A 51,091-nucleotide genomic window follows, 5' to 3' on the forward strand; every position below is an offset into this window, starting at 1 on the left:
GCGAGGCCGACATGCGCTGCCTTGCCTCGCAGCGCCGCGACAAGCGCCTTCAGATGTTCCTGGAGCACTACGCCCCCAACGCGGGAACGGGCGAGGACCTCATCGTGCACGACGGCGAAACCGCCGCGCTGGTGGTGGAAGGAACCATCGAACTGGAGATCGGCGGCAAGGCGCACACGATCGGCGCCGGCGGCGGCTACCAGCTCTTTTCCGGCGTGCCCTACCGCATCCGCAATGCCGGCGACACGCCGGTCGTCGTCGTCTGCGCCGTGACGCCGCCGATGCTCTGAGCGTCAAATAAATAAAACATTCCGTCAAAAATAGTTGACGTTCATCCCGCCCCGGGCCTACCTTCGATCACAGGGAGGCGGGCGTTCCTGCCTGCACGATGGCCATGGGGAGGAACCAGATGACCGTCCATAGCAATGAATTCGGCATGCAGTTCGACAGAAGGCTCCTGAACGGCGCGCTGATCGGCGGCCGGTGGGAGCCGGGCTCCGGCGGCACCTTCGCCGCAAACGATCCCCATACTGGCAGGCGCCTGCACGAGATCGGCCGCTGCGCGCCCTCCGATGTCGACCGCGCCGTCGCGGCGGCGAAGGACGCCTTTGCCGACTGGTCGAAGACCTCGGTGCAGGTGCGCGCGAAGATCCTGCGCAACATGCAGCGCCTCTTCCGCGACCGCGCCGAGGCCATGGCCCAGATGGTCACCAAGGAGGTCGGCAAGCCGATCCTCGCCGCCCGCGAGGAGACCTTCGAATATTCCGGCCCCGCCTGGGGCAAGGCCGCCGAGGAAATCCTGCGCTACCGCGGCATGACCCTGCCCTCCACGCAGGAGAAGACGACGAACAAGCGCCTCGTGCTCGGCCACCGCCCGCTCGGCGTCATCGGCGTCATCACGCCCTTCAATTTCCCGACCGACATCTCCTCCATCGCCCTTGCCCACGCCGTTGCCGCCGGCAACACGGTGGTCTGGAAGCCGACGGAATACGGCCCGGTTTCATGCGCCATGGTCGCCGAGCTCTTCGAGGAAGCGGGCTTCCCGCCGGGCGTCCTCAACATGGTGCAGGGTTTTGGCGATGTCGGCGCGCATCTGGTGCGCCATGCCGACGTCAAGGGCATCTTCTTCACCGGCTCGAACAGGGTCGGCGAGGAGATCGCGCGGGTCAATCCGCTGCGCCCCATGCTGCTGGAGCTCGGCGGCGACGGGCCGCAGATCGTGCTGGAGGACGCCGATATCGACCGCGCCGTGGAAGGGGCGATCACCGGCGCCTTCTACTATTCCGGCCAGGTCTGCACCTCGTCGGAACGGCTCTTCGTGCACGAAAAGGTCTATGACGAATTCCTGGCGAAGTTCCGCGCCGCCACGGCCGCCCTGAAGATCGGCGACCCCGCCGATGCCGGCAACGACATGGGCCCGCTCTGCAACCCCGCCGTCCTCGAACGCGCCCGCCAGCATGTGGCGGACCTGCGTGAAGCCGGCGCGACCATCGAGCAGTTCGGCCCGGAACAGGGGCTCTACTACCCCGCCACCATCGTAACCGGCCTCGACCGGGCGATGATCCGCGGCAAGGGCGAATCCTTCTCGCCGCTGGCGCTGGTGCTGAAGGTCGCTTCCGACGAGGAGGCCATCGAGATCGCCAACGAATCCGAGCTCGGCCTCGTCGCCTCGCTCTGGACGCAGGACATGTCCAAGGCCTGGCGCGTCGCCGAGGCCCTGCCGCACGGCGCGGTCAACGTCAACGAGACCTCGAACTACTGGGACCAGCTCGCCCCCTTCGGCGGCGCGGGCAAGTCCGGCGTCGGCCGCGAGCTGTCGCAATGGTTCCTCGACAGCTTCACCGAGAACAAGCTCATCGTCTTCGACCTCGGCGGTCCCGCCGACGACCGCCGCATCGAGGGCGGCTGGTAGCCACCCATCCCACCCCTACCGCTCCGGCGGAAGGGGGCCTTAAGCGACAGGTGCGCCCGGAGGGACGCACCGACCGCCCTCAAGGCAGGGCGGAACGGCTGGCTTCGCGCCCGACTTCGCCGGCGGACTTCAGCTTGGCTTCGATGAAGGTCTTTGCGTGGCGCGCGAGGTCCTCTCCGTCTTCCCAGAGGTTGCGCCAGATGCCGAGGATGCCGCAAAGGGGCTGCCCGACCACCGCGGACGAGAAGGATTCGAAAACGATCGGCCCATCGTAGCCGATCCGCGCGAGGCCGTTGAAGATACGGCCGAAATCGACGGAACCGGCGCCGAGATAGCCGCGGTTCGATTCCCCGATATGGAAATAGCCGAGATGGTCGCCCGTATCGACGAGCGCCATCTCCATGTCCGCCTCCTCGATGTTCATGTGGTAGGAGTCGAGATGGACCTTCACATTGGGAAGGCCGACCCGCTTGCAGAACTCGACGCCCTGCCCTGCCGTGTTGAGCACGTTGGTCTCATAGCGGTTGACGACTTCGAGGCCGAGCGTGATGCCGTGGCGGCCCGCCTCCTCGCCGATCCGGCGCAGGACCTCGACGGCCCCGGCGATGCCGGCCGCGGTCGGCGGCTCGGGATATTTCTGGAAGGCCGAATAGAGGATGCCGCAGACATGGCTGGAGCCGAGCTCGGCAGCGGCGGCGATGACCTCGCGCAGCCGGACTTCGCCCGCCTTCACGCGGGCCGGATCGCCGCTCGATATGTCGCTTGCGGCATCAAGGCCGAGCGACAGGTTGGCGGAAATGCCGGCCTTGCGCAGCTCGGCCGCGGTGAAGGCGATGTCCAGCGCCTTCGGATCGGGCGCGGAGATCTCGATGATGTCGAAGCCGAGTTCGGCGGTCTTGTTGACCGCGAGCACGCATTCCTCGCGGCCCCAGTCGCGCACCCAGACATTGGCGTGCAGGCCAAGCTTGTTCTTCATCCCGTTTCTCCTCAAACCTTCGTCATGCTGCGGCGGCGCCACTGGTCGAAGATTACCACGACCACGATGACGATACCCTGCGCGATGCGCTGCCAGAACGGGCTGACATCGAGCAGGTTGAGGCCGTTGCCGAGTACGCCGATGATGGCCGCGCCGATGATCGAGCCCCAGACGCCGCCCTCGCCGCCGAAGAGATTGGTGCCGCCGATGACGACGGAGGCGATGGAGCGCAGCTCCTCGCCTTCCGCCATCAGGGCGTTGGCGGAGTTGAGGCGGCCGACCAGGATGATGCCGGCGATGGCGGCCAGCAGGCCGGAGATCGCATAGGTCATGATCTTGGTGCGGGAAATGCTGATGCCCGAGGAATGGGCCGCAGCGCGGTTGCCGCCGACGGCATAGATCGCGCGCCCCAGCGCCGTGTAGCGCAGCACATACCAGCCGGCGACCGCGCAGAGCAGCGCGATGATCGCGCTGACCGGCAGGCCGAGAAGCTGGCCGCCGCCGACCCAGAGCAGGCTGTCGGGAAGCTGCCGGCCGGCATTGAAGGAGGGAACCGGCAGGCCATCGGTAACCAGCAGCGCAGCGCCGCGGAACGCCGTCATCGTGCCGAGCGTGGCGATGAAATCCGGGATCTTGAACTTTGAGATGAGCCAGCCGTTGAGCGCGCCGGCGACGATGCCGATGGCAAGGCCGATCAGGATCGCGATCGGTGGCGGCACGAAGCCGAAATCGACGCCGAACAGCACCAGCGGCTGGGTGAGCAGCACGGCCGTGATCGAGGCGGCAAGCGCCGCGATGGCCGCCACCGAAAGATCGATGCCGCCTGTCAGGATGACGAAGGTCTGCCCGACCGCCAGGATGGCGACGAAGGCGGACTGGCGCGCCACGTTGGAGAGGTTGTCGAGGGTCAGGAAGTTCGACGTGGCGAAGGCGAGATAGGCCATCAGCAGGACGAGGGCGATCAGCGGCCCCGCCTGGAAGACGATGCCCTTGATCTTCGCCTTGCGCGCATCGGCCGCGCTGACGGCTGCGTCCGGGTTCTTTTCCGTGCTCATATGCTTCCCACTCCCTTGGGCCCTGCCGTCTCCTGCTCCGGACGGCGGAACTGCCCTGTCATTTGTCTTGACTAGCTCGCGTATCGCAGCAGGTTCTGCTGCGATATCTCCTCGCGCGGCAGCTCCGCGGAGAGGCGGCCGCCGCGCATGACGAGCACGCGATCCGCCATGCCGATGAGTTCGTTCAGCTCCGAGGAGATCATCAGGATCGACGCGCCCTCGGAGACCAGCCGGCTCATGACGGCGAAGACCTCGGCCTTGGCGCCGACGTCAATGCCGCGGGTCGGCTCGTCGAAGATCAGGATCTTCGCGCCGCTCGACATCCAGCGCGCCAGGATGACCTTCTGCTGGTTGCCGCCGCTGAAGAAGAAGAGCTTGTGCGTGGTGGAGGCCGGGCGGATGCGCAGGTCCGAAATGTAGCGCCTGCCCTCCTCCCGCTCGCGGGCAAGATCGAGCCGCGACAGCAGCGACTTGCCGGAAAGCCAGGACAGGCTGAGATTCGGCCCGACCGGCTGCATCGGCACGAGGCTCTGGCGGCGGTCGCGCGAGATGAGGCCGAGCCCGGCCGCGATGGCATCGGACGAATGCCGGAAATCGGCGCGCTTGCCTTCGACGGCGATCGAACCGGCCTTGACAGGCTGAAGACCGAAAAGCGCGCTGGCGATTTCCGCCTGTCCCGCGCCCATCAGGCCGTAGATGCCGAGGATCTCGCCGCGGCGCAGGGTGAAGGAAAGGTCCTTGAGCGTGCGGCCGGAGGCGAGGTTCTCCACCGCCAGCATCGGCGCGCCCAGCTCCACCGTCTCCTTGGGGAACTGTTCCTCCAGCCTGCGGCCGACCATCAGGCCGATGACCGTCTCCTCGTCCGCCTTCTCGGCCGGCAGCGTCTCGACGACCACGCCGTCGCGCAGCACCGTGACGCGGTCGGCGATCATCGGGATTTCCGAGAGATGATGCGAGATGTAGATGATGCCGTGCCCGCGCTGCTTGAGGCGACGGATGACGTCGAAGAGGCGGCTGCGCTCGCTGTCCGAGAGCGCCGAGGTGGGCTCGTCGAGGAGGAGGATGCGCGGGCCGCGCTCCAGGACGCGGGTGATTTCGATGAGCTGCTGCTCGGCGACCTCGAGCGTGCGCACCTCGGCGGTCGGGTCGATGGAGACGCCGAGCGCCTCCAGCGCATGGCGAGCGGCCTCATGGGCCCTCGCCCAGTCGATCTTGCCGAAGGCGCCGCGCGGCATGCGGCCGAGGAAGATGTTCTCCGTCACGCTCAGCGCCGGCACGAGGCTCAGCTCCTGATGGACGAGGCCGATGCCGAGTTCCGTGGCAAGCGTCGGCGTCAGCGCGGAAACCTGGCGACCGCCCACCACGATCTCGCCGCCGGTCGGCGCATGCTCGCCGGCAAGGATCTTCATCAGCGTGGACTTGCCCGCGCCGTTCTCGCCGAGAAGCACCTGCACCTCGCCGGCGCGCACGTCGAGCGAGATGGATTTCAGGGCGATGACGCCGGGAAAGCGTTTCTCGATATTTTCGAGCTTCAAGAGGATTTCGTGCTGGTCCATGCCCTACAACTACCGTTCCGCATGGGCGCGCAGGCGCCCCTTCGTTCTTCGCCAGCCCGCGCGCGGACAAGCAAGACGCGGGGCGCGCCTTCGAAAAGACGACACCCCGCGGCCCTGGGAGAAACTCAGTTGGCCTTCTTGCAGCTCGCCCGGATGGTCTTCCAGTCGATCGCTTCCAGCTTCGGTTCCGGATAGAAGTTGCGGGCATTCGCCTCGTAGACGGTGCGCGGGCGGATATCGAAGGTCTTCGGCACTTCGAGGCCGCAGGCGAGCTCCACCGCGAACTTGGTGCCGAACCAGCCCCAGTCGGCAAAGCCGTGGGTGGTTTCGGCAATCATCTTGCCCTCGGCGATACGGTCGACCGATTCCGGCGTCACGTCGTTGGTGAAGATCGCGACCTTCTTGTCGCCGATATTGGCACCGTCCTTGGTGGTTTCGAGACGGTCCTGCGAACCGGCGACGAGCATCGCGCCGAGGCCCATTTCGTTGGACGCGGCCCAGATGAAGTCGAGGTTGTCGGGATTGGCCTGCAGGATATCCTCGGCGCAGCGCGTGCCCTTCTCGCGGTTCCAGTCACCGGCGCAGGTGCCGCCGACGATCTCGATGCCCGGGAACTGCTTGAGCACTTCGCGGAAGCCGTTGAGACGGGCCGTCGAGAAGAAGCCGCCGGCAACGCCCTCGATGATCGCGCCGCGCGCCTTGATCTTGGCCTTGTCCTCGTCGGAGAGTTTCGCGGCGAGATCCTGCCAGAACTTCAGGTCGAGATAGGTGTCAGGCTGGACATCGACCTTGTCGCCGGAGCCGAGCACGCCCGGACCGCCGAAATAGTCGGCGACCGCATAGGCGGAGACTTCGGCGCCCTGCGTGTTGTCGAAGCCGATATAGGACGAGACGTTCACGCCGTCGATCGGCTCGAGCAGGTTGACGATGACGACCGGAATGCCGGCTTCCGTGGCGCGGATGAGCGCCGGCTTGACGGTGGCGACCTCGGCCGGCGAGACCGCGATCAGGTCGACCTTGCGCTGGATCATGTCCTCGATGATGCTGACCTGCTCGGCGAAGGCCGTCGGGCTGGTCGGCGATTTGGTCAGGACCTTGACGTTGAAGCCGTTCTTGTTGGCGTCGGCGGCGGCCAGTTCGAAGAAGTTCGTGGCCGTCTTGAAGACGCCCGTGATGTCCGGCGGCACCCAGCCGATGGTGATGTCGATATTATCGCCGTCCTGCGCGGCAGCCGGCGCGGCAACCATGGCCGGCCAGAGCGCGACCGTAGCGGCAGCGGCAAACAACGATGCTTTCACGAGCTTTTTGAACATAGCTCCCCTCCCTATCGAAAAACGCCTCCAATGCGCGCAGCGGATGGCCGGTCGGCGCTCCCACACCTCACGCAAGAAGGATGCTAGACAAAGCATTTCAGTAATTCAACTACATTTTTATGATTGGCGGCAGATTATTTTTTGAAACGATTCAGCCGAATTTCGGGAAAAATGGAATGAATCGATTAGCCGCCCGTGCCGATCTCGCAAAGCGAGGCACGCCACTATGTAGTTAAGCTACAAAATGCCCGTTGTACGGGAACGCTTCGCGGCGATCAATCCAGCCTTGAGAAGATGGTCGCAAAACAGTGCCGGATCGCGCGGCGCAGCAACCTTGCCAGCGCGATCCAAACTTATCATGTTGTACGCATAACATGTCAGGCGTATAATTCAAGCGCCTAAATGACACCCGGATGGCGGCGGCGGAAGAAAGTTCACTTTCCGCCCTGCCGCGAATACCGCCCGCCCGGAAAGCCGAGGCGGGCGGTATGGCGTTCTACCAGCAGGTATAGCCGGCATCCGCCGAGACGATGGAGCCGGTCATCAGGCTGGAGGCATCCGAGGCGAGGAAGAGCACGATGGAGGCGATTTCGGCGGGCTGGCCGAGCCGGTGCATCGGCGTCATGTCCAGCCATTCCTCGTACATCGGCTTGTCCTCCTTCGCGAAGGTGAGCAACGGCGTGTCGATATAGGTCGGCGCGACGGAATTGACCCTGACGCCGCGCGTCGCCCATTCGGCGGCGAGCGAGCGGGTCAGGTGGTGCACGCCCGCCTTGGCGGCATTGTAGTGCACCTGCTGCTGCGGCCGGTTGACGATAGAGCCCGACATGGAGCCGATGGTGACGATCGAGCCGCCGCCCTTGGCGAGCATGTGCTTGCCGAAGGCGCGGCAGGAGCGGAAGGCGCCGCTGAGATTGATGCCGATCATGCGCTCCCAGTCGGCGTCCGACAGGTCTTCCGCCGGAACGCCCGCATGCGCGATGCCGGCATTGGCGACGAGGATGTCCGCCGTCCTGCCGCTCGCCGCCAGCCTGTCGGCTACCGCGTTGATCGAGGCGCTGTCGCCGATGTCGATCACATCGGCCTCGGCCGTGTAGCCCTTCGCCGCCAGCGCCGCGCAGCCGGCCTCCGCCCGCTCCATGCTGATATCAGTCAGGACGACCGCCGCGCCCGCCTCGCACAGCGCCTCGGCTGAGGCGAGCCCGATGCCCTGCCCGGCCCCGGTGACCACGGCCACGCGGCCGGACAGGCCGAATTTCTCAAGATACATGCTGGTCCTTTCTGGCCGGACGTTGCCGCCGGTCCGTCACTCGCCTCAGCCGTGCTGGATATAGACGGCCTGGGTCTCCATATATTCGTAGAAGCCGTGCTTGCCGTCCGCCCCGCCGATACCGGATTTCTTGCGGCCGGCATGGAAGCCCTGATAGGCCTCGCCGTTCTCGCGGTTGATATAGGTCTCGCCGAATTGCAGCCGCCGCGTGACGCGCATCGCCTTGTTGAGGTCCTGCGTGTAGAGCGAGGACGTCAGGCCGTATTCGGTGTCGTTGGCGTGGTGCACCGCCTCGTCCGCGTCCTCGACCACGGCGATGGGCGCGACGGGGCCGAAGATCTCCTTGCGCATGATCTCCATATCCGGCGTGCAGCCGGTCAGCACGGTCGGCTCGTAGTGGTGGCCGCGATTGCGCTCCGCCCGCTGGCCGCCGAGCGCGACCGACGCCCCCGCCGCCTTCGCCCGCTCGACCATGGCCTCGACCTTGCCGAGCTGCACCGCGTTGACGAGCGGCCCCATGTCGACATTTCGCTCGGCGATGGGATCGCCGTAGGTCACGACCGCTATGCGCTTGACGAAGCGTTCCGTGAATTCGTCCGCCACCTGGCGCTCGACGAAGATGCGCTCGGCGCAATTGCAGACCTGCCCGGTATTGACGATGCGCGAGGCGGTGATCGCCTCCACCGCAAGATCAAGGTCGGCATCCTTCAGCACGATGGCCGGCGCCTTGCCGCCGAGCTCCAGGTTGACGCGCGTCAGGTTCTTCGCCGCCGCCTCCATGATGGCGACGCCCGTCGGCACGCTGCCGGTGAAGCTGACGAGGTCGATGCCGGTGTGCCCGGAAAGCGCGGCGCCCGTGGTGCGGCCGCGGCCCGAGACCATGTTGAACACGCCCTTCGGCAGGCCGACCTCGTCCGCGATCTCGGCGAAGAGGAAGGCGTTGAGCGGCGTTTCCTCGCTCGGCTTGACGACGATGGTGTTGCCGGCGACGAGCGCCGGGGCGAGCTTGCGGCCGATCAGGTAGAAGGGGAAGTTCCACGGCAGGATGCCGGCGACCACGCCGATCGGCACGCGATTGAGATAGATGGTCTCGCCCTTGCGGTCGCTGGCGATAATCTCGCCCTCGATGCGCCGCGCCCATTCGGCCATGTAGTCCATCAGCCCGGCCATGCCGAGCACCTCGCCCTTTGCGAGCGACAGAATCTTGCCCTGCTCGCGCGAGATGGTCTCGGCAAGAAGATCGGCCTTGCCGCGGATCTTCTCGGCGATCGCCCTGACATAGCCGGCCCGCTCGATGGGCGGCAGCTCGGCCCAGACGGGCTGCGCCTTGCGCGCGGCATCGACCGCGGCGTCGACGACCGCGCCCGAGGCGTCGGGAATCTCGGCGATCTGCTCCTCGGTCGCCGGATTGTAGACGGCGATGCGGTCGGAGGACGTGTCCTCGACAAAGCGGCCGTCGATATAATGCGTGTTCCTGGACATGGTGTTCCTCCCGTCTTGTCTTCTCGTTCAGGGGTCCGGCGCGATCCGGGCGACGATCTTGCCCGTCACCTCGCGGCGCTTGAGCCGCCGCAGCGCATCCGGAATGTCGCCGAGCGTCACGATCTCCTCGACCATCGGATCGAGCCTGCCGGCCGCAAGCCGGGCCATCAGATCGTCGCCCATTCGGGCGAAATCCCGCTGGGTCGGCACGTGCCCGGCGAAATACGCCCCGCCGAGGCCGACTTCATGGACCGAGGCGGCATAGGTATAGGACGGCACGTCGGTCATCACCGGCAGCGGATCGACCGAGACGAGATGGCCGTTGTAATGCACGAAGGCGAGCGACTTGCGCGCATCGCCGGGATTGACCACCTCCAGCATGACATCGACGCCATAGCCGCCCTCCGTCTCGTCCCGCACCTTCTGCACGAGATTCGGGTCGCGATAGTCGAGGACCACGTCGGCACCGAAGGCGCGCACGGCATCGAAATGCTCCGGCCGCGTCAGCGCGATGACCTTCGCCCCGGCCTGATGGGCAAGCTGGGTGGCAAAACCGCCGACGCCGCCATTCGCACCCTGCACGAGAATGGTCTGGCCGGCCTCCAGCCGGGCCTTGCGGAACAGCCCCTGATAGGCGGTGTAGCCCGCGCAGGGAACGGCCGCGGCATCGGTGAAGCACACACCGGCCGGCAGGCGCGAGGTGGCGTGGGCCGGCGCGAGGCAATATTCGGCAAAGACGCCGGGCTTCCAGAGATTGTTGTGCACGACCACCCGCTCGCCGACGGCCCAGCCTTCCACATCCGGCCCGACCGCATCGATAATGCCCGCGGCATCGAGCCCGAGCACATGCGGATAGGTCCATTCCGGCTTGTGATCGATCGCCAGCTTCCAGTCGACCGGATTGACGGAAACCGCGATAACCCTGAGGCGCAACTGGCCGGGGCCGGGCTCGGGCACCGGCAGGTCGGCTGGCACCACGTCGTCGAGCCGCGCAGCGGGTCCCGGAAGAACGATGGCCTTCATGTCATGCCTCCTGAAATGCGTTGGCCGCCGGCCGCCCCGTGGCCGGGGCGATGCCGGCAGGCGGACGGCGGGTGCCGCCGGTGATGAATTCCACCGCCTTGTCGGCGACGACCAGCACCGCGGCATTGGTGTTGCCGGAAATGATGGTGGGGATGGCGGAGGCGTCGATGACGCGCAGGCCCGCAATGCCGCGCACCCGCATGTCCGCCCCGAGCACGCCGCCCGCATCACCCTCGCGGGCCATGCGGCAGGTGCCGACGGGATGGTAGACGGTCTTGACGAAGCGCTTCGCATGCTCGGCGAGGTCCGCGTCCGACACCTTGTCCGGGCCGGGGAAGATCTCGCGGGCGATCATCGAGCGAAGCGGCTCCTGCTGGAGGATTTCCCGGGCGCGGCGTATGCCGCCGATGGAAAGGCGCAGGTCCTCGGGATCGGCGAGATAATTCGGATCGACCAGCGGCTGGTCCCTCGGGTCGGCGGAGGCGAGTTGCACGGAGCCGCGAGAGCGGGGCCTGGCGACGCAGGAATTCAGCGTCAGGCCGTGGCTCGCCTCTTGGTCCGTATGGTCCTTGTCGAGATAGACCGTCGGCACGCAGAACTGCTGGATCTTCGGATCGTTCGAGAGATCGTCGGGATCGAAGAAGGCCCCGGCCTCGACGCCGTTCGACGTCACCGGGCCGGTGCGGTTGAGGAGATATTCGAGGCCGTTGCGCATCTGCTTCCAGCCCCGGTCATGGCCGTAATAGCCGTAGGGGCCGTTGCAGAGGGCGACGACGGGCGTCTCGGTATGGTCCTGAAGATTGGCCCCGACGCCGGCAAGGTCGACGCGGACCGGAATGCCATGCGCCGTCAGATGGTCCGCCGGGCCGATGCCGGAGAGCATCAACAGCTTCGGCGTGGCGATGGCGCCGGCGGCAAGCAGTACCTCGCCGTCACAGCGGGCTTCCGTCACGGCGCGGCCATCGCCCTCGGAATATCGCACGCCGACCGCGCGGCCGTTCTCGATGATGATCGAGTGGACGAGGCAGGAGGTCTTCACCTTCAGCCGGCCGGTCTTCATGGCGGGGCGCAGGAAGGCGTCCACCGCCGAGCAGCGCCGGCCATTGCGGGTCGTCACCTGATAGGCCCCGACACCGCGCTGGCTGCGGCCGTTGAAATCGCCGTTATGCGGCAGGCCGATGCCCTGCGCGGCCAGCACGAAGGCGCGCGACAATTCGCACATATGCTCGAGGTCGGACACCTGCCACGGGCCGCCGACACCGTGATAGTCGTCGTTCAGCCGCGCATTGTCCTCCATGGCGGTGAAATAGGGCAGCAGCGCATCGTAGGACCATTGCCCGTCGCCGATCTCCTCCGCCCAGCCGTCGTAATCGGCCGGCTGGCCGCGCATATAGACCATGGCGTTGACGGAGGAGCCGCCGCCGAGCACGCGGCCCTGCGGCACGATGGGCGTGCGCCCGCCGAGCCGCGCCTGCGCGACGGACTTGTAGAACCACATGTATTTCTCGACGCCGAGCAGCTTGACGAAGCCGGCCGGCATGCGGATCAGCGGGTTGCGGTCGTCCGGCCCCGCCTCCAGCACCAGCACGCGCGCGCCGTGCTCGCCGGCAAGCTTGCCGGCGGCAAGGCAGCCGGCCGTGCCGCCGCCGACGACGATGTGGTCGTAGCTCATGCGACGATGCTCTCCACCTTGCCGGCCTGCGAGCGCGGGAAGAGAAGGAGGTGCTCCGGGTCGATGGAGACCGGCACCGCCTCGCCGCGCTTCGGCGTGACCGAGGGATGAGCGACGAGCGTGAAGCGCGTGTCGCCGACATCGACGAAGATCAGGTTCTGGTCCTGCAATTCCTCCGTGATGAAGACCTTGCCGTCGACGCGCAGCGGGCTGTCGCCGCCGATGGAGAGGAAATGCGGGCGGATGGCGGCAAGGCCGCCATCGCCGATATCCTGCGCGGCGGCGTGCAGGCGCTCCGGCAAAGCGAGCTTGCGGCCCTCGAACTCGATCTGCCAGCCGCCTCCGCCCGATACCACCCTGCAATCGAAGAAGTTGATCGGCGGCTCGCCGACGAAGCCGGCGACGAAGGCGTTCCTCGGGCGGGCATAGACCTCGTCCGGCACCGCCATCTGCTGGATCTCGCCGTCGCTCATCACCATGACCCGGTCGGCCAGCGCCAGCGCCTCCTCCTGGTCGTGGGTGACATAGATCATCGTGTAGTTGAACTTCTGGTGCAGGCTCTTGATGAAGCGGCGCATGCGGTAGCGCTGGCGCGTATCGAGATGCGAGATCGGCTCGTCGAGCAGGAAGACCGCCGGATTGCGCACCAGCGCGCGGGCAAGGCCGACGCGCTGCGCCTGGCCAGAGGAGAGGCCCTTCGGCTTGAGATGCAGGAGCGCCGTCAACTCCATCTTCTCCGCGATGTCGCGCACCTGCCGGTCGATTTCCTTGTTGTCGACATTGGCCGAGCGCAGCGGGAAGGCGATGTTCTCGTAGATCGAGATCGTCGGATAGAGCGCGTAGGATTCGAAGGACATCGCGACGTTGCGGTCGCGGGCGCGCACGTCGTTGACGCGCTTGCCGTCGAAATAGATCGAGCCTTCGGTGACCGTCTCAAGCCCGGCGATCATGCGCATCGTCGAGGACTTGCCGCAGCCCGAGGGGCCGAGGATGGCGACGAACTCGCCGTCGGCGATCTCGAAGTCGATGCCGTGCACCGCCTGGAAGGCGCCGTAGCGCTTGACGAGTCTTTCAGCTTTGATGGAGGCCATGGGTCAAACTCCTGCCGAGGGCGTCGCATGCGTGACCGCCCGGGCATTCTGGAACAGGTGGACGGCGTCGCGCGGGAAGGCGATGGCGACCGTCTCGCCGACGCCGAGCGCGGTGCCGGCGGGAACGGAGACGGAGACCTGGTCGCCGCCGATGCCGACGAGGGCGATCTTCATGTAGCCGAGGTTCTCGATGACATCGACGCGGCCGCGAAGGGCGTTGGAATCCCCCTCGCCCGCGATCCGCACCTCGTTGGAGCGGAAGCCGACCTGGATCCTGCCGGCCTCGTTGGTGAGACCCTGCACGGCGTCGGCTGCGAGCGAGGCGACGGGCATGCCGTCCGCCGTCACGAAATCTACCCTGCCGTCATGCGGGCGCGGCTCGACGGAGATGAAGCTCATCGGCGGATCGCCGACGAAGGAGGCGACGAAGGCGTTCGCCGGGCGATGATAGAGATCGGCCGGCTTGCCGACCTGCTCCAGCCTGCCGGCATTGAGCACGGCGACCCGGTCGCCGAGCGCCAGCGCCTCGCGCGACGAGGTGGTGGTGAAGACGACGGTGGCCGACAGGTCCTCGGCAAGCGCCTTCAGCTCGGCGCGGATCTTGTGGCGCAGCTTGGCGTCGAGGTGGCCGACCGGCTCATCGAGAAGATAGATGTCGGCCGGGCGGATGATGGCGCGGCCGAGCGCCACGCGCTGGCGCTGGCCGCCCGAAAGGAAGCCGGGGCGCCGTTCCAGCAGGTGGCCGATGCCGAGGATGCCGGAGATGCGCTTGACGCGCTCCTCCACCTCGGCCCGGCCGAGGCCGCGCGCCTTCAGCGGGAAGGCAAGGTTCTCGCCGACGGAAAGGTGCGAATAGAGCGCGTAGTTCTCGAAGGCCATGGCGGCGTCGCGCTTTTCCGGCGGCACCTTGAGGATCGACACGCCATTGCGCAGCACGTCGCCGCTGGTCGGCTTGGCGATGCCGGCGAGGATGTTGAGCAGCGTGCTCTTGCCGGCGCCGGCCGGGCCGTAGATGACGAGGAATTCCCGGTCGCGCACGGCAAGGTCGATCTTGCGCAGGGCGACCTTGGCGAGGCCGTAGCGCTTGTGGACGGATTTCAGTTCGTACATCAGACGTCCTCCTGCATGAGGGCGGCCACCTCGGCTTCGGCCGCAAGGCGCTCGGCGATGAAGCGGCCGCGGGCGCGGACCAAGAAGGCCAACGACACCGCGAATGCGACGATGTTCATGAGGATCACCGACATCGACTGGCTGGCGAAGTAGGGCTCGATCAGCCCGAGCCAGACGAAGACGACGCCGACATAGATGAGGATGACGCGGAAGCCGGTATCCCAGCCTTGACTGAAGCTCATGGTCCTATCCTCTCACGGCGCCGAAGGTGAGGCCGCGCACCATGTAGCGCTGCATGGCCAGAACGAAGATCAGCATGGGCAGGACGCTGATGGTGGCGGCGGCCGCGACCGGCCCCCAGAGAATGCCCTGCAGGGTGAAGAAGGACTCGACGCCCACCGTGACGGTGCTCGCCGCCTTGCGGGTGAGGATGTAGGCGAAGAGGAACTCGTTCCAGCTGAAAATCAGCGTGAAGACGCCGGTGACCGCGATGCCGGGCGCGGCCAGCGGGCAGACGACCTTGGCGAGCACCTTGAGGCGGGTGAGGCCGTCGAGGCGGGCGGAATGCTCCAGCTCGCGCGGGATATCCTGGAAGAAGGAGACCAGCAGCCAGATGGCGAAGGGCAGGTTGAACACCGTATAGGAGATGATCAGCGCGCCCGGCTGGTCGAGGCCGATGCCGAGGAAGCTGCCGACGCCCGTCTTGCCGACCTCGCGGAAGATCAGGAAGTAGGGCAGGATCACGGCGATCGCCGGGAACATCTTGGTCGACAGGATGAAGAACAGCAGGTGCCCGTCGCCGACATTGTAGCGGGCGAAGCTGTAGGCCGCGAGCGAGCCGGTGATGACGACGATGATCGTCGAGGCGACGGAGATGAACAGCGTGTTCTTGATGTAGAACAGGAAGTTCTTGTCGTAGATCGCGTGGACGTAGTTATCCAGCGTCGGGGTGAACAGGAAGCGCGGCGGCGAGACCATGACGGCATCGGCCGGCTTGAACGACGTCAGGATCATCCAGGCGATGGGGAAGACGATGAAGCCGAGCACCAGCACGATCAGGCCGTAGCGCAGGACTTCCTTGGGGAAACTCGATTCACGTTGCAGCATGGTTGCCTCCTCAGCCTTCCGATGCGCGGGATGAGAATTGGGTGAGCAGCGGGCGGAGCGCAAAGAGGCTCGCGACCAGCATGGCATAGAGGAAGAAGATCGCCATGGTGGAGGCGTAGTCCATCCGGAAGAGCTTCAGGCCCGTGCGGTAGAGGTAGAAGGTCATGGTCTCCGTCACCGTGCCCGGCCCGCCGCGCGTCAGCACCGCCACGGCGTCGTAGAGGCGCACGCTGTCGATGGTGCGCAGCACGAGGACGAGGAAGAGAACCGGCTTCAGCATGGGGAAGGTCAGCGTGCGCAGCACGCGGAAGGTGCTGGCGCCGTCGAGTTCGGCCGCCTCGAACGGCTCCTTCGGCAGGGCCTGCAGGCCGGCGAGCGCGATCAGCGCCACGAAGGGCGTCCATTGCCAGACGTCGAACAGGATGACCGACCACAGCGCGATGGTGTAGTCGCCGAGCCAGTTGGGCTCCGGCAGGCCAATGAGGCCGAGGAAGTAATTGATGAGGCCGAACTGGGGGTCGTAGAGATAGCGCCAGAACAGGCCCGTCACCGCCGCCGAGGTCGCGAGCGGCAGGATCATCAGGCTCCGGATGATGCCCTTGCCAACCGTCGCGCCGTGGATCAGGAAGGCGATGGCGATGCCGAGCACCATTTCGAGGGTGACGGCGGTCACCGTGAACTTGAGCGTGACCCAGACCGAGCTCCAGAACGCGCTGTCGTGCAGCACCGTGCGGTAGTTGTCGAGGCCGACGAAATCCCCGATCCGGCCGCGCGTCAGGTCGGCGAAGCGGAAGGACACGTCCAGCGCATAGGCGAGCGGCAGAAGCGCGAAGACAAGGATGACCAGCATCGCAGGCACGACGAGCAGGATCGAGAACCAGCGGTCGGACATGGCCGCCGGACCGGCGGTTCCCCTTTCCTGCGACGCCGGCACGGATAGCGACTGCGACATCAAATTCCTCCAGAAGATCGTTTCGCGCGGGGGTGCCGCGCCTTTCGGGTCAATCCGCATGGCGGGCGCGTGCCCGCCATGCGAAGGTCCAGGCGATGGGTCAAATCACTTGCCGATCGGGCACGGACCGCCGCAAATCTTCTCGACTTCGGCGGCAAGCTGCTCGGCGGCCTGGCGCGCCGAGATCTGGCCGGCCGCGGCCGACTGCAGCGGGATCTGCATCGTGTTGTAGATCTTCGCGCCGAAGGGCGTGTCGAAGAGGTTCGAGCGGAAGCCCTTCATGGAATCGAAGATCTTCAGCAGCGTCGCGAAGTGGCCGGTCTTCGGCCGGCTTTCCGGCGCGGCGAAGGACGGGTCGGACAGGACGCTCATCAGCGTCGAGGTGCCGCCGGCCTTGGCGAATTCCATCTGCGCGTCATGGCCGCCGACATAGGCGACGAAGTCCATCGCCTCCTTCGGATGGGCGGAGGAAGCCGAGACCGCCAGCAGGAAGCCGCCGATATAGGCCTTCTTCTCCGGCGCCTCGGCAACGCCCATCTTGGCGCCCGGCACGGAGGTCTCGGTCGTCACGGCATTCGGCCACTGGTCGAGGAAGAAGGAATAGGTCTGGGCGATCTGCCCGTCCTTCATCTGGTTCATCACGCCGTCATAGGTGACGGTGAGGGCTGCCGGCGGGGCGTATTTCATGAGGGCGAGATAGTCGTTCATCGCCTTCTCGACGGCATCGACCGGCACCTTGCCCTCGTCCGTCAGCCAGTCCGCGCCCTGCGACCAGAGCACGCCGGACATCTCGTCCTGGATTTCCGGGAAGGGACCGGCCATCAGGCCGACGCCGTAGAAGTCCTTGGCGAGCTTTTCGCCCTTGAGATTCTCGCCGGCCTTGCGGGTGAAGAATTCGGCGATGTCGCGATGCTGCGCCCAGGTCTCCGGCACGGCGAGGTCGTAGTTGAAGCGCGCCTTGAAGGCTTCCTTCTCCGTCGGGTCGTCGAAGAGGTCCTGGCGATAGATGTAGCCGGCCGTATAGGTGTAGTAGGGCAGGCCCCAGACGTCGCCCTTGTACTGGGTGGTGAGGGCAGCGAGCGTCGGCGCCACGTCGTCGAGCTGCGCCTTCTTGTCGGCGAAATATTCGGTCATCGGCAGGATGAAGCCGTTTTCCGCGAATTCCGCCTTTTCGGAGGTTTCGAGGGTCACGACGTCATAGGCGCCGGTCTGGCCGACCATCTCGATGACCTGCTTGTTGTAGAGCTGCGAATTGTCGATGTTGACGACATTGACCTTCACGCAATGGCCCTTCTCGAAGCCGGCGACGAGGTCGGCCATCGCGTCGGTGTAGAAGCCGGCGATGGTCGACCAGGTGATCGGCACGCGGTCGGCATCGGCGCATTCCTGCGCCATGGCGGCGGGGGCCGCCGAGGCCATCAGCGCCGCGGTCACAAGACCCGTTTTCAGCATGGATTTCATGTCATTCCCTCCCAGTTGACGGCCGGCGGCTCCCTGCCCCGGCGCGTGTTGCGCTATGCGACTAAATTCTCCTCGGAGTTTCCGGCCGGTGCGGCCGGGTCCCGCGGCAGACCAAGGAAGGCCGCGGTATCGGGATCGATCGGGATGCCCGCCTTTTCGCGCTCGGCTTCGACGCGCCATTCGCGGTCGCCCGGCGCCAGCACCTCGGCGCCCTCCTGCGCCGGTGCGGCCCTGAGGGCGGCGAGATAGGCGGCCATGCCGGCGGCGAAGACGTCGCGTCCGCCGAAGCGGTCCGGATCGATGGCAAGAAGGAAGTGGCCCATCTGGCGCGGCGTCGAATAATCGTCGCCGCCGACCATGGGGATGAAGGCGTGGTCGAGCGTCGTGCCCTGAAGGATCGCCGAAAACAGCGTCGCTACCCCGGCAAGCGCCGCGCCCTTGAAGGAGAAGTCGACCCCGCCGAGCGGCAGGAGCGTGCGCCCCTCCGACGGCTCCGTCGTCGGTCGGCCAGCCGCGTCCACCGCCACCCCTTGCGGCAGCGACACGCCGAGCGACTTGAAGAGCAGCAGGCGGTTCAGCGGAATGGAGGAGGTCGCCATGTCGAGCAGCCAAGGCCGGGCCGCGTCGCTCGGCGCGGCGAAGGCCAGCGGATTGGTGCCATGGAAGGCCTCGCGCCCCTGGAACGGCGCGACAACCTTGTCGGAATTGGTGGTGGCGAAGCCGATCATGCCCGCCTCGGCGGCGACGCGCGCATAGGCCCCTGCCGCGCCGAAATGCGAGGAGCGGACGACGCCGACGGCGCCGATGCCGCTTTCGCGGGCAAGCCCTATCGCCGTGTCCATCGCCACATAGGCCGCGTGGTGGCCGAGCGCATCGTCGCCGTCCACCACCGCCGTCGCCGCCGCCGTGCGGCGCACCGCGATGTCCGGCGTGCCTTTGACCCGGCCGCCGCGCAGCACCTTGTCATAGTGAACCACCAGCCGCGCCCCGTGGCTGTCCACCCCGATGCGCGAGGCATGCATCATCGCCCGCACCGCCGCGCCGGCGGACGCCGCGCAGGCGCCGGCAGCGCGCAACGCGTTTTCGAGTAGCGCTTCGAGCAAATCGGGGGCAACAAGAGTGGGAACAGACATACCGGGCCAACCTTAGGAGATTGCAGGCAACGAGAATTGGCGTATCATATCTAATATCTCAGTGTAAAGAACAGAAGGCTTCGGCTTGCCTGCGCCGAACCCGCATGGGAGAGAGATTTCATGAGCACACTCGACCGCGGCCCTTCGCTGACCGACCAGGCCGCGCAGGAAATCCGCAACCGCATCGTCCGCGGGCAGTTTCAGCTCGGCGAGCCGCTGTCCGAGATCGCGCTCGCCAACGAGCTCGGCGTCTCCAAGACGCCCGTGCGCGAAGCCCTCATGGTGCTCAAGCGCCAGGGGCTGATCGAGGTCCATCCGCAGCGCGGCTCCTTCGTCTTCGACATGGACGCGAGCCAGGTCCGCAAGCTTTCCGAGCTGCGCGAGGTGCTGGAGCTGGCCGCCATCCGCATGGCGCTCGCCACCGACCGCAAGGCCCTCGCCCGGCAATGGGCGGATATCGTCAGGAAGATGCGCAAGGCCCTCGATGCCGACGATACGGAGCTCTATCGCACCCTCGACGGCGGCTTCCACCGGGCGCTCTTCGAGCTTTCCGACAATGCCTACCTGCTCGAGGCCTACGAGATGATCGCCTTCCGCGTCCAGGCGCTGCGCAACCGGCTCTCGCTCGCCCCCTCGCTCAACGTCACCTCGTTCGAGGAGCATGTGCGCCTTGCCGAGCTGGTGGCCGGCGGCGAGGACGCCGCCGCGACCGAGCTGATGGGCCGGCATATCGCCGCCACGCGGGAACATTACCTTGCGGCCATCAAGGCGCGGGGAGAGGAAGCGGCGGCTACGGCGCTCAAGGGACGGCGCCGCACGATCCGTCGCTGACCCTCCGTCCATCGCGTAGTCCGGCCGAAACCGGCAGTGACGCAAAGCGCCCATGCGGCATTCCTCCCGTAGTTAAACTACATTTTATCTGACTATTGCGCATATATCAGCCTCAACTCCACTGGATATGCGCCAAATTCCATCCCTGAGACGTAGATTTTCCGATTGACACTCGATTGTCAAGGTAATTAAACTACATTTTTAGAAGCGCTGGGGAAGAGCGCTGCCGGGAGGAACCATGTACGCTGAGCTTTTCAGACTGGATGGCCGCGCCGCTCTTGTGACCGGCGGCAGCCGTGGCATCGGGCTTGCCTGCGCCGAGGCGCTCGGAGAGGCCGGCGCGCGCGTCGCGATCTCCGCCCGCTCCCGCGAAGAGGGTGCGAAAGCCGTCGAATACCTGAAGCGGAAGGGCATCGAGGCGGTCTACCTGCCCGCCGACATTTCCAGTGAAAGCGCGGCCCAGGAGGCCGTGCGGCAGGCGGCCGAGGCGCTCGGCGGGCTCGACATCCTCGTCAACAATGCCGGCATCGCGCGCCATTGCGACAGCCTGAAGCTGACGCCGGAAACCTGGAACGAGGTGATCGACACCAACCTGACCGGCCTCTTCTGGTGCTGCCGCGCGGCCATCGAGATGATGGTCGCCAAAGGAAGCGGCTCGATCGTCAATATCGGCTCGATCTCGGGCTATATCAGCAACCTGCCGCAGAACCAGGTCGCCTACAATGCCAGCAAGGCGGGCGTGCACATGCTCACCAAGTCGCTCGCCGGAGAGTTCGCGGCGAGCAATATCCGCATCAATGCCGTCGCCCCCGGCTATATCGAGACGGCGATGACGCAGGGCGGGCTCGACGATCCCGAATGGTCGAAGATCTGGCTCGGCATGACGCCGATGGCCCGCGCCGGCAAGGCGAGCGAGGTCGCCGCCGCCGTGCTCTTCCTCGCCTCGGACGCCGCAAGCTACGTCACCGGCTCGGTGCTGACCATCGACGGCGGCTACACCATTCACTGACCTGACTATTCGACAGATACGGGAGCATCGCATGGCAAGGGCATTCGGCGGACCGAACAAATACATCCAGCGCGCGGGCGAGATCGACAGGCTGGCGGCTTACCTCGCGCCGCTCGGCAAGCGCGCCCTCGTGCTGATCGACCGCGTGCTGTTCGATGCGCTGAGCGAACGCATCGCCAAGAGCTGCGGCGAGACCCTCGATGTCCGCTTCGAGCGGTTCGGCGGCGAGTGCTGCACCGCGGAGATCGAGCGCGTGCGCAATATCGCCGTCGAGCACCGCGCCGACATCCTCGTCGGCGTCGGCGGCGGCAAGACGGCCGATACCGCCAAGATCGTCGCCATCGACACGAATGCGCGCATCGTCATCGCCCCCACCATCGCCTCGACCGACGCGCCCTGCAGCGCCATCGCCGTGCGCTACACGGAGCACGGCGTCTACGAGGAATCGCTCCGCCTGCCGCGCAACCCGGATGCCGTGATCGTCGATTCCGCGCTGGTGGCGGCCGCCCCCGCGCGCTTCCTCGTCGCCGGCATCGGCGATGCGCTCTCGACATGGTTCGAGGCGCGCTCCAACATCGAATCGCGCACCGACAACTATGTCGCCGGCGGCTTCCCCGCCACCGAGGCCGGCATGGCCATCGCCATGCACTGCCAGGACGTGCTGATGCGCGATGCCGTCAAGGCCAAGGTCGCCGTCGAGGCGGGCCTGCTCACCCAGGCGGTGGAGAACATCATCGAGGCGAACACGCTGCTCTCCGGACTCGGCTTCGAGAACTGCGGCTGCTCGGCCGCCCACGGCATCCATGACGGCCTGACGGTGCTGGAGGAGGTGCATGGCCTCTTCCACGGCGAGAAGGTCGCCTTCGGCGTGCTCTGCCTGCTCATGCTGGAAAACCGCGAGAGCGAGGAGATCGAGGAGATGATCCGCTTCTGCCGCAGCGTCGGCCTGCCGACGAAACTTGCCGACCTCGGCATCGTCGAGGACGTGCCGGCCAAGATCGGCCGCGTGGCGGAAGCCGCCTGCCGGCCCGGCAACATCATCTATGCGACGCCGGTCCCGATCACCGTCACGGCCGTGCGCGATGCGATCCTGGCGCTCGACGCCTTCTCGCACAGCATCGATTGAGCGGGGACAGGCGATGACCGACGGAAAACCGCTCGTCATGATCACCGGCGCCAGCGCCGGCATCGGGCAGGAAACCGCCCGCGTCTTTTCCGCCGCGGGCTACCCGCTGCTGCTGATCGCCCGCCGGCCGGACCTCATCGAGGCGATGGGCCTGCCGGACATGCTGGCCGTCGCCGCCGACGTGCGCGACTACAATGCGCTCGCCGACGCCATCCGGCAGGGCGAGGAGAGGTTCGGGCCCGTCGATTGCCTGATCAACAATGCCGGCATCTCGCGCCTGGCGCGGCTCGACGAGCAGGACCCGGCACAGTGGCGCGACCTCGTCGACATCAACTGCCTCGGCGTCCTCAACGGCATGCATGCCGTCGCGCCCGGCATGAAGGAGCGCCGGCACGGCACCATCATCAACGTCTCCTCCATCGCGGGCCGCAAGGTCTATCCGCATCACGACGTCTATGGCGGCACCAAGCATTTCGTGCATGCCGTCAGCGAGGGAATGCGGCAGACCATGTCGGCCCATCGGGTGCGCGTCATGGTCATCTCGCCGGGCGTCGCCAAGTCCGAGATCGACAAGACGATCACCCACCAGAACGCCTACGAGTTCTGGGACGGCGGGCGCAAGGCGCTGGACGGCGGGCTCGACGCCAACGACATCGCGCGCACCATGCTCTTCGCCTACGAGCTGCCGCAGAACGTCAACCTCCAGGAAATGACGATCACCCATACAGGCCAGGAATTCTGACATGACGGATATCCCCTCCTTCGACGACCTGCTCGACTTTTCCGGCAAGACCGTCGTCGTCACGGGCGCGGCCACCGGCATCGGCCGCGCCGTCGCCGAGGCCTTCGCCGCGAAGAAGGCGCGCGTCGCGCTGCTCGACCGCGATCCGGCCGTCTCCGGCGTCGCCGCCGCGCTCGGCGCGGACCATATCGGCCATGTGGTCGATGTCACCGACGAGGCGGGCGTCGAACGTGCCGTTAAGGCCGTGACCGAGGCCTTCGGGCGGATCGACATCCTCGTCAACAATGCAGGCATCGGGCCGCTCGCCCCGGCCGAGAGCTACCCGACGGCCGAATGGGACCGCACGCTCGCCATCAACCTCAAGGGTGCGTTCCTGATGGCCCGGGCCATCGCGCCCGCCATGCTGGAGCGCAAGGTCGGCCGCATCGTCAACATGGCCTCGCAGGCCGCCGTCATCGGCATCGAGGGCCATGTCGCCTATTGCGCCAGCAAGGCGGGCATCGTCGGCATGACCAATTGCATGGCGCTGGAATGGGGCCCGCGCGGCGTCACCGTCAACGCGCTTTCGCCGACCGTGGTGGAGACCGAGCTCGGCCTCACCGGCTGGGCCGGCGAGAAGGGCGAGCGCGCCCGCGCCGCCATCCCGACGCGCCGCTTCGCCAAGCCGTGGGAGATCGCCGCCTCGGTGCTCTACCTCGCCAGCGGCGCGGCCGCGATGGTCAACGGCGCCAACCTGATGATCGACGGCGGTTACACCATCGCCTGATGCCCAGGCAATTCCAGCAAAAGTGTGCAGCGGTTTTGCGTTCGGAATTGCAATGAACGAAGAGAAAGACGAGGAATTTCCTTTGACACAGCTATTCGAGCCCGTCGGTTGCGCGGTCGACCTTGAAACGGGCGCCATCAGCAACGCAACAGGCGCCTACCAGAAACGCTTCCGCGACCTTGCCGGCCTCTATGCGGACGAGGCCGCCTTCGCCGCCATGCAGGCCGAATGGGACGACACGGTCGTCTACGAGGTCTCGGAATTCCGCCCCAACGAGCGGTCCGGCGACCTGATCTTCGGCGTCACGCGCATGCTGCCGGGCAAGGTGGGCGCGGAATATTTCGTCACCCGCGGCCATATCCACAGGCAGTCCGACCGGCCGGAAATCTACTACGGCCAGAAGGGCCGCGGCCTGATGCTGATGGAATCGCCCGACGGCGAGGTCCGCATCGTCGAGATCGACGCGCAGACGGTCTGCTACGTGCCGCCCTACTGGATCCACCGCTCCGTCAATGTCGGCGACGACGAGCTTGTGATGCTCTTCTGCTACCCGGCCGATTCCGGCCAGGACTACGACTGCATCGCCAAGGCCGGCGGCATGCGCGCGCGCATCGTCGATGACGGCAAGGGCGGCTGGAAACAGATCGGCAACCCGAACTGGCGGATGCGCGACGCCGCGACCATCGCCGCCCTCTACGGCCAGCAACAGAAGGAAGAAACCGCATGACCGCCCCGTTCGAACAGGCAGCAAGCCTCGGCGTCGTTCCCGTCATCGCCATCGAGCGCGCCTCCGATGCCGTGGCGCTGGCCGATGCGCTCCTCGAAGGCGGCCTGCCGCTCGCCGAGATCACCTTCCGCACCGAGGCCGCCGCCGAGGTCATCGCCATCATGGCCGACAAGCGGCCGGAACTCCTGGTCGGCGCCGGTACGATCCTGACGCCGCAAGCGCTGGATGCGGCCATCGCCGCCGGCGCGCGCTTCGGCCTCGCCCCCGGCTTCGACGGCGAGATCGTCGCCGCCGCCAAGGCGAAGCACTTCCCCTTCGCGCCCGGCATCATGACGCCGTCCGACCTGACTGCCGTCGCCCGCAACGGGCTGGCGCTCGCCAAGTTCTTCCCCGCCAAGGCGGCGGGCGGGCCGGCCATGCTGGAGGCGATCAGCGCGCCCTTCGCCCATCTCGGCACCCGCTTCGTGCCGACCGGCGGCGTCAGCCTCGACAACATGCACGAATGGCTGAAGCTCGGCGCGGTCGCCGCCGTCGGCGGCACCTGGATCGCCACCAAGGCGGACATCAGCGAAGGCCGCTGGTCCGACATCGCGGCAAAGGCCCGCGCGGCGGTCGCCAAGGCAAGGGAAATCCGCGAGGCGGGCAAATGAGCCGCTACCAGCCCGCTACCCAGCCGACCTTCTACTTCATCGGCGTCACCACGGCGAAGAGCTCGATCATGCGGGTCTTCCCCGCCTGGGCGCGCCATCTCGGCCTGAAGGACGCCGTGCTGAAGGGCATCGACTTCCCGCTGCATGCCGAGCCTTCGGCCTACCGCGAGGCCGTCGCCTTCATCAAGAACGACCCGCTCTCGCTCGGCGCGCTGGTCACGACCCACAAGATCGACCTCTTCAACGCCGCGCGCGACATGTTCGACGTGATCGATCCGCACGCGCTGCTGATGCACGAGACGAGCTGCCTTTCCAAGCGCGACGGCAAGCTGATCTGCCATGCCAAGGACCCGATCTCCTCGGGCCTCGCCATCGACGGCTTCGTGCCGGAAGGCCATTTCGCGAAAACCGGCGCGGAGGTCCTCTCCATGGGCGCGGGCGGCTCGACCATCGCCATCACATGGCACCTCATGCAGGAAAAGCGCGGGGCCGACGTGCCGTCCCGCATCGTCGTCACCAACCGCTCGCAGCCACGCCTCGACGAGTTGAAACGCATCCACGCGGCCATGGCCCCGCGCGTAAAAATCGACTACGTCCTTGCCGACCGGCCGGAGCTGAACGACGCAGCCATGGCCGCGCTGAAGCCCGGCTCGCTGGTGATCAACGCGACGGGTCTCGGCAAGGACGCGCCCGGCTCGCCGATCACCGATGCCGGCATCTTCCCCGAACGGGCCATCGCCTGGGACCTCAACTATCGCGGCGACCTCGTCTTCCTCGATCAGGCACGGCGGCAGGAAGCGGCGCGCGGGCTGCAGGTGGAAGACGGCTGGACCTATTTCCTGCATGGCTGGACGCAGGTGATCGCCGAGGTGTTCGACATCGACATCCCGACCTCGGGACCGTCCTTCGATGAGATTTCGCGCATCGCCATCGAGGCGGCGAAGGGGTGATGCCGTGAGCCGTATCCTCGTCACCCCCCGCTCGCTCTCGCTCGATCCGCCGCCGGAACTCGAACCGCTGCGGCAGGCCGGCTTCGACCTCGTCTTCCCGACGCCCGGCCGTATGCCGGACGAAGCGGAACTGCTCGACCTCGTGCCGGGCTGCGTCGGCTGGCTGGCCGGCGTCGAGCCCGTCTCCGACAGGGTGATCGACGCCGCCGAGAGCCTGCGCGCCATCAGCCGTAACGGCACCGGCATCGACAACCTGCCGCTGCCGCTGCTCAGGGGCAAGGGCATCCGCGTGCTGAAGGCCGAGGGCGCCAATGCCGTCGGCGTCGCGGAACTGGCGATGGGCCTGATCCTCGCCTCGCTGCGCCACATCCCGACCGAAACGGCCGGCATCCGCGCCGGCGGCTGGCCGCGCTCGCGCGGCAAGGAGATCGCCGAGCGCACCGTCGGCGTCATCGGTTGCGGCGCGATCGGCAAGCGGGTCGCCCGCGCCGTCTCCGCCATGCGGGCGAATGTCGTGGCGCACGATCCCTTCCGGCCGAATGTCGAGGTCTATGGCCCGTTCAAATGGGCAAGCCTCGACGAGGTCTTCGCGGAGGCCGACATCGTGACACTCCACTGCCCGGCCCCCGCCGACGGCAGGCCTATCGTCGATGCCGCGCGCCTAGCCAAGATGCCGCCGCACGCCATCCTCATCAACACCGCCCGCGCCACGCTGGTGGACGAGGACGCCGTGCGCGCCGCGCTGGACGAAGGCCGGTTGCAGACCTACGCCACCGACGTCTTCGTCGACGAGCCGCCGGCTGCGGGCTCGCTGGCCAGCCACCCGCGCGTCATCGCCACCAGCCATATCGGCGGGCTGACCGACGAGAGCGTCAGCAAGGCGACGTCCATCGCGGTGGAAAACCTGCTCTCCGCCCTGACGGAGGAGAAGCGCCCATGACATCCTTCTCGCCCGTGCCGTTTTCGGGATCGCTCTCCGCAAGGCTCGCCGCACCGGCGGGCGACGGCGTGCGGCTCTACTGGCTCGGGCAGGCCGGCTTCGTCATCGAGGCCGGCGGACGGCGTCTCGTCATCGACCCCTATCTCTCCGACAGCCTTGCGGAGAAATATCGCGGCAAACGCTTCGAACACGAGCGGATGATGCCGGCCCCGGCGACACCGGCCGAACTCGGCCCCGTCGATCTGGTGCTGGTGACGCACCAGCACACGGACCACATGGATCCGCAGACGCTGATGCCGCTGGCCGCCGCCAACCCGGGCTGCCGCTTCGTCGTGCCCCGCGCGGCGCTGGCGACGGCCGGGGAGCGCATCGGCGTTACGCCGGACCGGCTGGTCGCGGTCGATGCCGGCGAAACGGTGACGCCGCTTGCCGGCATTTCGATCACCGCCATCCGCGCCGCCCACGAGGCGCTGGAGCGCTCGCCGGAGGGCTGGCACCGCTTCCTCGGCTATGTGTTGGCAGTGGACGGCGTGTCGCTCTACCATTCCGGCGACACGATCCCCTTCGAGGGGCTGGCGGAAGAGGTCACGCCCCATGGCGTGGACCTCGCGCTCCTGCCCGTCAACGGCCGCCGCGCGGAACTGACGGAGGCCGGCATCGCCGGCAACCTGTCACTGGACGAAGCGTGCCTTCTGGCCGAGCGGATCGGCGCGGCCGACCTCATCGCGCACCATTACGGCCTCTTCGCCTTCAACACGGAAGACCCCGCCGTCATCGACGCCAAATCGGCGGCCGCTGATTGCAGGGCAAGGCTCCATCGGGCAAAGCTGTCGGTCGAATACCGACTGTCCAAGTAACCCGGGGGTTTCCATGTCGACCAGCGCAGCCCAGTCCAAACCGATCGGCGGCAACAACAACATCCTTGAAGTCATCCGCCTGAAGCGCGCGGACCTGCGCAAATCGGACCGCAAGGTCGCCGAGCTCGTGCTCGCCGATCCCAAGCGCGTGGTCAACGCGACCATCGCCGAGGCGGCGGAATGGGCCGAGGTGAGCCAGCCGACGGTGATCCGCTTCTGCGCCTCCATCGGCTGCCAGGGCTACCAGGATTTCAAGCTGCGCCTCGCCCAGAGCCTCGCGCTCGGCATGTCGGCCACCCATTCGGTCATCGACGGCAACGACAGCCCGGCCCGGGTCTCGGAAAAGATCTTCGACTACACGATCACCAGCCTCGACTGGGTGCGCAACCATCTCGATCCGGTGGCGGTCGGCCGGGCGGTGGATGCGCTGGCCAGGGCGAACCGCATCGAATTCTTCGGCTTCGGCGCATCGGGCATCGTGGCGCGCGACGCGCAGCAGAAGTTCCCGCTCTTCGGCGTGCCCTGCGGCGCGGAGACCGACGCCCACCAGCAGATCATGGTCGTCTCCAGCCTGAAGCCCGGCGATGTCGTCGTCGTCATCTCCAACACGGGTGCGACGCTGGCGATCATCGAGACCGCGCGGCGGGCCCGCGAGAGCGGCTGTCAGGTCATCGGCATCGTCGGCTCGGACGGGCCGCTCGTCGAGTTCTGCGACATCGTGCTGATGGTCGAGACGCTGGAGAACACCAATATCTACACGCCCACCATCTCCCGCATCGCCGCACTCACGGTCGTCGACATCCTGTCGACCAGCGTGGCGCTGCGCCGGGGCGACGAGCATGTGGAAATCTTCACGCGCATGAAGCGCAACCTCCGCTACCTACGAATGAGCAACGAGACCTAGAGATGAACGACACCCGCCACCGCTCCCCGCCGGCCTTTCTCGCCCCCCGCGATCTCGCCGCCCTGATCGACATCAGCGCCGTCCAGGCCTTCCATACGGAAGCGGACGTGCGGGAGCTGGCGAAAATAGCGGTGGAGGAAGGCTTCATCGCCGCCCATGCCCTGCCGAACTTCGTGCCGCTGCTGCGCAGCCTCGTGCCGATGGGCGGCGTGACGCTGGTCGGCGGCCCTGTCGGCTTTCCCTCCGGCGGGCACACGACGCGCACCAAGGTGGCGGAAGCCACGGAACTGGCCGAAAACGGCGCGCAGGAACTCGACATGATGATGAATGTCGGCCGCCTCAAATCCGGCGACCTCGACTATGTGCGCCGGGAGATCCGCGCCGTGGTGGAGGCCATCGCCCCCGTCCCCCTCAAGGTCATCCTCGAATTGGCCCATCTGACGGACGCGGAAATCCGCACCGCCGCCGCCCTCGTCGCCGAAAGCGGCGCGGCCTTCGTGAAGACCGGCACCGGCTGGACGCCGAGCGCCACCACGCTCGACAAGCTGAAGATCATCGTCGAGACGGTGGACGGCGCGGTCGAGGTGAAGGCCTCCGGCGGCATCCGCTCGCTGGACGCCATCGCCGACATGGTGCGGCTCGGCGTCACCCGCTTCGGCATCAACACGAAGGTCGCCGTCGACCTCGTGCGCCAGTGCGCCGCCCTGCCCGGCGGCCGTCTCGAAATCACCGGTAAGGCGGACTGACATCATGACCGATACCGTTGCGGCTTTCGACCTCGGCACCGGGGGCGTCAAGGCGGCGATCTTCCGCCCGGACGGCGCCTGCCTCGCGGAAGAGGTCGTCTCCTACAGGACCTTCTACCCGTCCTCCTCCTTCCACGAGCAGCGCCCCGCGGACTGGTGGGACGCGGTCTGCGCCAGCCTGAAGACGCTCACCGAAAATCCGGCCGTCGATGCCGGCGCGATCCGCGCCATCGCCATTTCCGGCCACAGCCTCGGCTGCCTGCCGCTCGACGCGGACGGGAATCTCCTGCAGGAATTCGTGCCGATCTGGTCCGATGGACGCGCCGTTGCGGAGGCGGACGACTTCTTCACCCGGGTCGATCCCGCCCTCTGGTACAGGACGACCGGCAACGGCTTTCCCGCCCCGCTCTACACCGTCTTCAAGGCGATGTGGCTGCGCCGCAACGCGCCCGACGTCTTCGCGCGGACGAAGACGATCATCGGCACAAAGGACTACATCAACCTCAGGCTCACCGGCCGCATCGCCACCGATCCCTCCTATGCCTCGGGCACCGGCGTCTACGACCTCAGGGCCGGCCGCTACGCGCCCGACCTCATCGCTGCGGCGGGCCTCGACCCGGCTCTCTTCGCCCCCATCGTCGCCTCGACGGATATCATCAGCGAGGTGCTGCCGGAAGTCGCCAACCGGCTCGGGCTTCCGCAAGGCGTGAAGGTCGTCGCCGGCGGCGTCGACAACAGCTGCATGGCGCTCGGCGGCCGCACCTTCCTCGACGGCGACGCCTATGCCTCCATGGGCTCGTCGAGCTGGATCACCGTCTCGTCCGCCGAGCCCCTGCTGGACGACCGGGTGCGCCCCTTCGTCTTCGCCCATGTCGCGCCCGGCATGTTCGTCTCCGCGACCTCGATCTTCTCCTCGGGAACGAGCGTCAACTGGGTGGCCGATACGCTTCTGCCGGACGTGAGGCGCGAGGCGGAAGCCGCCGGCCGCAACGTGCATGATGACCTCTTCCAGCTCGCCGGGCAATCGCCCGCCGGCGCGCGCGGCCTCCTCTTCGTGCCGACCCTCGGAGGCGGCACCAGCTTCGAGGGTGGGCCGGCGGTGCGCGGCGGCTTCCTCGGCCTCGACCTCCAGCACGGCCGCGCCGACATTTTTCGCGCGGCGCTGGAGGGCGTGGCGCTCGGCCTTCGCGTCGCGCTCGACGAATTGCGCCGCATGACGGCGCTCGGCCCGGAGATGATCATCGTGGGCGGCGGGGCGCGCAATGCGCTCTGGCGGCAGATCTTCGCCGACGTCTTCGACTGCGCCATCGTCAAGACGCGGATCGACCAGCAGGCCGCCGCCCTCGGCGGGGCCGCGCTCGCCTTCGTCGGCATGGGCCTGTGGCGGGATTTCTCCCCCATCCGCGACCTCCACGCCACCGAGAGCCGCAGCGAGCCGTCGCCTGAGACCCGCAAGGTCTATGGCGCGGCGCTCGCCGCCTATCGCCGGGCGGCGGTGCAGCAGCAGGAATTGTCCGGCGCGCTCGCCGCCCTGCGGGAGGCCGCGCCATGACCGAACTCTTCCTCGCCATCGACGTCGGCACCGGGAGCGTCCGCGCCGCGCTGATCGACACCAGCGGCTGGATCGTCGAGATCGCCGCGCGCGAGCACGACCAGATCGTGCCGCAGTTCGGCTGGGCGGAACAGCGCCCGCTCGACTGGTGGGATGGTGCCTGCGCCGCCGTGCGCACGGTGCTCGACAAGGCGGAAGGCGCGCGTGAGCGCATCTCCATGGTCGCCATCTGCGGCCAGATGCACGGCCTCGTGCTGCTGGACGACGCCGGGAACCTCACCCGCGACACCGCCCCCCTCTGGAACGACAAGCGCACGCTGAACCTCGTGCGCAGGTTCGAAGCGGAGAACGCACCGGAAAGCTACCTCGCCGAGAGCGGCAACACGCCGACGCCGGCCTGGCCGGGCTTCAAGCTGCAATGGGTGCGCGACGCGGACCCGGACGCCTACCGCCGCAGCGCCGTCGCCATCATGCCGAAGGACTACATCAACTTCCGGCTGACCGGCGAGATCGCCATGGACACCGGGGATGCCTCGTGCAGCTTCCTGATGAACCCGGCGACCCGCGCCTGGTCGCCCGTCATGATCGAGCGCATGGGCCTCGACGCGCGCCTCCTGCCGCCGATCCGCAACCCGCTCGACATCATCGGCCACGTCACCGAGGACGCGGCCCGCGCCACCGGGCTTCGCGCCGGCACGCCCGTCATGGTCGGCGGGGCGGATTATCCGATGGCACTGCTCGGCTCCGGCGCCTGCCGGCCGGGCCTCGGCTCGGACAGCACCGGCACCGGCGCGATCGTCACCATGATCGCGGAAAAACCGCTTCTCGACCCGGAAATCTCCAATGTCGCGACGATCGAGGGCAACTGGGCGCCCTTCGTGCTGCTGGAAACGGGCGGCGACGGCATGCGCTGGGCGCGCCGCGCCTTCCACGAGGGCAAGCTGAGCTATGGCGACATCGTCGAGCGCGCGGAGAGGGCTCCACCCGGCTCCGACGCCCTCCTCTTCCTGCCGTTCCTCACCGGCGAGCGCCTCGGCCAGCACCGCAATTCGCGGGCGCAGTTCTTCGGCCTCGGCGCCGGCCATGGCGTGGAGCACCTGCACCGCGCCATCCTCGAAGGCATCGCCTTCGCCATGGCCCGGCATATCCGCATCATGGAGGCGAGCTCCGGCAAGCGCCTGGAACGCATGATCGCCGCCGGCGGCGGGGCCCGCACCAAACTGTGGCTGAAGATCAAGGCGAGCGTCTTCGATACGCCCGTCCTCGTGCCGCAGGAGCCGGAATGCGGCCTTGTCGGCTGCGCTGCCATGGCCGCGACCGCCACCGGCCGCTTCTCGCGCACCGAGGACGCGGCGGAAGCCTATGTCCGCTACGACGAGGAGATCGCGCCCGACCCGGCCTGGGCCGAGATCTACAGCCATGTCCAGCCGGTCTTCGACCGGCTCTACCATCACAGCAAGGCGCTCTACGACGACATGGACGCGCTTGCCAGCCTGATCCGCGACCGGCAACCGGCCGCGCGCTAACCGTCAAACCGAGGAGGATTTCATGAAAGAGATTATCGACACGTTCCGGTCCGACCTGTTCACCGGCAAGGACATCCTGGTCACCGGCGGCTCGTCCGGCATCGGCCTTGCCATCGCGCAGGGCTTCGCCCGGCTTGGCGGCTCCGTCGTCGCGCTCGGCAGCTCTGAGGCCAAGCTGAAGGCCGCCGCCGCGGACCCCGAGAACAAGGGCATCCGCTTCGAGCGCGTCGACGTGCGCGACCCGGAGGCCATCAAGGCCTTTGCCGGGACGCTGAAGAAGCTCGACGTGCTGATCAACGGCGCTGGCATCGCCCGGCCGGAGGCCGAGTTCGAGGACGCCACCTATATGGAGGTGATGGACGTCAACCTGAACAGCCAGATGCGCTTTTCCATGGCCGTCCTGCCGCTGCTGAAGGCATCGCGCGGCGTCATCATCAACACGGCTTCGATGCTGAGCTATGTCACCGACCCGGTCGTGCCGGCCTATGGCGCCAGCAAGACGGGCGTGCTCGGCCTTACCCGCCACCTCGCCCATGCCTTCGGCCCGGACGGCATCCGCGTCAACGCGATCTCCCCCGGCTACCACAAGACGGACATGACCAGGGGCCTGTGGACCGATCCGGTCCCGGCGGAGAAGATCGCCCAGCGCTCGGCGCTGAAGCGCTGGGGCACGGTGGACGACCTTGTCGGCACCGCCCTCTTCCTCGCCTCCCCGGCCGCCGTCTTTATCACCGCTGCGGACCTGCCGGTCGACGGCGGCTTCGTCAACGGCGGCTTCTGAGCCCTCCAGCCTACAAAAGAAGAAACCCCCGGTCTTTCGGCCGGGGGTTTTGTCTTGCAGGGACGGAAAGGATCAGGCCGCGCGGCCGAGGGCGTCGGCGGCGAGGATCGCGGCCTCGATGTCCTCCACGGTCACCGGGGAGCGGGTGGCGTGGGTGATGTTGCCCCTGACGGCGGCTTCCGCCACCTTGCGCACCTTGGCGGCGATGTCGTCCTTGATGTTGAGGTCCGCCAGCGTCGTCGGCAGGCCGAGGGCGCGGCAGAAGCGCAGCGTCTCGTCGATCTCGGCCTGCGGGCGGTTTTCCAGCACGAGCAGGCAGAGCACGCCGAAGGCGACCTTCTCGCCATGCAGCAGGCCGTGGATTTCCGGCAGCACGGTCAGCGCGTCGTGGATGCCGTGGGCGGCGGAGACGCCGCAATTCTCGAAGCCGAGGCCGGAGAGCAGCGTGTTGGCCTCGATGATATCCTCGAGCGCCTGCGTGACGACACCGGCCTCGGCCGCGAGCTTGGCCTTCACCGCCTGCTCCATGATGACCGCATGGCATTCGCTGGCGATGGCGACGGCGGCGCGGGGCGCGGGGAAGCCCCCGGAAATGTAGTTCATCGTGCCCGCCTCGATATTGGCGCGCGCCTCGTACCAGGTGGAGAGCGCATCGCCCATGCCGGCGACGAGGAAGCGCACCGGCGCGGCGACGATGACCTCGGGATCGACGAGGACGAGATCGGGATTGCGCGGCAGGTTATGCGCTTGCTGCAACACGCCGGCATCGCTGTAGACGACCACGACGGCGCTGGTCGGCGCATCGGTGGAGGCGATGGTGGGCACGGCCAGCATGCGCGCATCGGTGCGGTGCGCCGCCATCTTGGCGGTATCCAGCGTCTTGCCGCCGCCGATGCCGACGACGACATCCGCGCCGAATTCCGCTGCTGCCGCCGTCACCCGGTCGATCTCGCGGTCGGAGCATTCGCCGCCGAATTTCTCGAAACGGCTTTCGGCTTTCACGCTCTCGCCGAGGCTGGCCGCATAGCGGTCATGCAGGAAGGCGTCGATGAGGAAGAGCGGCCTTTTGCCGAGCGAGGCCAGATGCTCGCCGAGGCGGGCGATCTCGCCGCGCCGCTGGATATAGCGGCCGGGGCTGCCGAAGGAACGGGACATGGTTTTCTTCTCCAGTATCAGCGAATGGTGTTACCGCAGACATAACCGCCGTCGACCGGCAGGTCGGCGCCGGTGACGAAGGAAGCGGCGGGGCTTGCGAGGAAGACGGCGGCGCCGACGAGATCGTCGACCGAGCCCCAGCGCTTCAGCGCCGAATGGTCGGCGATGAGGTCGTGGCTCTTCGGCTGGGTCCACAGGCCCTTCGTCATGTCGGTCTTGTGGTAGCCGGGCGAGATGGCGTTGACGCGCACGCCGTCCGGCCCGTAGGCGTGGGCGAGCGCGCGGGTGAGGCCGAGGATGCCCGTCTTGCTGGCGGTATAGGCGGGCACTTCCGGCTCCACCAGATAGCTCAGCATCGAGGCGATGTTGACGATGGCGCCGCGCGTTTTCGCCAGCAGCGGGCGGAAGGCCGTGCTGAGGCGCATCACGCTGTTGAGGTTCACCTCGATGACGTCGAGGAACACCGCCTCCTGATGCTCCGCCTCGCCCCGGCCGATGCCCTGCGCGTTGACGAGCACGTCGAGCCGGTCGAAGCCCTTGGCGAAGGCGCTGACGGCGGCGCTGTCGCGCACGTCGAGCACGGCGAAGCGCAGCCGCTCCCCGGCTTCGGCCTGACCGGCCGCGACCTTCGCCGCATTGCTGCCCGTCGCCACCACGTCCGCGCCGAGCGCTGCGAAGCCCCTGGCGATGGCGAGGCCGATGCCGCTGGTGCCGCCCGAGACCAGCACGCGCTTGCCGGCAAAGAGGTCCGGCAGGTAGGTGGCGGCGATCTCGGATTTTTCCGTCTTGTCGTTCATGTCGTTTTCCTTGGGATTCAGCGGCGCGAGCGGGCGGTGACGAACTGGATGAGCATCGCCAGGATGATGATCAGCCCGAGATAGACGTTCTGGTGGTAGCCCGGCACGCCGGCAAGGTTCATGATATTGGTGATGATGCCGAGGATCAGCGCGCCGAGCAGCGTGTTGAACATGCCGCCGCGCCCGCCCATCAGGCTCGCCCCGCCGATGACCACCGCCGCGATGACGTCGAGCTCCGCCCCGACGCCGACCTGCGGCGTGCCGATGCCGGTGCGCCCGGCCGCGACGATGCCCGCGACGGCCGCGAGCGCCCCGCTGATGACATAGACCGACAGCACGTAGCGCTCGACCGGCACGCCCGAGAGCCGCACGGCTTCCTCGTTGGAGCCGATGGCGGTGACGATGCGGCCGAAGCTGGTATAGGTCAGCACCACGCCGCCGATAGCGTAGATGATCAGCATCAGGATGGCGGGCTGCGGGATGCCGAACAGGAAGCCGCTGCCGAAATCGACCAGCGAGGCGCCGGGCGGGCCCATGGTGATCGGCCGGCCGGCGCTGATGATCAGCGAGAGGCCGCGGGCGATCGCCATCATGGCGAGCGAGATGACGAAGGACGGCAGGCGCATATAGGCGACGAAGAAGCCGGTGACGACGCCGCAGGCCGCCCCGGTGAGAATGACGAGCAGGATCGCCATCGGCACGCCATAGCCCTGCGCGGCGATGAGATGGGCGCAGAGCACGGAGCCGACGGCCGCGATGGAGCCCACCGACAGGTCGATGCCGCGCGTCAGCACGACGAAGAGCATGCCGACGGCCATGATGCCCGCGCCGGAGGCGACCTGGCGCACCACGTTCATCAGGTTGCGCTCCGTCAGGAACGCATCGGACCAGAGCGCGGCGACGACCACCAGGACGATGAAGATACCGAGCGTGCCGTAGCTGCGGATGGCCTCCAGCAGGCGCGGGGTGAACGACGACGGCGCTGCGGCGCTTGCGGATTGCGTATTCATTGGCTTGCCTCATCCCTGGTCCCTGATCTGGCTCTGGCCGTCTGGGTCATCGCCAGCGTCAGCAATTGCTGCTCGGTGAACGCCGCCTCGGTGAGTTCCCCGACGATGGCGCCCTCCGCCATGACGAGAATGCGGTCGCAGATGCCGAACAGTTCCTGATGCTCGGACGAAATGACGAGAACCGCCTTCCCGGCCTTGGCCAGATCGTTGATCAAATTGTAGATTTCGCTCTTGGCCCCGACATCGACGCCCCGCGTCGGCTCGTCGAGGATGAGGAGGTCGCAGTCCGCGTGGAACCACTTGGCGAGCGCCACCTTCTGCTGGTTGCCGCCCGAAAGGCTGGAGACCGGCGCATCGACGCTGGAGGCCTTGAGGCGCATGTCCTTGCCGAGGGCCGCCGCGACCTTGCGCTCCTTGCCGACATCGAGGAAGCCGAAGCGGGTGACGCTGCGGATCTTGGCGAGCGTGGTGTTGATGCGGATCGGCGCGTCGAGGATGACGCCCTGCTCCTTGCGATCCTCGGGCACGAGGCCGATATGAGCATGCACGGCCTGGCGCGGCGAGGAAAGATGCAGCGGCTTGCCCTTCAGCTCCACCGTGCCGGAATCCATCCGGTCCGCGCCGAAGACGAGGCGCGCGACCTCCGTGCGGCCCGAGCCGACCAGGCCGCCGAGCCCGACGACCTCGCCGGCACGCACGGTGAAGCTGACGTCGCGCACCTTGCGGCCGCGGGTGAGGTTGCGCGCGTCGACCACCACCTCGCCCGGCGCGCGGCCGTCCTTCGGTGGGAAGAGCGCGGCCATCTGCCGGCCGACCATGCGGGCGATCACGGCGTCCACGTCGGTCGCGGCCGTCGCCAGCGTCTCGACATGGGAGCCGTCCTTCATGACGGTGATGCGGTCGGAAAGGTCGAAGACCTCGCTCAGGCGATGCGAGATATAGACGACGCCCGTGCCGTTGGCGCGCAATTCGCGGATGATGGCGAGCAGCCGCTCGGCGTCGCTGTTGGCGAGCACGGCGGTCGGCTCGTCGAAGACGATGATGCGCGCCTTGTTGGAAAGCGCCTTGGCGATCTCGACGACCTGCTGGTGGGCGACCGTCAGGCGCCCGGCCTGCACGGCGGGATCGATGGAGAAGCCGAGCCGGTCGAGGATTTCACGCGCGGCCTTGCGCAGCGCGGCATGGTTCACGAAGCCCGGCAGGCGGCCGAGGAAGATGTTCTCGGCGACCGTCAGGTCCGGCGCGAGCGCCAGTTCCTGATGGATAACCGAGATGCCGCGGCCGGTCGCATCGCGCGGGCCGGAAAGCTGCACGGGCTCGCCGTTGAGGCTGACGGTGCCCGATGTCGGCGCGATCTCGCCGGCGAGCACCCGCATCAGCGTGGATTTGCCGGCGCCGTTCTCGCCGACCAGCGCATGCACCTCGCCGGCCTTGAGGTCGAAATCGACGCCCTTGAGGGCCTGCACCCCCGCGAAGTTCTTCCGGATGCCGGATAGGCGGACAAGTTCGGTCATGGGATCCTCAAAGGATGCACCGGAGGCCCGGTGCATCCCTCTCTTCTGTCGCTCAGAAAACGGACTCGGGATTGTAGTACTTGTCCACGTTGTCCTTGGAGATCACGTCGGCGGGCGTGAAGTATTCCTTCGGGAAGTCCGCCGGCAGCTCGCCCTTGAACGCCTTGTAGGCGACGTCGAAGGCGGTGCGGCCGACGAGGTCCGGGTCGTTGAGGCCCGTCGCGCCGTAGCTGCCGTCCTTGATCATCGCCAGCGCCTCACGCTGCCCGTCGGCGGCGGCGGCGAAGAGGATGTTGTCGAGGCCCGCGGCCTTGGCCGCCTGCACCGCGCCGAGCACCATGGAATCGTTCTCGCCGACGACGAGGTTGGCGTCCGGATGGGCCTGCAACAGGTCCTCCGCCGCCTTCAGGCCGCCGTCCGTCGCCCAGTCGCCCCAGCCTTGGCCGAGGATCTGGAGATTGACCGCGCCCTCGTTGACGAGCTGCGCCTCGACGATGCCCTTGACGACGCCCATGCGGCGCTCGAGCCCGCCCGGATTGCCCTGGTTGCCGGAGATGAGGAGCATCTTGATCGGCGTGCCCTTCATCTTCTTGGCGATCCAGTCGCCGACGAGGCGGCCGTTCTCGTCGCTGGAAGAGCGGATCAGCGAGATGAAATTGGCCTTCGCGTTGAGCGTCGAGTCCATCGCCACGACCTTGACGCCGGCGGCCGTCGCCGCGTTGACGGCCGGAATGAGCGCTTCCTGGTCGCGCGGGTTGATGATGAGGATGTTGATGCCCTTGGCCACCATATCCTCGACGTCATTGATCTGCTTGGAGAAATCGCTCTGGCTGTCGGCCGTCGTGATTTCGCAGCCCGCGTCCTTGGCGGCCTTCTCGACGGCAGCGACCTGCGCGGCGAAATAGGGCGCGTTGAGCGAGGGCATGGTGAGGCCCACCTTGCAATCCTCGGCCATGGCGGCAGAGGTCAGGCAGAACAGGGCCACCGACCCTGCCAGAAGCGTCTTGATGCTGCTCATGTTAACTCCTCCTAGTGATTGTTGCATGCTGACACGGGCGGTGCGGCATCCGGCACGGGATGGCCTCACCAGAGCGTGTATCCTCCATCCACAAGCACGATCGATCCGGTCATCAGGCTCGCGGCCTGAGAGGACAGGAAGAGGATCACGCTTGCGACCTCATGGTCCTTGCCCATGCGCGCCATCGGCGTGGAATCGATCCAGCGGTCGAGCATGGGCCGGTTGTTCTCGACGAGCGCGTTGAGCGGCGTTTCGATATAGGTGGGCGCGACCGCATTGACCCTGACGCCGCGTGTCGCCCATTCGGCGGCGAGCGACTTGGTCAGGTGATGCACGGCGGCCTTCGAGGCGTTGTAATGCGCCTGCGGCTGCGGCCGGTTGACGATGAAGCCGGACATGGAGCCGACATTGACGATGGAACCCCGGCCGGCCTTCAGCATGTGGCGGCCGAAGGCGCGGGCGCACCAGTAGGTGCCGTTGAGATTGACGTCGATGACCTTCAGCCAGCGCTCGTCCTCCATGTCCTCGGCGGGGATGTCGCTGAGCGCGATGCCGGCATTGTTGACGAGGACGGACGCGCCGCCCGTCGCCGCCAGCTCGTCGGCGATGGCCTGCATGCGCGCCGCGTCGGTGACGTCGCCCTCATGCACCGAGACGTCGTAGCCCTTGGCCTGCAATGCCGCGCGGGCCTCTTCTAGCAGCGCCGGGTCGCGCTCGATGAGCGCAAGCCGCGCGCCGGCCTCGCCGAGCGCGTCGGCGGTCGCAAGGCCTATGCCGCGGCCTCCGCCGGTAATGACCGCACGTTCCCCGTCGAGCCTGAAGCGTTCGAGATACACCTGTTTCCTCCGTCCCTATTGATGCTGTTCCGCAGGCGCCCCTCATCCGGCCTGCCGGCCACCTTCTCCCCGTAAACGGGGCGAAGGGGACATGCCGCGCCGGTTTCCCCAACCAATGCCCGTTCGTGCGGCAAGTCCCCTCTCCCCGCTTGCGGGGAGAGAGTTAGGGTTAGGGGCCAACATGCACTGTGCTTTTTGCCGTGCCCTACTCCCCGTAGGGCACCCAGATATTCTTCACCTGCGTGACCCGGCCGAGGAATTCCCGTCCCTCGCCCTGCCGCGCATCGAACCAGTCGCGCTGCGCCGTCTCGGCCCAGACCTGCTTGAGATTGCCGGCCGAGGCCTTCTCGATGGCGCCGGCCGTCGCGGCGTTGCCGAAGTACCAGATGCCGTCCACCTCCTCGTGGCGGGCAAGTTCCAGCGCCAGCGCATGGCGGTCGCCCGTCACGATGTTGACGACGCCGCCCGGCACGTCCGAAGTCTCCAGCACCTGGTAGAAATCCGTCGCGGCGAGCGCCTGGCTGGCCGAGGGGATGACGACGACCCGGTTGCCGAGCGCGATGGCCGGCGCGAAGGTGGAGACGAAGCCGAGCAGGCCCGGTTCGTCCGGGCAGACGATGCCCAGCGTGCCGACCGGCTCGTTCATGGCGAGCGCCACGCCGCGCATCGGCGGCTTGTGCACCGCGCCCTCGTATTTGTCGGCCCAGGCACCATAGGTGAAGAGGCGCGAGACGCTGGCGGAGACCTCGCGGGCCGTGTCCTGCCGGCGCCGGCCGGTCATGGCGGCGAGGCGTTCGGCGAATTCGCCGGCGCGGGCGTCGAGGTTTTCCGCGATATAGTAGAGGATCTGCGCGCGGTTGTGCTCGCTCGCGGTGCCCCAGGATGCCGCCTTGCGCGCCGCTTCCACGGCGTTGCGGATGTCCTTGCGGTTGCCCTCGCCGACTTCCCCGACGAGCGCGCCGGAGGGCGAGACGACCGGGCGCGAATAGCCGCCGTCGGGCCGCGCCTGCTTGCCGCCGACATAGAATTTCGCCGTGCGATCGACGAAGGCGGTGGAGAGCACGTCGCCGGTCGGCTGGGCGGCCGGCTTCTCGGCGATGGGCTTGGCTTTCGCCAGCCATTTCGGCCGGCTGTAGGCGGAAAGCCCCTCGCGGCCGCCCTCGCGGCCGAAGCCGGATTCCTTGTAGCCGCCGAAGCCGACGCCGGCATCGAACATGTTGGTGCCGTTGACCCAGACGACGCCGCATTTCAGCTTGGGCGCGATGTCGAGGGCGAGCGACAGCGTCTCGCTCCAGACGGAGGCGGCAAGGCCGTATTCGGTGTTGTTGGCAAGCTCCACCGCCTCGGCGGGCGTGCGGAACGTGGTGGCGACCACGACCGGGCCGAAGATCTCGACGCGCGAGACGGTGGCGGCCGGATGCACGCCCGTCAGCAGCGTCGGCGGGTAGAAGCAGCCCTTGCCCGGCACGCCCGCCTTCGGCTGGTGCAGGCTCGCGCCTTCCTTGACGCCCGTTTCGACGAGCGAGCGGATGCGCTCCAACTGCACCGGATGGACGATGGCGCCGATATCGACGACCTTGTCGAGCGGATCGCCGACGCGCAGCGTCTCCATGCGGGCCTTCAGCTTGGCGATGAAGCGGTCATGGACGCTTTCCTGCACGAGGAGGCGGGAACCGGCGCAGCAGACTTCGCCCTGGTTGAACCAGATGGCGTCGACCACGCCTTCCACGGCCGCGTCGAGATCGGCATCGTCGAAGACGATGAAGGGCGACTTGCCGCCGAGCTCCAGCGTCAGGCTCTTGCCGGTGCCGGCGGTCGCCTCGCGGATGCGGCGGCCGACTTCCGTCGAACCGGTGAAGGCGATCTTGGCGATGCCGGGATGCTTGACGATCTCCTCGCCGGTCGCCCCGTCGCCGGTGACGATGTTGACGACGCCTTCCGGCAGGCCGGCCTTCTGGCACATCTCGGCGAAGAGCAGCGCCGTCAGCGAGGTATATTCGGCGGGCTTCAGCACGACCGTGTTGCCGAGCGCGATGGCAGGCGCGATCTTCCAGGCGAGCATCAGCAGCGGGAAGTTCCACGGGATGATCTGGCCGCAGACGCCGAGCGCCTCGCGGTCGGCAAGCTCGCCGTCCATGAGCTGCGCCCAGCCGGCATGGTGGTAGAAGTGGCGGGCGACGAGCGGGATGTCGATGTCGCGCGTCTCGCGGATCGGCTTGCCATTGTCGAGCGTCTCCACCACCGAGAAGAGGCGGCTGTGGCGCTGGATGAGGCGGGCGAGCGCATAGAGGTAGCGGGCGCGCTGGTGGCCGGCGAGCGCCGCCCATGCGGGCTGCGCCTTGGCGGCGGCCTTGACGGCGGCGTCGACATCGGCGGCGCCGGCCTGCGCGATGCGCGTCAGCACCTCGCCGGAGCCCGGCGCGATGGTCTCGAAGCTCTCGCCGGTCTTCGCCTTCTTCCAGGCGCCGCCGATGAAGAGTTTCGTCTCCCCGCCCAGGCCCTTGATCCAGGCGCGGGCTTCCTTGTCGCTTTCAGGGGCCGGGCCGTAGCTCATCGTCTCAAGAATCTCTGCAATGGACATCGTGTTCTCCCCTCGCCCGACTAGGCCATGGCGTGGTGGCTGAAGGCCGCGTAACGGCCGGTGACATAGTGCTCGAGCTGCCGCTCTATATCGGACAGCAGCGAGGAGGCGCCGAAGCGGAAGAGGTTCGGCTGCAGCCAGTCGTTGCCGAGTTCCTCCTTCATCAGCGCGAGATAGGCCATCGCGTCCTTGGCGGTGGAGATGCCGCCGGCCGGCTTGTAGCCGACGACATGGCCGGTCATCTCGCGGTAGTCGCGGATGGCGCGCAGCATGATCAGCGTCACCGGCAGCGTGGCGTTGACGCCTTCCTTGCCCGTCGAGGTCTTGATGAAGTCGGAGCCCGCCATCATCGAGACCCAGGAGGCGCGCGCGACGTTGCGCAGCGTCTGGAGGTCGCCGGTGGCGAGGATGGTCTTCATATGCGCCGGGCCGCAGGCTTCCTTGCAAGCCTTCACCTCGTCGTAGAGCGCCTGCCAGTTGCCGCGAAGCACATGCTCGCGCGTAATGACGATGTCGATCTCCTCCGCCCCGTCGGCGACCGAGGCCTCGATCTCCTTGAGCCGCGTTTCCATCGGCGACAGGCCGGCCGGAAAGCCGGTGGAGACGGCCGCGACCGGAATATCGCTGCCCTTCAGCGCATCGACGGCGGTGGCGACGAAACGGTGGTAGACGCAGACGGCGCCCGTGGTGACGCGGCGATCAGCAAGGCCGAGGGCGGCCTGCAGGTCCTCGCGCAGCGGCTGGCGCGCCTTGGCGCACAGGCGCCGCACGCGGCCCTCCGTGTCGTCGCCGTTCAGAGTCGTAAGGTCGATGCATTCGATGGCGCGCACCAGCCAGGCCGCCTGCCATTCTTTCTTGACCGTGCGGCGCCCGCCGAGCGAGGCCGTGCGGCGCTCGGCGGCCGACAGGTTGACGCGCACCGCCTCGATGGGATCCATGGAGAAGGCGATGCCGGGATTGGACGGATGCGGCCCGGAATTGCGGACCTTGGCGGCGGCGCGCACGGCCGGCGCACCCCCGATGACAGCTTCACTCACATCCAACTCGCAGCTCCCGGATTTGATATGAATGGCAGGATGCGCCATATCATTATGACATTTTGTAATGTTGTACGGACAACATAATCAAACTACATTCCGAGTGTCAATAGCCAGTGAATACAGCCTTTCCAGTTTGTGATGTCCGCTTGTCATGTCACGCTAACAACAGCAAAGTGCCTGCGACCGCCCCGCAAGGAAGAGAGATTCGCATGAGCATCGAACGCAATTCCCCCATCCCTCTCTATTTCCAGCTCGCCGAAACGCTGAGGGGCGCGATCGAATCCGGCGCCTATCCGCCCGGTAGCAAGCTGCCGACCGAAGGCGAGCTTTGCGAGACCTACGACGTCTCGCGCAGCGTCGTGCGGCAGGCGCTGCAATCGCTCGCGCATGACAACCTGATCGAGACCGAGCGCGGCCGCGGCGCCTTCGTGCTGGAGCGCAAGGTGCCCATCGCCCTCGTCCAGCAGCTCGATCCGCTGCTCGAAAGCATGGCCAAGGCCGGCTTCAAGCTGACGACCCGGGTGCTGAAGCAGGAGCGCATCCGCCCGCCCGCCCATGTGGCCGAAGAGATCGGCGAGAACGACGCCATCTTCCTGGAGCGCATGCGCTATGCCGACGGCGTGGTCTTCCTGGTCGTGCGCAACTACCTGCCCTATTCGCGCTTTCCCGAGCTGCTGCACTCGAACGAGCTGGAGAACGTCTCGCTCTACCAGTACCTTGCCAAGCGCTACAACGCCGTGGCGACCACCGGCAAGCGACAGGTGGAGCTCGCCCGCATCGACGAGGAAGCCATCGCCAGCCAATTGCAGGTGGAGATGAACAGCTACGTCCTGTTCAACCGCGAAGTGACCTACGACCAGAACAAGCAGGTGCTCGAATATTACGAGTCCTGGCACCATCCCGACCGCACGCGCCTGACCATCGACCTGCACCGGACCTATTGAGACCCGTCAGGCCCGCTTGAGGCCGCGATAGGTCGCGCGGAAGAGGGCCAGAAGCTCGTCCAGCCCCGCGAAGGGCCGCGGCTCGACGGTCTCGCCGAGCTGGTCGGGGAAGGGAATGTCCTCGACGCCGCGCCAATGGCCGGCGGCGATGCCGCCGAGATAGGCGGCCCCGATGGTCGCATTGCCGAGGTCGTGCGCCGGCACCAGCGGCATCTGCAGGATGTCCGCCAGCAATTGCCGCCAGCGCGGATCCGTGCTGCCGCCGCCGGTGAGCAGGATCCGGTCGGCGGAAACGCCGATGCCGCGCATCGCGTCCCAGCTATCGCGCACCGCAAGGGCGACGCCCTCGAAGACCGAGCGGATGAGCTGGCCGCGCGTGCAGCCGAGGCGCATATAGGCCCAGGCGGCCGCCGCGTTCGGATCGAGCAGCGGCGCGCGCTCGCCCGCCGCATAGGGCAGGAAGACGATGCCGCCATTGCCCTCGCTCTCGTCGAAGCCGGCGCGGTACATTTCCGCCCAGGAGGCGCCAAGCACCGTGCGCGCCCATTCGAAGACCGTGCCGCCGTTCTGCAGCGCGGCCATGGAATAGAGGCTGCGGCCGATGCCGCGATAGCTGTTGTAGAAGGGCTGGACGCGCGGCTCGATACTCTCGACCACCGACATGATCTGGATGCCCGAGCCGACCTGCAGGATGGTGGAGCCGGGCCTGGTCTGCCCCATGCCGAAGAGGCAGGAGGCGGTATCGGAAAGACCGGCGGCGACCGGCGTGCCGGCGGGAAGCCCCAGCTCCGCCGCCGCCGCGGCCGTCAGCCGGCCGGCGACCGACTGCGATTCCACGACGGGGGCGAGGACGGCCGAATCGAGCGACAGGGCGTTGAGGAAATCCATCGCCCAGCGGTCGCCGTCGATCTCGTAGAGCAGGGTCATCGAGGCGTCGGAGGGCTCGGTCGCCACCTCGCCGGTCAACACCAGCCGCAGCCAGTCCTTCGGCGAGAGAATGCGGCGGATGGCGGCATAGGTGGCAGGCTCGTTGTGCCGAAGCCAGAGCAGCGAAAGGCCGGCCATGCCGCTGACGACGGGATTGGCGAGCGGGCGGCGCACCGCCTCCGGCAAGGCGAGCACCGCGTCCATTTCCGCCGTGGCGCGCTGGTCGGCCCACAGGATGGCGGGGCGCAACGGCTTTTCCGCCGCGTCGAGCACGACGAGCCCATGCGCCTGGCCCGACAGGCCGATGCCGCGCACCGCCGCGCCGCGCCCGGCGCAGCAGGCGCGCACCGCCACGACCGTTTCGGCCCACCAGTCGGCCGGCGCGGTCTCGGCATGGCCCGGCACGGGCGAGGAGACGGCATAGGCTTGCGAGGCCTCCGCGACGGTCCTGCCGTCGTCATCGATCAGAAGTGCCTTGACCGAGCCGGTGCCGAGATCGATGCCGAGATACATGCCTGCCTGTCCCCATATGCGTCATGAAAAAGCAGCAGAGATGCTTTCCATCCCTGCTGCAACCGTTTTCTCAGGCCAGAAGCTGGGCGGCCTCGGAGACGACGCGCTCGGCCGTCATGTTCATGGCGCGATAGATCTCCGGGCCCGGAGCCGATTCCCCGAAGCGGTCGACCCCGACCACCGTGCCCGGCCCCTTGAGGAACTGGTACCAGTAGAGGGGCGAAGCCGCCTCGACGAAGACCGCCGGCGTGCCGAAGGAAAGCACGCTGTCCTGATAGGCGCGATCCTGCCGGGCGAAGAGGTTGCCGTTGGGGATGGAGACGACGCGGACCGCGCGGCCCTCGCCTTCCAGGACCTTCGCGGCCTCCAGCACGAGGCCGAGTTCCGAACCCGTCGCGGCCAGCACGACATCCGGCGTGCCGGCGGCGTCCTTGAGGATATAGCCGCCCTTGCGGATGCCTTCGAGATCGCCCGCCTTGTGCGCGAATACCGCGCCGTCCTGCCGCGCGGCGACGATGACGCTCGGCCCCTCGCGCTTCATGGCGCTCTCCCAGGCGACGAGCGCTTCCAGCTCGCTGCCCGGCCGCCACAGCGACATGGTGGGGATGGCGCGCAGCGCCACGAGCTGCTCGCAGGGCTGGTGCGTCGGCCCATCCTCGCCGACCCCGATGGAATCGTGCGTGTAGAGGAAGACCGCCTTGAGCCCCATCAGGGCGGAAAGCCGCACCGCGTTGCGGCTGTAGTCGCTGAAGACGAGGTAGCAGGCGCCATAGGGAATGAGCCCGCCATGGGCCGCCATGCCGTTCATCATCGCCGACATGCCGAATTCCCGCACGCCGTAATGCACGAAATTGCCGGAGAAATCCTCGGGCGTGATCGAGCGGGCCTCGCCCGTCCAGGCGAGCGTCGAGAGGGAAACGTCGGCCGAGCCGCCGATCACCTCCGGCAGGCCCTTCAGGAGATTGCCGAGCACGCGGTTGGACGCCTTGCGCACCGGCTGCTTGACCGGATCGCCACCGAGGATGCGCTCCACTTCCGCCGCCACGGCCGCGTCGAAACCCTCCGGCAGGCGGCCGGCGGTGCGGCGCTCCAGCTCGGCGGCCAGCGCCGGGTGCTGCGCCCTGTAGGCCGCGAACAGCGCGTTCCACTCGGCTTCCGCCTTTTCCCCGCGCGGGCGGGCGTCCCAGGCCTGCATGATGGCATCCGGCACGACGAAGGCCTCGTGCGGCCAGCCGAGATGCTCACGGGTCAGGGTGACCTCGTCCACGCCGAGCGGCGCGCCGTGCACCTCCTCCTTGCCCTGCTTGTTCGGCGAGCCGTAGCCGATGATCGTCTTGCAGCAGATCATGGTCGGCTTGTCCGGCGAGCGGCGCGCGGCGGCGAAGGCGGCGGCGATGGCGTCGAAATCGTGGCCGTCGACACCGGCAATGACGTTCCAGCCGAGCGCGCGGAAGCGGGCCGGCGTATCGTCGGCGAACCAGCCGGGCGTTTCGCCGTCAATGGAGATCTTGTTGTCGTCATAGACGGCGATGAGCTTGTTCAGCTTCAGCGTGCCGGCAAGCGAAGCCGCCTCCTGCGCCACGCCTTCCATCAGGCATCCGTCGCCGACGAAGACATAGGTGAAGTGATCGACGACGGGGAAGCCCTCACGGTTGAATTCCTGCGCGAGCTTCCTTTCCGCCAGCGCCATGCCGACGGCATTGGCGAAGCCCTGGCCGAGCGGCCCGGTGGTCGTCTCGACGCCGGCGGTGATGCCGTATTCCGGGTGCCCCGGGGTCTTGGAATGCAGCTTGCGGTGATCCTTGAGGTCCTGCACCGTCAGCCCGTAGCCGGAAAGGTGCAGCAGCGAATAGGTCAGCATGGAGCCGTGGCCGTTCGACTGCACGAAGCGGTCGCGGTTGAGCCATTTCGGGTTCGCGGGATTGTGCCGAAGGAAATCGTTCCACAGAACCTCGGCGATATCGGCCATGCCCATGGCCGTGCCGGGATGGCCGGAATTGGCTTTTTGCACGACATCGACGGTCAGGAAACGAATGGCGTTCGCCAGGTCGCGGCGGTCAGACATAGGGTGCCTCCAGATATGCTTTTCGCATCCTATAATGTTATACGTACAACATGACAAGACGCTTCGATTGAGGAAATGACCTCCGCCGCCCGAAAGCGCAAAGGCCGCAAGGGACCCCGGCGCCCCGCCGAAGCCCGCACTTGAAAAGAGAAGCCGGCACGGCGGGCCTCAGGCCTGAACGGGCTCGGGCTCCAGCCGCTTCGCCCCCGTCATGATGGCAACGGCGTCGGACATCGAGATCGACTTCGGATCGACGACGCAGGCCCGCGAGCCGAGGCGGTGGATATGGATCCGGTCCGCGATCTCGAAGACATGCGGCATGTTGTGGCTGATCAGCACGATCGAGATGCCCTTGCGCCGCACGTCGGCGATAAGGTCGAGCACCTTGCGCGATTCCTTCACGCCGAGGGCCGCCGTGGGCTCGTCCATGAAGATCACCCGGCTGCTGAAGGCCGCGGCCCGCGCGATGGCGATGCCCTGGCGCTGGCCGCCCGAAAGCGTCTCCACCCGCTGGTTGATATCCTGGATCGTCGCCAGCCCCAGCTCCGACAGGGCCGCCCGTGCCTCGCGGCGCATGGTGCGCATGTCGAGGTTCTGGAAGATCCGGCCGAACATGCCCTTCGTGCGGCGCTCGCGCCCGAGGAACATGTTGTCGGCGATCGTCATGGAGGGCGCCAGCGCCAGCGACTGGAACACCGTCTCGATGCCGGCCCGCCGCGCATCGAGCGGCGAGCGGAAGGAGACCGGCTCGCCGCCAAGGGCGATCTCGCCGGCCTCCGGGGTGATCGCGCCGCACAGCGCCTTGATCAGCGTCGACTTGCCGGCCCCGTTGTCGCCGATGACGGCGAGCACTTCCCCCGGCATCAGATCGAAATCGGCATGGTCGAGGGCGACGATGCGCCCGTAGCGCTTGACCAGCCCGCGCGCCTTGAGAATGGGTTCCACGCTCATGCCGACACCTTTCTCAGCCAGTTGTCGAGCGCCACGGCCGAGAGGATGAGCAGGCCGATGGACGCCTCCTGCCAGACCGCATCCGCACCGGCGAGCGCGATGCCGTTGCGGAAGGTGCAGACGATGAGCGCGCCGAACAGGGTGCCGATGATCGAGCCGCGCCCGCCGAAGAGGCTGGTGCCGCCGATCACCACTGCGGTGATGGAATCGAGGTTGACGGTCGCCCCCGACAGCGAGCTGACCGAGCCGGTGCGACCGATCAGCACCCAGCCCGCAAGCGCGCAGATGATGCCGGCCAGCACATAGACCGCCGTCAGCGTGCGGCGGATGTTGATGCCGGCAAGCTGCGCGGCTTCCGCGTCGTCGCCGATGGCATAGACGTGCTTGCCGAAGGGTGTGCGGTTCAGCACGTACCAGGCCACCGCCACGAGCAGCAGCAGGAGGATCGAGCCATAGGTCAGCGTCGCGCCGAAGAAGGAGAAGGATTGCCCGGTCCACTGGAGGAACGGCGCGGTATCGGCGATCTCCTGCGAGCGAATGGTCTCGCTGCGCGAATAGCCGATATTGATCGCCCCGAAGACGCTCCAGGTGCCGAGCGTGGTAATGAAGGGCGGCAGCTTGAAGCGGCAGATCAGGACGCCGTTGGCAAAGCCGCAGGCCGCGCCCGCCGCAAGGCCGGCGAGGAAGGCGAGCTCGACGGGCACGCCCGACAGGACCGCGAGCCGCCCCATGATGAGCGAGGCCATGATCATGATCGCGCCGACGGAAAGGTCGATGCCGGCCGTCAGGATGATCAGCGTCTGCGCCGTGCCGACGATGCCGATGATCGTCGCCTGCTGCAGGATCAGGGAGAAATTGAACGGGTGCAGGAAGCGCGATCCGACGATGAGGCTGAAGAGAAGGCAGCTCAGGATGAGGATCGCGGCCGGGACGACCGTGAAATTGTTGTGAAGGAAGCGGTGCAGCGTGCGGCCCACCGACGACCGCTGGTCCTCGAATGCGGCCTCGGCCGTCGAGAGTGCCTGATTGTCCGACGACATGGAGCAAGCCCTTTTTCGTTAAGGAAGGGCGGCGCGGCGAGGGCCGCGCCGATCCGGTTCATCAACCCCAGCAGAGCTTGAGGGCTTCTTCCGACGTGATGGAATCGATTCCGGGAACGGGCTTGTCCGTCACGAGCTTGACGCCGGTATTGTAGAAGTCGAGGCCCTCGCTGTTGGTGGGCTTGGCGCCGGTCTTGACGTAGTTGACGATCGCCTCGACGCCCATCGTGGCCATCAGCAGCGGATATTGCTGCGAAGTGGCGCCGATGACGCCGGCCGCGACGTTCTTCACGCCCGGGCAACCGCCGTCGACGGAAACGATCAGCACGTCCTTCTCGCGCTTGACCGCCTTCAGCGCTTCATAGGCGCCGGCCGCCGTCGGCTCGTTGATGGTGTAGACGAGGTTGATTTCCGGTTCGCGCTGGAGAAGCTGCTCCATGCCGGTGCGCCCGCCGTCCTCGGCGCCCGCACCCCACTGGTGGCCGACGATGCGCGGATCGTCCTCCTCGCCGTAGCGGTTCGGTTCCTTGATGTCGATGCCGAAGCCCTTCATGAAGCCCTGGTCGCGCTGCCAGTCGACGGTCGGCTGGTTCTCGACCGCGTCGATGAAGGCGATCTTCGCATCCTTCGCCTTGTCGCCCATCGTGGCGGCGGCCCACTTGCCGATCAGCTCGCCGGCCAGCTTGTTGTCGGTCTCGAAGGTCGCGTCGGCCGCCGTGATCGGATCGGTCTCGGTGTCGAGCGCGACAACGAAGATGCCGGCCTTGCGTGCCTTCTCGAGCGTCGAGACGATGCCCTTTGGATCGCTCGGCGTGATCATGATGCCCTTGGCGCCCGCCGAAATCAGCGTTTCGATGGCGGCGACCTGGGAATCGCTGTCGCCGTCGATCTTGCCGGCGAAGCTTTGCAGCTCGACGCCGAGCTCCTTCGCCTTCATCTCGGCGCCTTCCTTCATCTTGGCATAGAAGGGATTGCCGTTCGTCTTGGTGACGAGACCGATGAGAATCTTGTCTTCAGCGCCGGCGGACGCCGAGAGAGCGAATGTCAGGGCAGCCGCCCCGAACAGGACCTTCTTGAAATTCAGCACGATTTTCCTCCGTTTACGTGACACGCCAATGTCGAAAGCGGGCAAGCTGCCCAACCCCGATGCCACCGCTATCCTCCACAGAAGCGTGCAGCCTCGCTCAACATTGTAATGTTGTACGTACAACACTTCATTATGATATGTCAATAATCTTTAACGCGGGGAGGAGGGGATTTGGGGTTTCGTGAGTAATTAACCCCAGAGCGCAGCTAAGGGACTTGATTAGCTAATTTCAAAAGCGCGGCCCTTGCGGATCTCTCTTGCGGCCGCACAACGCTTGTGATTGCCCATCGGCTTGGGACCATCGCGAATGCCGACCGCATCCTGGTCGTGGACGACGGCTACATCGTTGAAAGCGGCAGCCATGCGGAGCTGATTGCTCGCAAGAACGGGCGG

General features: G+C 67.1%; 46 protein-coding genes (1 of these 46 running past the window's edge). 18 read left to right on the forward strand and 28 right to left on the reverse strand.

The window, feature by feature from the left end; genetic code table 11:
- On the forward strand, window positions 1-290 hold the final stretch of the coding sequence (locus ACZ1A1_RS22150) for a cupin domain-containing protein (RefSeq protein ID WP_119256456.1). It extends 331 nt beyond the left edge of the window; the window shows 290 of its 621 coding nt (coding positions 332-621); its start codon lies beyond the left edge, outside the window; it ends in the stop codon at window positions 288-290.
- Window positions 291-409: 119 nt separating this feature from the next.
- Entirely contained in the window at window positions 410-1,912 is a 1,503-nt protein-coding gene (locus tag ACZ1A1_RS22155; protein ID WP_463621603.1) for an aldehyde dehydrogenase family protein, read from the forward strand.
- A gap of 79 nt (window positions 1,913-1,991) precedes the next feature.
- Here the strand turns inward: ACZ1A1_RS22155 and ACZ1A1_RS22160 are convergent, their stop codons facing one another.
- The 15 genes from ACZ1A1_RS22160 to ACZ1A1_RS22230 form a co-directional block, all read right to left on the reverse strand.
- Window positions 1,992-2,888 (reverse strand): sugar phosphate isomerase/epimerase family protein, encoded by an 897-nt coding sequence (locus ACZ1A1_RS22160; RefSeq protein ID WP_463621604.1) that lies wholly within the window; start codon window positions 2,886-2,888, stop codon window positions 1,992-1,994.
- An 11-nt stretch (window positions 2,889-2,899) separates the two neighbouring features.
- Window positions 2,900-3,943: an ABC transporter permease gene (locus ACZ1A1_RS22165; protein WP_313193370.1), complete on the reverse strand. Its 1,044-nt coding sequence runs from the start codon at window positions 3,941-3,943 to the stop codon at window positions 2,900-2,902.
- Between the two features lie 71 nt (window positions 3,944-4,014).
- On the reverse strand, window positions 4,015-5,499 hold the full coding sequence (locus ACZ1A1_RS22170) for a sugar ABC transporter ATP-binding protein (RefSeq protein WP_463621605.1): 1,485 nt from the start codon (window positions 5,497-5,499) through the stop codon (window positions 4,015-4,017).
- A gap of 125 nt (window positions 5,500-5,624) precedes the next feature.
- Entirely contained in the window at window positions 5,625-6,812 is a 1,188-nt protein-coding gene (locus ACZ1A1_RS22175; RefSeq protein WP_313193372.1) for a sugar ABC transporter substrate-binding protein, read from the reverse strand.
- 496 nt (window positions 6,813-7,308) lie between these two features.
- Complete coding sequence (locus ACZ1A1_RS22180; protein WP_463621606.1) at window positions 7,309-8,082, reverse strand: SDR family NAD(P)-dependent oxidoreductase; 774 nt, start codon at window positions 8,080-8,082, stop codon at window positions 7,309-7,311.
- A gap of 45 nt (window positions 8,083-8,127) precedes the next feature.
- Window positions 8,128-9,564 (reverse strand): aldehyde dehydrogenase, encoded by a 1,437-nt coding sequence (gene aldA / locus ACZ1A1_RS22185; protein ID WP_463621608.1) that lies wholly within the window; start codon window positions 9,562-9,564, stop codon window positions 8,128-8,130.
- Window positions 9,565-9,591: 27 nt separating this feature from the next.
- The gene (locus ACZ1A1_RS22190; RefSeq protein WP_463621610.1) at window positions 9,592-10,587 is read right to left on the reverse strand and encodes a zinc-binding dehydrogenase; all 996 of its coding nucleotides are present in this window, start codon (window positions 10,585-10,587) and stop codon (window positions 9,592-9,594) included.
- Window position 10,588: 1 nt separating this feature from the next.
- A complete protein-coding gene (locus tag ACZ1A1_RS22195) occupies window positions 10,589-12,259 on the reverse strand; it encodes a GMC family oxidoreductase (protein WP_463621611.1) in 1,671 nt (556 codons plus the stop codon).
- Window positions 12,256-13,350: an ABC transporter ATP-binding protein gene (locus ACZ1A1_RS22200; RefSeq protein ID WP_463621612.1), complete on the reverse strand. Its 1,095-nt coding sequence runs from the start codon at window positions 13,348-13,350 to the stop codon at window positions 12,256-12,258. Before ACZ1A1_RS22200 ends, ACZ1A1_RS22195 begins: the two co-directional genes overlap by 4 nt.
- 3 nt (window positions 13,351-13,353) lie before the next feature.
- Complete coding sequence (locus ACZ1A1_RS22205) at window positions 13,354-14,460, reverse strand: ABC transporter ATP-binding protein (protein ID WP_119256446.1); 1,107 nt, start codon at window positions 14,458-14,460, stop codon at window positions 13,354-13,356.
- Window positions 14,460-14,702, reverse strand: a complete 243-nt coding sequence (locus tag ACZ1A1_RS22210) for a hypothetical protein (RefSeq protein ID WP_463621613.1) — start codon at window positions 14,700-14,702, stop codon at window positions 14,460-14,462. The genes ACZ1A1_RS22205 and ACZ1A1_RS22210 overlap by 1 nt, the downstream gene beginning before the upstream one ends.
- Before the next feature lie 4 nt (window positions 14,703-14,706).
- The gene (locus tag ACZ1A1_RS22215) at window positions 14,707-15,567 is read right to left on the reverse strand and encodes a carbohydrate ABC transporter permease (RefSeq protein ID WP_119256444.1); all 861 of its coding nucleotides are present in this window, start codon (window positions 15,565-15,567) and stop codon (window positions 14,707-14,709) included.
- A 10-nt stretch (window positions 15,568-15,577) separates the two neighbouring features.
- Entirely contained in the window at window positions 15,578-16,519 is a 942-nt protein-coding gene (locus ACZ1A1_RS22220; protein ID WP_119256443.1) for a carbohydrate ABC transporter permease, read from the reverse strand.
- Between the two features lie 105 nt (window positions 16,520-16,624).
- Entirely contained in the window at window positions 16,625-17,980 is a 1,356-nt protein-coding gene (locus ACZ1A1_RS22225; RefSeq protein ID WP_463621614.1) for an extracellular solute-binding protein, read from the reverse strand.
- A 53-nt stretch (window positions 17,981-18,033) separates the two neighbouring features.
- Window positions 18,034-19,113, reverse strand: a complete 1,080-nt coding sequence (locus ACZ1A1_RS22230) for an Ldh family oxidoreductase (RefSeq protein WP_463621615.1) — start codon at window positions 19,111-19,113, stop codon at window positions 18,034-18,036.
- Between the two features lie 120 nt (window positions 19,114-19,233).
- Between ACZ1A1_RS22230 and ACZ1A1_RS22235 the strand changes: the two genes are divergently transcribed.
- The 15 genes from ACZ1A1_RS22235 (at window position 19,234) to ACZ1A1_RS22305 (ending at window position 33,220) form a co-directional block, all read left to right on the forward strand.
- Entirely contained in the window at window positions 19,234-19,944 is a 711-nt protein-coding gene (locus ACZ1A1_RS22235) for a GntR family transcriptional regulator (protein WP_463621616.1), read from the forward strand.
- Window positions 19,945-20,182: 238 nt separating this feature from the next.
- Entirely contained in the window at window positions 20,183-20,953 is a 771-nt protein-coding gene (locus ACZ1A1_RS22240; protein WP_463621617.1) for an SDR family NAD(P)-dependent oxidoreductase, read from the forward strand.
- A gap of 31 nt (window positions 20,954-20,984) precedes the next feature.
- Window positions 20,985-22,079, forward strand: a complete 1,095-nt coding sequence (locus ACZ1A1_RS22245; RefSeq protein ID WP_463621618.1) for a glycerol dehydrogenase — start codon at window positions 20,985-20,987, stop codon at window positions 22,077-22,079.
- A 13-nt stretch (window positions 22,080-22,092) separates the two neighbouring features.
- The gene (locus tag ACZ1A1_RS22250; protein ID WP_463621619.1) at window positions 22,093-22,821 is read left to right on the forward strand and encodes an SDR family oxidoreductase; all 729 of its coding nucleotides are present in this window, start codon (window positions 22,093-22,095) and stop codon (window positions 22,819-22,821) included.
- A 1-nt stretch (window position 22,822) separates the two neighbouring features.
- The gene (locus tag ACZ1A1_RS22255; protein ID WP_463621621.1) at window positions 22,823-23,587 is read left to right on the forward strand and encodes an SDR family oxidoreductase; all 765 of its coding nucleotides are present in this window, start codon (window positions 22,823-22,825) and stop codon (window positions 23,585-23,587) included.
- An 82-nt stretch (window positions 23,588-23,669) separates the two neighbouring features.
- Complete coding sequence (locus ACZ1A1_RS22260) at window positions 23,670-24,314, forward strand: glucose-6-phosphate isomerase (protein ID WP_463621622.1); 645 nt, start codon at window positions 23,670-23,672, stop codon at window positions 24,312-24,314.
- Complete coding sequence (gene eda, locus ACZ1A1_RS22265; RefSeq protein ID WP_463621623.1) at window positions 24,311-24,964, forward strand: bifunctional 4-hydroxy-2-oxoglutarate aldolase/2-dehydro-3-deoxy-phosphogluconate aldolase; 654 nt, start codon at window positions 24,311-24,313, stop codon at window positions 24,962-24,964. Before ACZ1A1_RS22260 ends, eda begins: the two co-directional genes overlap by 4 nt.
- Window positions 24,961-25,914 carry a shikimate dehydrogenase family protein gene (locus tag ACZ1A1_RS22270; protein WP_463621624.1) on the forward strand — a complete coding sequence of 318 codons (954 nt, stop codon included), beginning with the start codon at window positions 24,961-24,963 and terminating at the stop codon, window positions 25,912-25,914. The genes eda and ACZ1A1_RS22270 overlap by 4 nt, the downstream gene beginning before the upstream one ends.
- A gap of 4 nt (window positions 25,915-25,918) precedes the next feature.
- Window positions 25,919-26,854: a phosphoglycerate dehydrogenase gene (locus tag ACZ1A1_RS22275; protein ID WP_463621626.1), complete on the forward strand. Its 936-nt coding sequence runs from the start codon at window positions 25,919-25,921 to the stop codon at window positions 26,852-26,854.
- Window positions 26,851-27,711: an MBL fold metallo-hydrolase gene (locus ACZ1A1_RS22280; protein WP_463621627.1), complete on the forward strand. Its 861-nt coding sequence runs from the start codon at window positions 26,851-26,853 to the stop codon at window positions 27,709-27,711. Before ACZ1A1_RS22275 ends, ACZ1A1_RS22280 begins: the two co-directional genes overlap by 4 nt.
- Before the next feature lie 13 nt (window positions 27,712-27,724).
- A complete protein-coding gene (locus ACZ1A1_RS22285; RefSeq protein WP_415214400.1) occupies window positions 27,725-28,615 on the forward strand; it encodes an SIS domain-containing protein in 891 nt (296 codons plus the stop codon).
- A 2-nt stretch (window positions 28,616-28,617) separates the two neighbouring features.
- The gene (deoC, locus tag ACZ1A1_RS22290) at window positions 28,618-29,361 is read left to right on the forward strand and encodes a deoxyribose-phosphate aldolase (RefSeq protein WP_463621628.1); all 744 of its coding nucleotides are present in this window, start codon (window positions 28,618-28,620) and stop codon (window positions 29,359-29,361) included.
- Between the two features lie 4 nt (window positions 29,362-29,365).
- A complete protein-coding gene (locus tag ACZ1A1_RS22295; protein WP_463621629.1) occupies window positions 29,366-30,913 on the forward strand; it encodes a xylulokinase in 1,548 nt (515 codons plus the stop codon).
- Window positions 30,910-32,439, forward strand: coding sequence for a xylulokinase (locus tag ACZ1A1_RS22300; protein ID WP_463621630.1), 1,530 nt, complete (start codon window positions 30,910-30,912; stop codon window positions 32,437-32,439). Before ACZ1A1_RS22295 ends, ACZ1A1_RS22300 begins: the two co-directional genes overlap by 4 nt.
- A 22-nt stretch (window positions 32,440-32,461) precedes the next feature.
- Window positions 32,462-33,220: an SDR family NAD(P)-dependent oxidoreductase gene (locus ACZ1A1_RS22305; protein ID WP_463621631.1), complete on the forward strand. Its 759-nt coding sequence runs from the start codon at window positions 32,462-32,464 to the stop codon at window positions 33,218-33,220.
- A 72-nt stretch (window positions 33,221-33,292) separates the two neighbouring features.
- On the opposite strand, the gene ACZ1A1_RS22310 is transcribed toward ACZ1A1_RS22305, so the two are convergent.
- From ACZ1A1_RS22310 to deoC (ACZ1A1_RS22345), 8 genes are all read right to left on the reverse strand, one after another.
- Window positions 33,293-34,375: a glycerol dehydrogenase gene (locus ACZ1A1_RS22310; protein ID WP_463621632.1), complete on the reverse strand. Its 1,083-nt coding sequence runs from the start codon at window positions 34,373-34,375 to the stop codon at window positions 33,293-33,295.
- 17 nt (window positions 34,376-34,392) lie between these two features.
- A complete protein-coding gene (locus ACZ1A1_RS22315) occupies window positions 34,393-35,172 on the reverse strand; it encodes an SDR family NAD(P)-dependent oxidoreductase (RefSeq protein ID WP_463621633.1) in 780 nt (259 codons plus the stop codon).
- Between the two features lie 17 nt (window positions 35,173-35,189).
- Window positions 35,190-36,182, reverse strand: coding sequence for an ABC transporter permease (locus tag ACZ1A1_RS22320; RefSeq protein ID WP_313193398.1), 993 nt, complete (start codon window positions 36,180-36,182; stop codon window positions 35,190-35,192).
- Window positions 36,179-37,696, reverse strand: a complete 1,518-nt coding sequence (locus ACZ1A1_RS22325; protein WP_463621634.1) for a sugar ABC transporter ATP-binding protein — start codon at window positions 37,694-37,696, stop codon at window positions 36,179-36,181. The genes ACZ1A1_RS22320 and ACZ1A1_RS22325 overlap by 4 nt, the downstream gene beginning before the upstream one ends.
- A gap of 52 nt (window positions 37,697-37,748) precedes the next feature.
- Window positions 37,749-38,714, reverse strand: a complete 966-nt coding sequence (locus ACZ1A1_RS22330) for a substrate-binding domain-containing protein (RefSeq protein WP_463621635.1) — start codon at window positions 38,712-38,714, stop codon at window positions 37,749-37,751.
- Between the two features lie 65 nt (window positions 38,715-38,779).
- Entirely contained in the window at window positions 38,780-39,550 is a 771-nt protein-coding gene (locus ACZ1A1_RS22335) for an SDR family NAD(P)-dependent oxidoreductase (RefSeq protein WP_463621636.1), read from the reverse strand.
- A 205-nt stretch (window positions 39,551-39,755) separates the two neighbouring features.
- Entirely contained in the window at window positions 39,756-42,131 is a 2,376-nt protein-coding gene (locus ACZ1A1_RS22340; RefSeq protein ID WP_463621637.1) for an aldehyde dehydrogenase family protein, read from the reverse strand.
- A gap of 20 nt (window positions 42,132-42,151) precedes the next feature.
- Entirely contained in the window at window positions 42,152-43,069 is a 918-nt protein-coding gene (gene deoC, locus ACZ1A1_RS22345) for a deoxyribose-phosphate aldolase (protein ID WP_463621649.1), read from the reverse strand.
- A gap of 311 nt (window positions 43,070-43,380) precedes the next feature.
- On the opposite strand from deoC (ACZ1A1_RS22345), the gene ACZ1A1_RS22350 reads away from it, so the two are divergent.
- Window positions 43,381-44,115, forward strand: a complete 735-nt coding sequence (locus ACZ1A1_RS22350) for a GntR family transcriptional regulator (protein WP_318910068.1) — start codon at window positions 43,381-43,383, stop codon at window positions 44,113-44,115.
- A 6-nt stretch (window positions 44,116-44,121) separates the two neighbouring features.
- Here ACZ1A1_RS22350 and ACZ1A1_RS22355 read toward each other — a convergent pair whose 3' ends face one another.
- From ACZ1A1_RS22355 to ACZ1A1_RS22375, 5 genes are all read right to left on the reverse strand, one after another.
- Window positions 44,122-45,555, reverse strand: a complete 1,434-nt coding sequence (locus ACZ1A1_RS22355) for a xylulokinase (RefSeq protein WP_463621638.1) — start codon at window positions 45,553-45,555, stop codon at window positions 44,122-44,124.
- A gap of 70 nt (window positions 45,556-45,625) precedes the next feature.
- Complete coding sequence (gene tkt / locus ACZ1A1_RS22360) at window positions 45,626-47,620, reverse strand: transketolase (protein WP_463621639.1); 1,995 nt, start codon at window positions 47,618-47,620, stop codon at window positions 45,626-45,628.
- A gap of 168 nt (window positions 47,621-47,788) precedes the next feature.
- Window positions 47,789-48,571 (reverse strand): ATP-binding cassette domain-containing protein, encoded by a 783-nt coding sequence (locus tag ACZ1A1_RS22365; protein ID WP_463621640.1) that lies wholly within the window; start codon window positions 48,569-48,571, stop codon window positions 47,789-47,791.
- Window positions 48,568-49,611 carry an ABC transporter permease gene (locus ACZ1A1_RS22370; RefSeq protein ID WP_463621641.1) on the reverse strand — a complete coding sequence of 348 codons (1,044 nt, stop codon included), beginning with the start codon at window positions 49,609-49,611 and terminating at the stop codon, window positions 48,568-48,570. The genes ACZ1A1_RS22365 and ACZ1A1_RS22370 overlap by 4 nt, the downstream gene beginning before the upstream one ends.
- A 61-nt stretch (window positions 49,612-49,672) precedes the next feature.
- Window positions 49,673-50,698, reverse strand: a complete 1,026-nt coding sequence (locus ACZ1A1_RS22375; RefSeq protein ID WP_119256413.1) for a substrate-binding domain-containing protein — start codon at window positions 50,696-50,698, stop codon at window positions 49,673-49,675.
- Between the last annotated feature and the right edge of the window lie 393 nt (window positions 50,699-51,091).

The sequence above is a fragment of the Shinella sp. R2-11 genome (assembly GCF_055330205.1).

Excerpts from the sequence above, each read along its gene's own strand:
- tkt (WP_463621639.1), bottom strand. The coding sequence starts at position 47,620 with ATGTCTGACCGCCGCGACCTGGCGAACGCCATTCGTTTCCTGACCGTC.
- ACZ1A1_RS22220 (WP_119256443.1), bottom strand. The coding sequence starts at position 16,519 with ATGTCGCAGTCGCTATCCGTGCCGGCGTCGCAGGAAAGGGGAACCGCC.
- ACZ1A1_RS22165 (WP_313193370.1), bottom strand. The coding sequence starts at position 3,943 with ATGAGCACGGAAAAGAACCCGGACGCAGCCGTCAGCGCGGCCGATGCG.
- ACZ1A1_RS22160 (WP_463621604.1), bottom strand. The coding sequence starts at position 2,888 with ATGAAGAACAAGCTTGGCCTGCACGCCAATGTCTGGGTGCGCGACTGG.
- ACZ1A1_RS22180 (WP_463621606.1), bottom strand. The coding sequence starts at position 8,082 with ATGTATCTTGAGAAATTCGGCCTGTCCGGCCGCGTGGCCGTGGTCACC.
- ACZ1A1_RS22355 (WP_463621638.1), bottom strand. The coding sequence starts at position 45,555 with ATGTATCTCGGCATCGATCTCGGCACCGGCTCGGTCAAGGCACTTCTG.
- ACZ1A1_RS22175 (WP_313193372.1), bottom strand. The coding sequence starts at position 6,812 with ATGTTCAAAAAGCTCGTGAAAGCATCGTTGTTTGCCGCTGCCGCTACG.
- ACZ1A1_RS22190 (WP_463621610.1), bottom strand. The coding sequence starts at position 10,587 with ATGAAGGCCATCGTTCTTCCGGGACCCGCTGCGCGGCTCGACGACGTG.
- ACZ1A1_RS22280 (WP_463621627.1), top strand. The coding sequence starts at position 26,851 with ATGACATCCTTCTCGCCCGTGCCGTTTTCGGGATCGCTCTCCGCAAGG.
- ACZ1A1_RS22155 (WP_463621603.1), top strand. The coding sequence starts at position 410 with ATGACCGTCCATAGCAATGAATTCGGCATGCAGTTCGACAGAAGGCTC.
- ACZ1A1_RS22295 (WP_463621629.1), top strand. The coding sequence starts at position 29,366 with ATGACCGATACCGTTGCGGCTTTCGACCTCGGCACCGGGGGCGTCAAG.
- ACZ1A1_RS22340 (WP_463621637.1), bottom strand. The coding sequence starts at position 42,131 with ATGTCCATTGCAGAGATTCTTGAGACGATGAGCTACGGCCCGGCCCCT.
- ACZ1A1_RS22300 (WP_463621630.1), top strand. The coding sequence starts at position 30,910 with ATGACCGAACTCTTCCTCGCCATCGACGTCGGCACCGGGAGCGTCCGC.
- ACZ1A1_RS22215 (WP_119256444.1), bottom strand. The coding sequence starts at position 15,567 with ATGCTGCAACGTGAATCGAGTTTCCCCAAGGAAGTCCTGCGCTACGGC.
- deoC (WP_463621649.1), bottom strand. The coding sequence starts at position 43,069 with ATGGATCCCATCGAGGCGGTGCGCGTCAACCTGTCGGCCGCCGAGCGC.
- ACZ1A1_RS22330 (WP_463621635.1), bottom strand. The coding sequence starts at position 38,714 with ATGAGCAGCATCAAGACGCTTCTGGCAGGGTCGGTGGCCCTGTTCTGC.
- ACZ1A1_RS22310 (WP_463621632.1), bottom strand. The coding sequence starts at position 34,375 with ATGTCCCGTTCCTTCGGCAGCCCCGGCCGCTATATCCAGCGGCGCGGC.
- ACZ1A1_RS22315 (WP_463621633.1), bottom strand. The coding sequence starts at position 35,172 with ATGAACGACAAGACGGAAAAATCCGAGATCGCCGCCACCTACCTGCCG.
- ACZ1A1_RS22250 (WP_463621619.1), top strand. The coding sequence starts at position 22,093 with ATGACCGACGGAAAACCGCTCGTCATGATCACCGGCGCCAGCGCCGGC.
- ACZ1A1_RS22210 (WP_463621613.1), bottom strand. The coding sequence starts at position 14,702 with ATGAGCTTCAGTCAAGGCTGGGATACCGGCTTCCGCGTCATCCTCATC.
- ACZ1A1_RS22370 (WP_463621641.1), bottom strand. The coding sequence starts at position 49,611 with ATGTCGTCGGACAATCAGGCACTCTCGACGGCCGAGGCCGCATTCGAG.
- ACZ1A1_RS22285 (WP_415214400.1), top strand. The coding sequence starts at position 27,725 with ATGTCGACCAGCGCAGCCCAGTCCAAACCGATCGGCGGCAACAACAAC.
- ACZ1A1_RS22320 (WP_313193398.1), bottom strand. The coding sequence starts at position 36,182 with ATGAATACGCAATCCGCAAGCGCCGCAGCGCCGTCGTCGTTCACCCCG.
- ACZ1A1_RS22235 (WP_463621616.1), top strand. The coding sequence starts at position 19,234 with ATGAGCACACTCGACCGCGGCCCTTCGCTGACCGACCAGGCCGCGCAG.
- ACZ1A1_RS22240 (WP_463621617.1), top strand. The coding sequence starts at position 20,183 with ATGTACGCTGAGCTTTTCAGACTGGATGGCCGCGCCGCTCTTGTGACC.
- ACZ1A1_RS22270 (WP_463621624.1), top strand. The coding sequence starts at position 24,961 with ATGAGCCGCTACCAGCCCGCTACCCAGCCGACCTTCTACTTCATCGGC.
- ACZ1A1_RS22245 (WP_463621618.1), top strand. The coding sequence starts at position 20,985 with ATGGCAAGGGCATTCGGCGGACCGAACAAATACATCCAGCGCGCGGGC.
- ACZ1A1_RS22365 (WP_463621640.1), bottom strand. The coding sequence starts at position 48,571 with ATGAGCGTGGAACCCATTCTCAAGGCGCGCGGGCTGGTCAAGCGCTAC.
- ACZ1A1_RS22325 (WP_463621634.1), bottom strand. The coding sequence starts at position 37,696 with ATGACCGAACTTGTCCGCCTATCCGGCATCCGGAAGAACTTCGCGGGG.
- ACZ1A1_RS22305 (WP_463621631.1), top strand. The coding sequence starts at position 32,462 with ATGAAAGAGATTATCGACACGTTCCGGTCCGACCTGTTCACCGGCAAG.
- ACZ1A1_RS22230 (WP_463621615.1), bottom strand. The coding sequence starts at position 19,113 with ATGTCTGTTCCCACTCTTGTTGCCCCCGATTTGCTCGAAGCGCTACTC.
- ACZ1A1_RS22205 (WP_119256446.1), bottom strand. The coding sequence starts at position 14,460 with ATGTACGAACTGAAATCCGTCCACAAGCGCTACGGCCTCGCCAAGGTC.
- deoC (WP_463621628.1), top strand. The coding sequence starts at position 28,618 with ATGAACGACACCCGCCACCGCTCCCCGCCGGCCTTTCTCGCCCCCCGC.
- ACZ1A1_RS22200 (WP_463621612.1), bottom strand. The coding sequence starts at position 13,350 with ATGGCCTCCATCAAAGCTGAAAGACTCGTCAAGCGCTACGGCGCCTTC.
- ACZ1A1_RS22350 (WP_318910068.1), top strand. The coding sequence starts at position 43,381 with ATGAGCATCGAACGCAATTCCCCCATCCCTCTCTATTTCCAGCTCGCC.
- ACZ1A1_RS22195 (WP_463621611.1), bottom strand. The coding sequence starts at position 12,259 with ATGAGCTACGACCACATCGTCGTCGGCGGCGGCACGGCCGGCTGCCTT.
- ACZ1A1_RS22255 (WP_463621621.1), top strand. The coding sequence starts at position 22,823 with ATGACGGATATCCCCTCCTTCGACGACCTGCTCGACTTTTCCGGCAAG.
- ACZ1A1_RS22170 (WP_463621605.1), bottom strand. The coding sequence starts at position 5,499 with ATGGACCAGCACGAAATCCTCTTGAAGCTCGAAAATATCGAGAAACGC.
- aldA (WP_463621608.1), bottom strand. The coding sequence starts at position 9,564 with ATGTCCAGGAACACGCATTATATCGACGGCCGCTTTGTCGAGGACACG.
- ACZ1A1_RS22225 (WP_463621614.1), bottom strand. The coding sequence starts at position 17,980 with ATGAAATCCATGCTGAAAACGGGTCTTGTGACCGCGGCGCTGATGGCC.
- eda (WP_463621623.1), top strand. The coding sequence starts at position 24,311 with ATGACCGCCCCGTTCGAACAGGCAGCAAGCCTCGGCGTCGTTCCCGTC.